Consider the following 57,360-nt stretch of genomic DNA (forward strand, 5'->3'; position numbering starts at 1 on the left):
AAATATAACGATGAGTTTTGGCTAATTCGAGGGTGCCAAACGTGCTTTTAATCTTTTTTTTTTCGTCGATCTTTAGGGGTAGCTCCCAGATTTTTCTCAGCTACGGCTCGGCCTAGCTCCGTCCAAAGTTCAACAAAACCCTGCTCATACTCTAGTAGGCTCGGGCTGGCGTTAAGACGATTTATGTCTGCATATTTGGCCCGAGCCATCTCTATAAATTCTGATTCTGTCATTGATTTGTTCGGTTTTTGCTAAAAAATAATTCAAAGATACAAAATACACTCAAACGACAATTTGGTTTGCGCCCCACTATAGCCAATACGAGATTAGGTTTTGTTTATTTTTTTTCCAAGTCTTTCAGAATAAATTTAATCCAATTCTTTTGTTCAATTTTATCTAAAAGTATGTCTGGCTTAAAACCAGTTTGGTCAATAGGTTTTTTATCTGTCCAACTTGATTTTACAATTGGTATTGTTAAAATATATTTATCATACGGCAATGGCGTGGGGTATGACATTCCTTCGTAGTCCATCATGCCTACGGTATTTATGCCATATGTGGTTGTTTTTTTACTTTGTTTCGAAATAAAGAAAAAGTATTCTGTTGAACTGCCGCTCAAATCATCTACAATCAACGCAATTTTTTTTGGTTTTGCTATAATGGAATCTAGAGGGAAAGTTACTCCAGGAATGGGGTAGAAATCTTTTTTTGTGTTTGGAAGTTCTTGATAAGCTTTCTTGTAGGAGGCAATAATTTCACTAGGAAAATATTTTTCATACTCTTTAGGTATAGGATTTAATACAAAAGGTTCTAAATCAGCTAATTTGAACTTTATATTCTCTGGAGTAACTCTCAGGTAAGTATCATATTGAAAAATTGGGTTTGTCATAAAGAAGGGTAAAAAAGAAACCCAACCAGTATTACCACCTGCATTTCCAGATAGGTCTACTATGAGATTTTCACAAGTTTTAATGATTGAGTCATTTTTGGTTACCAATTGTTGAATTTTATCATCATTGTTTTTAAAAGTGGGGATTTTTAAATAGGCTGTTTTAGTAGATAACTTCTGGAAATTAAGGCCCTTATTGCTGCCTTTCCAAGTTTTTAATTCTTCTTTTTCCGAATTTGATAATTCATTAGGATAAATTTTTCCAAACATTGAAAAATTCCAAATTTGCAACAAATTTCCTTTTTGTTTGGCAGGTACATCTGTCGTAATAAATGAATTGTATTCCTTGGCAATAAACCCTTGTTTATTTGGTGTTAACTTTACGTAAACCAATCCTAAAGGTATTTTAGGGTCTTGAGTTTGTATAACTATTGCTTCATAAACATTTTTTTTGGATTTTTGAATGGCTAACTTCAAAGTTGAATCTGCGTTTATCCAAATGCCTTCTATCGTAGATAATTTCTTTTTTGCAATACTTGTTTTAAAGTCATCTTCTGAAAGGTTTTTTATTTCATAATCGTAGTCGTCTTGATTAGCATAACTTAAAATAAAGTGTTTGTCTTTAAAGAAACGTATATACTCTTTGAGTAAATAAAAACAAGTCTTGGGGTTTGTTTCATTTAGAGCTTTCTTTTTGATAGAATTAATCAGTTCTGTATACTTTGGCTTTGTATTGTTATTAATTTTTACAGGGAAACCAGCGTAGTTTTCTTCCGTTTTGGAAATGATTTTATTTAGATTATCAGAACAATTGCATTTGTTGCTCTGTGCGTAGGTTGTAGCTGAGAATAATATCAGAAATATTGGTATATAGATAGCTAGTTTCATGCTTTTTTACTTGTTGTGTTAAATATGTTTAGATTCTATTTTATGTAGAATGTAGTATGTAGATGTGGTTTTTTATAACGCTTTTGGTATGTATTTATTTAGTTCTGTGGTTGAAATTATCTGTTAGTTTTATATTCTTTGTTTTGTTGAAAGTCGTTATATAGTTGCTTCCAACCGAAAAATGTTAGCGAAGGGTGGGAGCACTCTCCTTGCCCTAACTACAAAGTTTATAGCAAGTACAAAGCCTAAATTACGCACATTAGCTCATTTATTCACAAACATAATGTTGTGCCTTCGCTGTTTTTAGTCAACAAATGCTTCTTTAATAACGGCTTTTACTTGTTCTATAGTGTCGTCGTCTAACTTGCCAATAGTGTTAGTTATTCGGCTTTGGTCTATGGTACGAATTTGGTCTATAACTATCCAATTTTGTTGCCCCTGCAAATCAAAACTTACCCTTGTAGGGTAGTTTTTTGACTGTGAAGTGATTGGACAAATTACAATAGTCGCCAAGTGTTTATTCATTTCATTTGGCGAAACAACCAGACAAGGTCTTTTTTTCTTAATTTCGCTACCGATTGTTGGGTCTAAATTCACAACAACAACCTCATATTGTGAGTAGGTTGCCATATTTTAATTCCAGTTTTCGTTGTCAAAAACGCTGTATATCAATGATTTATCCTCTGAATTGCGCCGGTATTAGTACTAAAATTCAATAGAATTACTGCTATTGAATTTTGCATGGTTTGGGCCGGACGATTCAGTGAGCGGGATACAAAACCCGCGTGTCTGTTGCACAACTCTATTCAAAGGTATGGATTTTGGGGATTTTTAATACAATTCGATATAAGATGTGCAAAAACTAAGGATAAGGAGTTGACTAAAAGTCATATAAATGTTGTTTTTACAGGCAAGGGTGGCATGCTCTCCAATTTTATTGTCAAGTCGATTTGGATGACTTGCCACTGTTAGGTCATTTCTACAATCTTAACTTTTTAAAGATTTGCGTAAGAGCTACTGATATTAGGAGTATACCCGATTGTTAGTCGCTACTTAATGGATGCTTTTTGTCTTCCCCACGCCACAAAGATGGCCATAAGAAGCATAAAAATATTGAAGCCAATGTCTTTTGCTTCGCCCCTTGAAATATGGAAAATACTTGCAATCGTCATTAAAGCGACGATTCCGTAAGCTGTATAAATTGTCAGTTTAGGTTGGATACGAAGTAATGTCGGCAACACAATTCCAAGTCCGCCTAGTAAGTCCACAATGCCTGTTATCATAACAAGATTTGCATTTTCTTTTACCCAAGGAAAGGGTAAATCTTCGGATTTAAAAAGTTTCATAAACCCTGCCCAAAGAAAAGTGATGGCTAAAATTCCCTGTACTATCCAAAGGATAGTGTTCATTGTTTTTGATGTTTTTTGTTGTGCTGTCATAGCCTATATTGTCTTGAAGCCTCAAATTTAGATACCTTTGCTATCGAAATGATATTACTTCCTGTTTGGAAAGCGCTATCCAAAAGGGAAGTATCGTAAAAAACAAAAAATATGTTGTCCAAAGCTGGTTGTCCAAAAACGATGTTGTCAATTCAAGATGCTCTTGAAGCTGTCGAAGGAAGATGGAAGTTGCTTATTTTGTTTGTCTTGGCCGAAAAGCCAAAACGCTTCAAGCAGATTGCAAAAGAAGTAAATGGAATAACGGACAAAACGTTGTCAAAAGAGTTAAAAAGTTTGGAAGCGAATAAACTTATCCGTAGAGATGTGTATGACACTTTCCCGCCCACTGTTGAATATACCATTACTCCACATGGTTTGTCGCTTGAAAAAGTCTTAGATGAGCTTCATTTTTGGGGGTTGGCGCATCGTCAAAAAGTCATAGGAAAATAGGTGTGAAATAATGTCTTAATCCGATTTGATTAATTTCTGCTAGGTTGTGATACTGATAGTAGTAGCTAGTATATTTTACTCCTTAAAACTGTTTCCGCTCACATAAAAGTCAAAGTTTATTGATAATCCTAAGTCGTTCATTCTTTTTATATCGTCCTTGTCAATATTGTGTCCGCCAATCATTCCATTTCCTTTGTGAATGGTCGAAGCAACTTGAATAGCGCCATCTGCATTTTCAACAAGCCGTCTTATTCCTTCCTTATCTTGCTCTAAATAGGCAAGTAGTTTTTTTAGCTTGTCTTCAAACTCGTCAGGCTCAGGATTCGGTAGAATTATGAAATTACTAAATGTATGTCTTGACTTGCCACTTTCTCTAAGTTCACCTTTGTTCCAAAATTTAGTGGGAGTCAAATGTGTCATTGCTTTTAAATCGTCCACAGATAAAGCTTCTGATGTCGCTCTGAAATAAACTTGGTGATATGCTTCTGTCCCAACCCCCGTTATTTCGTTTGTTTTTGTGTTAATGTAAACTGCGAAATAAAATTTCTCATCAAGTACGGGCAAGTAAGCGATAATTAGTTCATCTTTTTTGTCACGGTCAATACGGTCAAATTTTAGTTGGTTGTTAACATAAATGGGACTATGAATTTCTAGATACTGCTCCGTCGCTCCAAGTATCTTATGCTTGAATTCTTTTTCTACAAGTTTTATAGCTTGTTGGTCGGTCATATTATTATTGCTAATTCGGGCTTGGCGTTCGGCTGGGTTTCGGAGGATAAAAAATAAATATTATTCAAATTCCTAGGCTAATTTGTTGAGCTATGCCTTTAGCAATACTTTATTAGCTCTGGTTTTTCTATTTTTCAAGTCCATATTTTTGCCCATATTCTCTAATTGTTATTAAAAATTGGGGAGTTGGTTTGTCATTCATAAGTTCTTCGTATTCTCGTTTTGCTTTGTCAAAATGTTTAAATTCTCCATAAACTATTAGTTTACCCAAAGGTGTCATCCTCATATCGAATTTATCTAACTTGTTCAACTCTTGAAGCATTTTTTCAGTGCTATTCAGCCGGTCAAAATATGGTAAAATGAAATTTGTCAGATTCTTTTTCATTTCGTTAATTAATTGTTGCTCGTCTGTTTGCTCTTCAATGTCATACCAAGTGTCGTGTTGGTTTCGCAAGTCTCCAATTCTTTTTCTAATCAAATATTCTGGCTCTTTTGGATAGTCTGGAAGCCCTTTGTTGCTGTAATTGTAAAATGCAAGCCAATACTCAGGGACAAAAACTCCTGTATTTATAGTAAACCTAATATTGTCTTTATCCCCAAATTGACTTTTCTGAACATTGATAATTTGTCCGATATTGCCAAGCTTTAAGTAAAAATTATTTGCTTTTTTCTTAAATCCCAAAGGTTTCAATATTTCATGAAATCCGTTTTTAATTATTTTGTCAAACTTTATTTGTGATATTGTCTTCATTAGGAATTACGGTGTGTCGGTCTAAAATCACGGCTAACGGTTTCGGCTTTGCGAAGTGGCGGATTTGTAGCATCCCGAAGGTTATCGGGATTCAATAAAATTTCTACTTTTGAACTTTGCGTCCCGAAGGCTTTCGGGATTTCATAGAAGCATCGCGCCAACAATCTAGTTCGGCGGCTATATTGCCAAACCGCTGTTAGCCGTTTTTTAATCATTTTTTTTCAACGCTTGAAATATTTTGCTAAGAATAAAATATGCTCTTGTATGAGGATACCAATTTCCATATGCACCAGAGGTCATAGCAATCACCATATTTTCTTCGGGAACAACCACTAAATGATTTCCACCATTTCCTGATGCCCATAGATAGTTTATTTCGTTGTCGCCAAATTTTCTTTTTGTTCTATACCAAAGCATGCCATATTCGTCGGCCAGAGGATTATAGTCGCCTATTGCAGAGGAATGTTCGCTCACTAATCTATTCATATAATCATTATCAGCTAACTGTTTATTTCCCCATTTTCCCTTATTGGCAACTAATAATCCCAATTTTGCAAAGTCCAGCGTTGAAATGTAAAGATTGCCAGCAGCACCAGTTTGGTTTGAGGCATTAGTGTACCAGTAAAACTCTTTTATTTCCAAAGGTTCAAAAACTTTTTGTTTAGCATAATCTCTTAGGCTCATCCCTGATTTTTCTTCAATGATAGCACCAATCAAAACAGCATTGATGTCTGCATAGACCCATTTTTTTCCTGGCTCATTTGATAGGGGAACACTTAATAAGTAGCTTAACCATTCGTCCTTTGCTATCCATTTTCCTTCGCTGCCCATTGTCTTAGGGTTGTCAGAGTCAGCATCTAAACCAGAAACCATATTCAAAAGATGAATCAGTTTAACTTTTTTATAATCTTCGTGGATAGAGGGGTATTTTTTCTTTGGAAAGAAAGAGTAAACGTCTTGCTCTAAATTTTTCACCAAACCGTCTTTGATGGCTACGCCCAAAAGCACAGCAGTAATACTCTTTCCAGCAGACCGAATATCGTGTATGTGATTACGCCAAAATGTATTATAGTAATTTTCTAATACGATTTTATTGTCTTTAATCACAATCAATCCTCGAAAATCTCTTTGTCTGAATTTAGAAATTGTATCGGTAAGGGCATTGATGGAATCTTTATTAAAACCCGCATCTGCTGGACTAACAGCAGGAATATTTGGGATAGCTTTCATTTGTGCATATGTTGAGTATGCTAGGGTCAAAAGAAAGAGTGTCAAGAATTTTTGTTTCATATTTCGATTTTTGTTTAATGCCTTCGTTTTGAGGTACAGTCTAGAGCTGTTATCGGTTTGGTTCTTTATTCTAATCCTTTTTTGTCTGGATTCCAAAATGGTTTGGTCTTAATTTGTTTCGTATCCCAATTTAATTCGCGCCTGAAATATTGATTTAGGGCAACACAAATTCTGCTATCGCCACCAACATAAACCATTTTTCGCCCTGTCATATGGGGGATTATTTTTTTGATTTCAGCTATAATTTCGCTGTATGGATTTTCAGGTAGTTCGTAAAAATTGAAAGGCATTGTCCCGTCAATATCTGCAAAAAGTTCGCTTTTATGTTGGCTGTATAAAATGCTTTCTACCTGTTTGTCTTTCGGCAAATTTCGTCTAATGATATACAAGTGAGATAATGCCGATAAGTCACCAATGAACAAATAACTATTTGCAGTGTCGTCTAAAATAAAGTTTCCTTTTTTCCAAGTGAAGTAAACTTTGTCACCAACTTTTCGTTGTTCTGCCCATTTTGCCCCCGAACCTTTGCTGTGTGTTGCAATTGCCAAGTCAAGTGTTCCGTTGGTTTTGTCAAGGTCCCAAACGGAATAACTTCTAACAAAGTCTTTCATTGTCAAACTTTCTTCTGTCATACCGATACCAATACGCAAAAAGTAGCCTGCAACAAATTCAACGTCTTTAATGTTGTCGCTTTTTACACGAATTCTGTATGCAGATTCCGATATTTTTTGCTTTTCTACAATAGTATTCTCTTTGAGAACTCGTTTCAAGATGGTTTTAATTATACCCATTTTTCTTTATTTTAAATTCTTGTCTTTGACCACTAGCGGTACATTTTTATTGGGTGCTAAGTACTATGCGATTTATAAAACGTGAAAGGATAAAAAAAGGTATATATTGTTGGTGGAATGAAAAAGTAAGCGTTTTGCTTCTAAAATAACACACTGTTGTATGTGATACGAAACAGAATTAATACATTCATTCAAATAAGCACTTTTACTAAGTGATTATTGTCGATATTGGTTTCAATTTCTTATTTTTGGATCCCAAATATTTGTCAAATTTCGGTTAAATAAATTCTCTTTTTTGTCAATCCAAATGAGACCTTTGTCTTCGATAATTTCCTTTTCAATTAATTCTTCAATTATCTTGTCTGTTACGTCAATAAAATCCAGAAAATAATCTGAATTATAACTTTGCCCGCATACCATAAAACAGTCTTCTGTGTCATTAATAAAGCCTATTCTGTCTCCAGTATTTGTTAGTAAATAATAAGTGACAATTGTCGAGGCAATAACAGTACCACTTAACTCACGAAGTTTTGTTCCAGTATCAATGTTATAAAAACTGATCTGATGTTTTTTGTCAATATTTATTAATCTGTATCCAACTCCCATATTAGTTTTTTTTAAAATATATATTTGTTGGGAAATCTTTTGAAAAAACTACTTGAAGACATTCCAAAGAGTGTAATAATTTTTCGTAGTCTCTAATATCAACGATTTGTGAGGTAACAGAAGAGGGAGAAACATCCATACCAATAATATCATACTCTTGGCAAAGTCTCCAATGCAGCGCCCGTCCAACTCTTCCACTACTGCCAGTAATAGCCACTTTTTTCATACGCTGCGGTTTTTCTATTTTTCAAGTCCATATTTTTGTCCGTATTCTCTAATTGTTATTAAAAATGGGGGAGTTGGTTTATCACTCAGAAGTCCTTCGTATTCTCGTTTTGCTTTGTCAAACTGTTTAAATTCTCCATAAACTATTAGTTTACCCAAAGGTGTCATCCTCATATCAGCTTTGTCTAATTTGTCCAACTCCTGAAGCATTTTTTTAGTGCTATTCAGCCGGTCAAAATATGGTAAAATGAAATTTGTCAGATTCTTTTTCATTTCGTTAATTAATTGTTGCTCGTCTGTTTGCTCTTCAATGTCATACCAAGTGTCGTGTTGTTTTCGCAAGTCTCCAATTCTTTTTCTAATCAAACATTCTGGCTCTTTTGGGTAATCTGGAAGTCCTTTGTTGCTGTAATTGTAAAATGCAAGCCAATACTCAGGGACAAAAATTCCTGTATTTATAGTAAACCTAATACTGTGTTTATCCCCAAATTGACTTTTCTGGACATTGATAATTTGTCCGATATTGCCAAGCTTTAAGTAAAAATTATTTGCTTTTTTCTTAAATCCCAATGGTTTCAATATTTCATGAAATCCTTCCTTTATTGTCTTGTCAAATTTTAGTTCTGATATAGTCTTCATTAGGAATTACGGTGTGTCGGTCTAAAGTCACAGCTAACGGTTTTTGAATTTGCCGAAGGCGAGGTGTGTCAGCACCAATCACTACTGTTGATTTGTTGATTTGATAAAATTTAGTTAATTACAAAAGTGCCATACAAGCTCGTAACCCCTGCTTTTGGCAAAGCTTATGTTCTTATGTTGGCAGTCATATATTGTTCATTCGTCATTGTTCATATCTGTTTTTTTGTTTACAAATATCCAGTCGGATTTGTTAATTCTTGTCGTGTCAATAATGCTTGTCTTATTCCAAAATTTCAAAAACGGTTCAAGTTTAACTACTCGATTTCCATCTGCACCTAAAGCACCTTCTCCAATTACCTGTGTCATTATTACTGTCGCTGAGTTTGCCTTATGTCTATAAAGTAAGGTGTCATTTGTAATTGTCAAAAAACCTACAGAAAAAAGCATACTTGCCATCATGAAAAAAGAAAATATTGAGCCTGTGATTGTCGTAAATATTATGGTAATATTTTTTAATTTATCGTTAGCTCGTTTAATTGTTCCTGTTAGTGTCAATAAAATTGCAATTGGAAGTCCTTGCATTATGGTGTCGTAAAACTGTCTGCTTAATTTCCAATCCGCAAACTCATAAGTTGAAGATTGCCCAAATATTAATGCGTAAAATGCCACAACAATAAAGACAATTGTTAGCCAGAAAATTATTCTAAGAATTATATTTATGGTTGTCGTCATTTTATGTTACTGCTAATTTGCGGGACTCGTAGCGAGTGTGGGATATGTAACTCTTCTAGTGTAAGGTCTACTGGTTTTAACTACTTACAATTGTCCGTCGTTTAGCTGCTACCCGAAGGGTGGGATCTCGAAGCACCCCGCAAGCTTTCATGATCAGCCAAGCACAAACTTTGATAGAAGCACAAAGCTTGATTTAACCACTGAACCGCCACTTTTGGGTAGGTGCTGTTATAGGGCGTTTTTATTTCTGTCCACCAAGCCATATGTTGCCACGTTTAAATGAATATGATTTTGTTGTATCGCCCATTGGTTCTTTAAACTTGTGAGTCCGATGCGGCTTTTTTAAAAGTATATCAAACCACATTTTCGTTTCTTCGTAATCTTGTCTTGAAGCATAAGTCTCTGGTTTGCCAACTTCAGCATTGTCATAGTGGTCTTCGTCTAAACAATAGTCCCAATTCAATTTTGATAGTTTTGTTTTTAGGCTTCCGTAATTGTGGAGTTGAATGGTTTTGTTTGTGTCAGGCTTGTAAAATGTGCTTTTGTAGAAGTCAACATTGTCACCAATTGCACACACAACTTGAGATTGTGAAAAATATGGTTCAAAAAGCCAAACTTTTAAATAATATGGTTGTCTTAGTTTGTCGAGTTGTTCTTTCCAGTCATCATAAATGTCAAGTAATCCGTTGAGTATTTTTTGTTTGGTCTTTCCTGTCGGTTCCGGTGTTATACTATTTGTCAATGAAAGTCCGCTCCAAGGATGTACTGTGATTTTTGCATAATATCTATCACGTTGATTTAATAAATAGTCGGTCAAGTCCAGCGATAAATTGTCAAGTCGCCACTTGTCGATTTGCTTTTGTCTTCTGTTATGTCCTCGTATTTTTTTCTTTCTCACGGTCGTCTGTTAAAATGTTCACTAACGGTTACGGCTTGGCGATGGTTGGCTTTTGAAACCGTAAACTGTCTGCAAGTACCAACGTTTATTAATTGCTCAAATGTTTCTATTCACACTGTCCGCTCACTCGTATTATAGAGCGTTTTTTATTTTGTTAATCGTTTCAGTGTCCAATCCCACAGATTCAACATAAATTTCGTCAAAGTCAGCGGAGTCTGTAACGCCAATGCCACCTTCTGGTTTTAATTCTGTGTTGTCTTCAAGTAGTACAATTCGAAAATTGAACTTGTTTACGTTAGAAATTCCTTGTTTCTCAAAATGTTGTTGAATGGTTTTCTGGTATTTTTTGTAATTGTCGTTTGCGATTAAGTTACCGCCCATTCCGCCCATACTTTCATCAATGATTGAAAAATCTACTTCACCAATTTTGTCATCGTCGATATATAAAAAACCTTTCATTAGTCTTTCCCCTCTATTGTAATGTCCAAAAATTCACTTCCTATTTTCAGTCCAACTAGGAAGTCAATTGTTTCTGTGTCGCCCGAAACTATCAGAAGTTTGTATTTATTTTCTTCACTTGAAATTTCGATGTCCTCAATGGCATTGATTCTAACAGTCATTGAAAGTGACTCATTAAAGGGTATATTAACAAACCATTTTTCTTGCACGGTACCGTCTTTCAGTTGTCCGATTAAATAAAATTCGTTCCTGCGTCTAATAGCAAAACTGTCAATTACCTCAAATTGTCCTTGTCTTATTTTCGTGTTCATTGTCAGTTTTCATAAAATGGGTGCTAACGGTTTGGGGCTTTGCGTTCGGGCGGGTTTCGGAGCATTAAACGGTCAACCCAGCACAAAAGTTGATGCGAGGTAGAATGCTCAATTAACCACATCACCCACCATTGAGCCAAACGCCTGTTATAGGGCGTTTTTCTTGTCGCTGTCAATTCACTTTTCATTGTTCTTGCTTTGCTTTTCTGTCTATATATGACTGTAATTGTTGTTTAGCTTCACTCAGTCTTGGGCTTAGTTGGCTTTGAATTAAGTGATTTGAAAGTGTCTTTTTAGTCAAATCTATTTCAGAAATACCTTCTTCCAGTTCAGTCAAAAACTTCATTTCGTCTGTTAAATATTCGCTGAAGGAAGTATCTAAGTATCTTATTTCTAAAAGTGATGTCAAGTCCATTATTTCTTCTGGTTTTGCATCTTTTATTCCTTGCTTTACACTTTCTGTTTTTAATTGGTGAAACAATGCCTTATCAGGGGTTCTAATGTCATATCGTTCTGGAAGAAATTCTTTCACAAACTCCGATAAATTAGTTTGAAAGAGAGATTGAATATTTTTTGCTTCTTCAATAGCCTTTAAAGCTTCTATTTCTTTCACTCTAAGTTTGATGTGTTCAACCAGAGATGTTAAATGCTCTCCTGTAAATCTGCTTTGAACCATTTCAAATTGAGATTTAGCAAAGTGATTAAAATTTACTTTAGAAAGAAATATATCAAGTCCTGTTTTAATTTTTGATGTAATTGTGTCTTTGTCAATTTCGATAAATTCACTAAATCCAAGCAGGTAAACACCGGCGTTCAAGTAAGAAACGATGTCTTCTAAAATCCCTTCTTTACAATATCCTAGAAGTTCTTTTAAGGTGTGAACAAACTCTTCATCTGAATATTTCCAATAGCCTTGATGAAGAAAAGAATCAATAATTTGATGTGCTGGATTTACTTTGCCTTCCTTAACTTTAAAACTTTCTTCCAAGGCTTGTATAAACGTTGTCTTATTTATCTGCTTGCCTGATGTGATTAAATTGTATAGTTCTTCATAGTATATGTATGACTCCGAAAGTCTATTGTAATATGTCTTTTTAAAGTTTTCAGAATATGTCCATTCATTTTTCGCCTCAATATTTTCTTCACTGTTACCTTGCGATAAGAAGTCAAAGTTTGAGAAGTCTATATCGGAAAAAGTTGAAGTTTGGTTGTCTAATTTTTTCTTGTCTGTCAAGCTTATGTTATTGGGTTTTCGGAATTCAATTGAAATTGATAATGTGAAAATCCATAAATTTTTTAATTGAGCTAAGAACAATTCATTTATTTTATTGGTTTCAACTAATAATTCAAATGCTACCTTAAAATGCTCTATGGCAAATTTTAAAGTTCGAATATTTGAAAATGACTTTTTTAGCTCTTTGTTTAATTGAGTGTCTTCTGTTAAAGTAGTTAGTGTTTGAATGAAAAAATCTTTACGGTTTAAAAGGAATGTTTTAAAATTACTGTCTGAATAGTCATTGACAATGCTATCATATATTTTACTTATGTTGGGAATGAAATGGATAGTTTTTTCAATGGTCTTTTCTTTAAAAGTAATTCCATTTTTTATTTCTGTCTCGTTAGCAATAAGTAATACCTTACAGCCTTTGTTTTCAACCAAGTCATTTATTATTCCCAAAAAATCGTCCACATTAATTTTATCACTCATTCTTTCGATGTCATCAAAACAGATGAGCAATTTGTCGTGAGGAATTAATCTAAAAAAGTTTTCACCTGTTCCAAGTATCAATTTTTCTACGTCTACAAACTTTTTGATATATGGAATTGCTTCTGATAAGTTTTTTACATTTTTTGCAATAGTCCCTGTGCCGAGATTTACATTTTTACCTTTACTGTCAAAGTAGGCAAAGAGAACTTTTTGTGCAATATTATTCTTGTCTGTTTCACCATATAGAGAAACAATAATAGGGCTAAAGTCAGTACTCCTTTCAATTAATGGGAAAATATATTTCTTAATGTGATAAGTCTTTCCGCTACCCCAGTCACCTGTGAGAAGCAGAGCACCTGTCGTTTTCATTCTTAAATGATTTAAAATAGGCTCGCTTATCGGACTGCTTATTTCCTCAACATTTGTGTCTGCTGTTACATTATTGTCTGCCACTTTTTCTTTTTTAAATAGTTTCTTTAGTATGTTCACAGTGTCGCCTTTAAAATGCCCTATAACACAATATAGCCGCAACCCTTGCGCCTATACCCCAAATATACCTACTTTCCCTAAAATATGCCTTATGATTTTTTGTGTTATTAGGGAAATTTTTCCCCAAATGTTAGGAAAGTCGTGTTGAGAAAATTGAGGTGGGGCTGAGCATTATGCCATTTTTTGAAAATTACCAACTTGTAGTTCGCCCGTAGATGAAAGCCCAAACACGGGGTAGATTTTGAAGAAAATAATGAGACAAAAATAGGAGGGTCTTTTCTGGTGGGTGTTTGTAAATGAGGTGAGTGGTAGCAACATCCAAGAAGGAAGCGATTGCCTATTTTGTGCTTGTCGCGGCCTGTATTTGGGCAGGATAGCGCTCGCCTACAATTTTGATGGTCGCTAAGGCGGCATTTATGTTGGCTAATTCGTCGCGGGTCAACGAAATATGAATAGCACCTATGTTTTCTTGTAAGCGATGCCGTTTGGAGGTTCCGGGAATGGGCACAATCCAAGATTTTTGGGCCAACAACCAACCTAAAACGATTTTAGCGGATATTTTTTCTTATTCTACTCAAAGAAGATTGCGTAATTCCCAAATACGAAGCGATAAAAGACAAAGGAACGCGGTTGGCCAAAGTGGGAAACTTTTCGATAAAATCAAGGTAACGCGTAGTGGCGTCTTGGGAGACTAACTCACTTCTTCTCTCCAGTTTTTCTCTATGATGTTTGGCCATTATTTTTTGGACAATGACCTCCCAACCTACAATCGTTTCTGAGATTTCTTTCCAATTCTTTTTTGAAAACACCACTATTTTATAGTCCGTAACGGCTTGTAGGTATTCTGAAGGGATATATTCTCCTTTATACATAGGGCCATCCAAAATCAGGTGGTTTTTATCTACAAAATACCGCGTATTTTCGTCTCCACTATTGGTATAATAATACACCCGCAAAACCCCTTCTGTTAGCAAACCAATCTGCTTTACCATTTTTCCGGCTTCTCAATAAAACTCGTCTTTACGAAGTTCTAAATTGGTGACTTTGCTCATAATAAGGTCAATTTGCTGCTTATTCAAATGTCCAAATTGTAATAGATATTCAACAAATTTTTCCATTTAGTGCGTTCTGCTGTATATTGTGAAGGCGTGAAAATTATGAAATAGCAGAAATAAAATAGAAATCAAAACAAAGAACCAACGTCTAAACGGCCAATTGAAGTAAAATGAATCTCCAATCAGCCCGATACCTATCAACCAAATCAAAGGAGTGTAAGAAGGGGCCGTAAATCCCACAGTACTATTGCTCCATTTACTATCGGGAAATAAGATTAAAACTAGCCAAGAAGCAAAGTACAATAAAACGCCGCCTAAGTATATATACAATCCTTTTTTCTGGGTTGGGGTTGAAATACGGAGAGGCATCAGAAAAGTAAGCATAAACACCAGTGCTCGTGAAATATTTTCTCCATACGTCAGCAAAGTTGGAATGTCTTTCCAGAATATTTCTGGCTGAAAGTCTTTCGGCAGTTTACTGGTCAATACTATATTCCAAATCATGATTGGAATGGTCAGAAGAAAACAGTTGGTAGCGTATTTCTTTATGGTGTTTAAGCTCATTCGTGGGTTTTTAATTAAACGATTGCCTGAATTCGAGGGGTGACAATTGCGTTTTTGTTTTAAACAGTTTACTGAACGATTGCAAATGCTCAAACCCCAATTCATACGCAATTTCACTGACCGTCAAATCCGTGGTTGAAAGTTTTTCTTTGGCTTTTTCGATTAGTTTTTCATGAATGAGTTGTTGGGTGCTTTGTCCGGTCAGTGATTTTAGCAAGCCCCGCAAATAACTTGGTGATACATGGAGGTGTTCAGAAATATATTGAACCGTGGGTAAGCCTTTGGATATCAAATCATCATCATTGAAATAATCGGAAAGCAAAGTTTCCAAACGGTCAAGTATCTGATGATTGCTTTTTTTTCGGGTAATAAACTGACGCTGATAAAACCGCTCGGCATAGTTGAGCAAGGTTTCTAAATGAGAAACGATAATGTCTTGACTAAATTTGTCGATATTGGATTCGTATTCGTTTTTGATGTTTTCAACAATGCCATTGATGAGCGTTTCTTCTTTGTCCGACAAAAACAAAGCTTCGTGGGTGGCATAATCAAAGAAGTCGTATTGTTTTATTTTTTTTGCAAGGATGGTATTCCACAAAAAATCAGGGTGTATGAATAGCATCCAGCCTTCCAGATTTTGGGAGGGGCCGTCTTCTTCGCCGCGCAATAGCTGCCCGGGCGACATAAACGCCATGAGGCCCTCGTCAAAGTCATAGCGTTGTTGGCCGTAGTGGAGCTTGTCGCAGTTTCTTTTGAGAGAAATGACATAGAGGTCAAAACAAACGACTTTTATGCTTTCGTGAGCTTGTAATCCCGCTAAATTGATGAGGCCAATAAGTGGATGCTGAGGCTTTGCTAAGCCCATCAACCGATGAATTTCGGTGATGGACTTTATTCGGTAAGGTGTTGAATGTGCCATAGTACAAAGTTAATTCTAATTTTTGAAAGGGTATTTCAACCAAATCATAATCAGTGGCATTATCAAAAAAGGAATTTCTATCAATACCATTTTTAAATTCCCTGCCCGCAACGCCAAGGCCATTATCAAGACAATGCTCATGGCGTTTAGGACATTGCCCCAAAAGAATGTTTTAGGAATAAGCAGCAGTACGCCAACCACTATCGTCAATACGCCCATCAGAGGAATGACTGACTCGCTGATGCCCAAATCGTTCATCATTTTTAAAGATTGGGGATTGTTTTTGTAATTAAACGTATCCCAACCGTGCTTGAAGCTGAGGGCTACCGACACGATCAGTAGCACCAAAGAAATGAGGTTCTTTATCATTTTTGGTTTGCTTTAAATTTTTTAAACTCTCTGTGTCCAAATTTCAAAAGTAGGTTAGGCATAAGCCTACTTGCCGCTTTTATCACACTGATTAATACAGGTTTTAGTTCGGGTTTATTTTTTTTCATGCCTTCAATAGCCACACTTACCATTTTATCTACGTCCATCATCATAGCAGGATTGGGCTTAACGGCCCAGTCATTTTGTAGGTTGGTATTTACGCCAGGAGGTATCATTTCAAAGACTTTTACATGGGTGTCTTCTAATTGCAACCGTAAGGCTTGTGTGTAGGCACGTACGCCTGCTTTGGTGGCGCTATAGATAGGAGCCGACGAATAGGCCATAAAAGCAATGCCCGAGGATACATTGACAATAGCCGCCGATTTTTGCTTCAACAAATGAGGTAAAAACTGATGTACCATTTGGATGGTACCCGTAAGATTGGTAGCGACTTCACGGTTTATATTTTCCAAGTCCAAACGGCCGTCTTGCAAGTCTATCAGGCGCATCAGACCGGCGTTGTTGATGATGATATTGAGCTGAGGGAATTGTTGGGTGACGTCTCTGTAAAGTTGCTCAATGTCTTTAGGATTGCTTACATCACTTTGGAAAGTATGTACATGGGGAAACTTGTTTTTGGTTTCTTTCAATGCGAGCGAGTTACGGCCTGTCACGATGATGTTGGCTCCTTCGTTGGTGAGTTGCTTGACAAACTCTAAACCGATGCCGCTCGTTCCGCCTGTGATAAGGATAGTGCTTTTGCTTAGTTCCATTTTTTCTGTTTTAGATTGATGATACAAAGGTCGTCAGCAACCATAAGACCGATTTAGCCAAAACAACTTTTGGTTTAGTCAAAAAGCAAAAATGCCGATTTTGAACAGAAATGTCTTCAAAACTTCTTTCTACATGACTGATGTGAAAGCGAAGCGTCTTCTAGTTTGATGAAAAGAATGGATGCTCCAACAGAGGATGTACGAAGTGGATAGGTATGTAAGAGGAAAAAGATAAGAATATGATTTTGTAAAATATTCATATTTAGGGTTTTAGGTTTTTTTTGATAAAAATTTTTTTTAGGATGAAATCTTTGTGGAGGCAGATTCACGTACGTCTGTTCGTAATGAAAGTTACCACAACTAACCAATTGTAAACACTAATTTTTATCAAACAACACTCATGAAAAAAATCGTAATGTTTCTCGTTTCGGCATTGTTTGTCAGTGCGTCTTTTGCCCAAGAAAAAACCGTAGAAGTAGGTGGAGCGCCCATGTACCCTTCCAAAAACATCGTTGAAAATGCCGTTAATTCTAAAGACCACACTACTTTGGTAGCGGCTGTGAAAGCGGCGGGTCTGGTAGAAACGCTCCAAAGTGCAGGGCCTTTTACGGTGTTTGCCCCTACCAATGCGGCCTTTGATAAATTGCCAGCAGGCACGGTAGAATCACTGGTAAAACCCGAAAACAAAAAAACATTGACTACCATTTTGACTTACCACGTAGTAGCGGGCAAAATGGATTCAAAAGCTATCGCAGCAGCGATCAAAGCAGGAGGCGGCACAGCCACTTTCAAGACCGTACAAGGTGGTACGCTCAAGGCCATGATGAAAGGTAAAAAATTGGTGCTATCTGATGAAAAGGGTGGTATGTCGACCGTCACCATCAAAGACGTATATCAAAGCAATGGCGTGATTCACGTGATTGATACGGTGGTGATGCCGGGATCTGGTTCGTAAGGTATGTAGAACAATCGTGAAGTGAGCAATGTGAGGTCAAATAGCGGCAGGGGTGACTTGGTCATTTTCTGCCGCTATTTTTATGGTATGAGGAGCTATGGGTAGTTTTTGATTTCAAAACAGATTTCCTTGGAGGCCGCCTTTTTCGTATTCAATGAGCCATTTTTTGCGCCAAAGTCCTCCTGCATAGCCCGTCAGGCTGCCATCTGAACCAATGACGCGGTGACAGGGTACTATCAACCAAATAGGGTTTTTGCCGTTGGCGGCAGCGGCTGCCCGAATCGATTTTTCGTCACCCAAACGACGAGCTAACTCTAAGTAGGAGATAGTACGACCAAAAGGAATCTTTAGTAATTCTTCCCAAACTCTTTTCTGAAAATCGGTACCTTGAGGATTGAGCTGTAGGTCAAAGGTATTGCGCTCTCCTCTGAAATATTCGCCTAGCTGCTGATGCGCTTGCCGCAATTCGGGCGGAATCGTATCGGTCAAAAGCCCAAGAGAATCGTCTAAAATACTTACTTCTCTGATACCGTCGGCGTCGCCTTCAATGTAAGTTACTCCAAGGGGTGTTTGCAAATATGCAACAGACATAGGGGTAGTTTGATAAAATTAAAATAAAAGTAGGAAACTCTTGCATGGAATTGTAATTTTGCGGGCAAATTTTTTAAAACAACTAAATATGTCTGCTGTCGTCGAAACGGCCAGTTTATTGGCCGACCGCATTAATGCGCTTGAGGAATCTTCTACGTTGGGGATGACCAAAAAAGCGCGCGAATTGGCCGCACAAGGTCATAAAGTGATTAGCTTGAGTGTCGGTGAGCCTGATTTCAAGACCCCGAAGCACATCTGTGAAGCTGCGAAGCAAGCGATTGATGAAGGATACCACGGCTACTCGCCCGTGGCTGGTTATGCTGATTTGCGTAAGGCTATTGCTGATAAGTTTAAGAATGAAAATAATATAAATTGGAAGTCTGAGAATATCGTTGTATCGACGGGAGCAAAACACTCATTGGCCAATGTGATTCAGGTATTGGTAAATCCCGGCGACGAAGTGATTATCTTGTCGCCTTACTGGGTGAGCTATTCTGAAATGGTGAAACTTGCTGAAGGCAAATCGGTGATTGTGGAAGGTAGCTTTGACAATGATTTCAAAGTAACTCCAGACCAGCTTCAAGATGCTATCACTGAGCGTACACGCGTAGTGATGTTTGCTTCGCCTAACAATCCTACGGGGTCGGTATATTCGGAAGCCGAGCTACGGGCACTGGCCAAAGTCATCGAAAAATACGACAATATTTTTGTGTTGGCCGACGAAATCTACGAGTACATCAATTTTACACCCCAAGGCCATTTTAGCATTGGGTCTATTCCTGAGATTCATGACCGCGTGATTACGGTCAATGGAGTAGCAAAAGGCTATGCCATGACAGGCTGGCGGATTGGCTACATCGGTGCGGCTAAGTGGATTGCAGATGGTGTAGAAAAATTGCAAGGCCAAGTTACTTCAGGTACAGGTTCGATTTCGCAACGTGCCGCGCTTGCCGCAATCACAGGTCCTAAAGATGCCGCCAAAGAAATGTGCGAAGCCTACGAGCGTCGTCGTGGTTTGGTGGTAGGGTTGTTGAAAGAGATTCCGGGTTTTAAAGTAAACATGCCCCAAGGTGCTTTCTATGCTTTCCCAGATATTAGCTATTATTTTGGTAAAACTGACGGTAAAACGGCTATCAACAATTCGGACGATTTTTGCATGTGGTTGCTCAACGAATCTTTTGTGGCTACGGTAGCCGGTTCGGGTTTTGGCGCGCCAAACTGTATGCGAATCTCTACCGCCGCTTCTGACGAAAATCTCGTAGAAGCATGTCGCCGCATTAAAGAAGCAGTTGCAAAATTGCAGTAGTAGTTTTTGGGGATACCCAAAAATCAAAGCGGCTGTCTCAATCAATTGAGACAGCCGCTTTTTTTATGATAAAATTTACATTCCTTTCAACACATTCCACATTTCATCAGCTACAAGCTGATTGCCAGCGTCGTTGAGGTGAACGCGGTCGGTGGTGAGGATATTTTTCTCGTCGTTGTTGGGGTTGTTTTTGAGATTATAATCCAAAAATGCTTTACGCAAATCTACCAAAGGTAAGTTGTGCTTCTTGGCAAGATTTCGAATCATCTGGGAATATTGGTTGAGGTCGCCGTCTTGTTGGTTAGAGAAATCGGTGCGTTCGCCAATCACGGCAGGAGTGCATAGGGCTACTTTGATATTGGCCGCTTGGAGTTTTTTCAAGATAGCTTCATAAAATTTCAGGAATTTGTCGGGGTCGGTGCCAGTACCGTGAGATGCCTTGTGCCATACGTCATTGACTCCTATATAAATAAGAACAATATTGGGTTTTTTGGCGAGTACATCCTCTTCCATCCGCAGATAAAGGTCATACACTTTGTTGCCGCCGATACCTGCCCCTATCAGCTCATATTTGTTTTTAAGACCTTGTTTTTCGAGCATTTCACCCATTTTGACGATGTAGCCGCCGGGTTTTACCCCTGCTTGGGTGATAGAGTCACCAAAGAAAATGATTCGGATAGGGTTGTCTTGTTGGGCAGCTAAAAGTGGAAGCGTAAAAAAGCTAAGTTTTAGATAGCGAAGGAATTTTTTCATGTTGGACATCGGAAAAATGGATAAGTAAGTATTTATTTTAAAGACAAAAGACCCAATGAACACAATTCTAACAGCTACAGAGCTTAACTAAAAAGCCCCAGAATATCGTCTTTGGTGAGTTTTTTGAGAAAACCTGCCTCGGTCGAAATAAGGTCGTCGGCAAGGGCGCGTTTACGGTTTTGGAGTTGGATGATTTTTTCTTCGACCGTGTCTTTACAAATCATACGATACGCAAAAACGCGTTTGGTCTGCCCTATGCGGTGTACGCGGTCGATGGCTTGCTGCTCTACGGCGGGATTCCACCACGGATCTACGAGGTAGACATAATCAGCTTCGGTGAGATTAAGACCTACGCCTCCCGCTTTGAGACTCATCAAAAACACCCTACATTGGTCATCTCCCTGAAAACGATTGACGCGTTCGGCGCGGTCTTGGGTTTGGCCGTCGAGGTATTCGTAGGGGATGCGGTCGCGTTCGAGTTTGACTTTGATGAGGTCAAGCATTTTGAGAAACTGGCTGAAAATCACAATCTTATGGTGAGAAGCATTTTCTTCGATTTCACGCACTATTTCCTCTAGTTTGACCGATTCGTGTCCATAGTCTTCATCGTCCGAAAGTAGGGCAGGGGAGTCACAGATTTGGCGTAGTTTGAGCAATCCTTCCAATATCAAAAAAGAGGCTTGTTCGCGGCCCACTTCGTCCATTTTTCCCGCAATCATATCACGGTATTTGTCCCGAAAAGCATTATAAACTTTACGTTGGCGCTTGTCCATTTCGCAATAGAGCACCGTTTCGGTTTTTTCGGGTAAGTCTTTGGCCACTTCTTCCTTGGTGCGTTTGAGCATAAAAGGATAAATCAAACGGCGAAGCTCCGTAGCGCGACCTTTGTCTTGGTATTTGTCGATGAGTGTGGCGTATTCGGTACGGAAAAAATCTTCGTTTCCCAAAAAGCCCGGGTTTAAGAAATCAAACTGAGAATACAGGTCAAAGGTATTGTTTTCGACAGGTGTACCTGTCATGGTCAGACGATTTTGGGCGTTGAGCAGCTTTACTGCTTTGGCAATCATCGAATCGGGATTTTTGATAGCTTGTGCTTCGTCGAGTACCACGTAGTGAAACCTAAACTTTTGGAGCATCTCAATATCTGACCTCACCGAACCATAAGTGGTGATAATGAGGTCGTAAGCATTGAAAATATGAGTCGTGCGGCTGCGTTGGGGGCCAGTATGGACGTATAATTTCAAATCTGGACAAAACTTGGCCGCTTCGGCTTGCCAATTGAAAATCAGGGTTTTGGGAACGACTATTAAGTGGACGCCTTTGGGATTACGATTTTTTTGTTCTTGCAAAAATGTAAGCATTTGCAAGGTTTTTCCTAATCCCATATCATCAGCAAGACAGCCACCCCAGCCAAATTCATCTAAAAAATGAAGCCATTTATAGCCTTCTTCTTGGTAAGGTCTGAGTTTGGCATCAATGTTTTTGGGGAGTTTAATCTTCTTGATTTCGGTAAAATTGAGCAGTTTTTCGCGTTTTTCATCCAACTCTCTGAGCAACTTAGGATTTTCGATGTACTCTTTGTAGCGTTCCAAAATCGTAAAGTGTTGTTTAGAAAGCCGTAATACGCCTTTTTTGTCGTCCACTTTACTAAATCTGAACAGTTGGGCGTACTGGGCGAGCCATTCTTCAGGCAATAGCCCAAAAGAGCCGTCTTTGAGTTCGATGTAGTTTTGTTTTTTGAGAACAGCCTTGCGCACGTCTGCCAACGAAACGGATTGTTCACCAAAAGTGATTTCAATCTGTAAGTCAAACCAGTCGATGCCCGAAGAGTTTCGGATTTTGAAACTTACTTTGTTGGGATTGTACCGAAATTTCTTGAGGTTGTTGAAACCAAAAAGTTTGGTTTCGTTTTGGTGCAAAGCTTCGTAAAATTGAAACAACCAATTGTTTTCCAATACTTTTTCGGAAGGCAGGTAGAAATATTCGTCGGTTTGGTGGGCAAAAAGCGGGTGTTGTTTTTGTAAAAACTGCACAAAATTTTCTTCGGCGTCGTGGTCACGGTATTGAATTTGCACCGTATCGTTGAGGGCGTTGACGCGGGCTTTCCTAAAATCGCGGGAGAGTTCTACTTCGTTGGTATCGTCGCTGTTGTAAGCAAATACGGGCACAATCATCAAATTGTCGTCGGCCTCTTTCAGATACACCCGCCCTTCTTTCCATTCCAGCTCGGTTTTGACAATGGCTTGGTCAGGCCCAAAATCGAGTGAAAACTGATCGGCTAGTGGGATGACAAACCCATTAAAAAAAGCATCGTCGCGCCCAGTACGCAGCTTGACCGCGCCTCCTAGCTCGAAAAAATGTCGCGCTACTTTTGCCGCCGCTGCCGAACGAAAGCGGCATAACTGTTGATTGGGTAAAATACAGAGCCAATACGTACCCACATCTTTTAGCTCCTGAAAAGGGATAAGGTCATCGTTTTGGCGTCTTACAAAAGCCTCTAAAGTTGTTTCTTGCTCATTTCGATTGAGTTTGAAATGCAGGTCAAGGGGTGCTTCGTGGATTTCGACATTTGTACCAGCAGTGCTATAAGAATCCGTTTTCGTATTGATACGAATCGCCCGGCCTACCATCAAAGGAAAAAGTTTTTCGAGAACTTTTCCCGTGATTTCGATAGCATCATCAATAGCTTCACTGCTGTATTTGAGGTTCCATGAGGAGGTTGAGATTTTGTGGCCACGCTGCCGAAGGGTATCATGCAAAAACGTCTGAGTCAATAATCGACTAGTTTTGAGGATTTCGGCGTCGATGGCGTCTCCTACGGGACGATCCTTATCATTCCATCCAATACGATGAATATTAGTGATTTTTCCCGTTTTACTATTGAGATGACCCTGGGCAAGTTCTATTTCAAAAAAGGGGAGTTGTTGGGTGCTAAATTGTTCAAATAAATAGACAAAAACCTGCGTATCAGGATGATTTTCGGTGGGTACAAATGGGTGCGGTGACTTGACCGGTAGGGTACTTTTGAGGATATTTTCCCATTTGATACCCATAATCGGCTGAATACTTTTGTCCATCACAATGAGTTCGAGCTGCCCATAAGGGGAGAGTTTGAAATCAAATTTTCCCGATAAGTTGTCGTTGGTGGAATAGCCGTATTTTGCCAAAAGTGCATTTTTTTCTAAGGTCCAATCTTTGAGCAGCTCAAGGGCATAAGGGCCGCGTTGTTTTTGGAGCCATACTAGCACGCCCATCATGTGTTCGCAAAGCGGCGAAGTGAGCTCTTGGTGGCAGGTGCACGAAAACTGGTATTTGTGTTTTTCGAGCCGTTGAATCGCTATTTGATAGGCTCCACTTTTTTTGAGCGATAGCTCAAACTTCTCATACCCTGCCCCCTGCTCAAGGGAGCTTACATTGAGATAATGCCGGCGACTAGGCCATAAGCTTATCGGAACCTGAGGTTGAATTTGGCTGTCTTCGATGTTTCTAAGAACCACCGTCGATGCTTTCATCTGAAAGAGGGTGGGTTTTAGAAACTCAATTTTTTTCTTGGGCGCTTGGCGTGAGGCTTCGGATATATCAATGATGATTTTTTTGAGGTCTTGTACGGTACTAGACTTGGTTTGACCAAAATCGCGATTGATATGCTCTTCTAAGGCTATCGCGGCGGCTACACCATGTTTGCAAGGATAGTGCTCAGAAGGACAATCACAATAGCACTCCATCGCTTCGGGGTCGTCCATGCTGGAGAACTCTACTTCGTATTGCTCGGAGCTAGATTGGCTATTTACTTTGAACTTGGCGCCATAGAACTCCCCATCAAAACTCACAATCTTTACGCCGCCGTTTCGATATATTTCGTGGGCGCGCTGGCGAACCGCGCTCGAAGCTTCTTTTTTGAGAGTGGCCAAACTTTCTAAAATCAAGCCTTTATAATAAGCCATAGGTAGGTTTTGTCAGGATGTCGATGAATTTTATGATACGCTTTCTCTTAAATACTCTTCAGGAACGTCATAAAGTTCATTTTCGACTTCTTTCATTTTGGGAAATTTGACAGTGTCGGGCTGAATTCCATATCTAAATTTAACTTCTGAAAGCGCAAACGAAAAGCCCCGTTTGGTAGTTGAAAGTAGAGGGAAATCTACGCGCACTTGGTATACTACTCCCTCCACAAACTCGTAAGGAGGCTTGCGATATAGGGTAAGTATATCTACTTGTACACGGTCACCGACTTGAAAGGGCGACTTGATTTCGGAATGAGGAAAGGATAATAGCATAATGTGCGCGAATTACGACAAAACTACCCACCTTTGCAACGGTAAATGCGTCTTAGTCGTATATTGAAAATGAAACAAGAACGCTAAAATTCATGATTCGATTTGTACTATTGGGGTTATTGTTAAGTACTTTGGGCGTAGTGGCTCACGCTCAAATAGAAGATTATTATCGCCCTCAAAAACGATATACTACCCCCGTACTTGCAACCCATCCAGATTTAGTATTGAGCAAAAACCATTGGTACATGGGGATAGAAGGAGGAGGCAAATGGAACGGCGCGTCGGCTACCAACAATTTACTAGGCTTACTTTCTCCCCAAAAAGGATACACAGATAGCTATGCTGGTGCGTATGTGGGGTACTTACATAATCTGAAGTGGGCACTCGAAATGGGATATACCCGAAATCCCTCCAATGCCCTGATGGGGGTAAGAGCCTCGCCGTCGTTTCGGTACCGAATAACGGACTTGCAGCATTCTATTCCTTTACGTTTCAAATGGCGGGTCGTAAAATTAGGGTTTGTTCAAAAACGCTCGGGGATTTATGTATCGGGCGGGATGGTGTGGACGCCTACCCGTAAATTACAAACACTCAAACAATTTCAGCTTTATGGATTGTCGCGCTCCGGGGCTCATAATGGCGTCGATACCCTGATTGTTGAAAATGAATCGTACACGACAGGACGTGCCAAAGTCGAACTTGAAGGTGGGCTAGAGTTTGTGGGGCGTATTGGGAAAAAATTTGAGATAGTGGCGTATGGTCGTATGTTATATGCCAAATCAGCCGCCTTAGAATCTACGACGCAGTTGTTTGTCAACGGCGTGGAAGAAAACAAATCAGTCTTGAGTCTACAGCCTAAGAGTTATCAGTTTGGGGTGGCGCTTAGGTACTTATTTGTGCGTGATACTTACCATAGCAATTATGATTTATAATCTCAAAACTGGTTTAAATAGCTTATTTTGGCAATCACGTGGTCTTCGGTGCGTTTGAGGTGGGAGAGTGTATCAAATCCTCGGTGATTAAATACTACATAAATATAAGAAAGAGGCTGGTATTCCCACGAGAGCCTAATGTTGTAATTTTGGGATGTGTTTTCTGAATTTTTTTGGTAAAAACCTATCAGTTGTAAGCGGGGATTGAGTGCAAAACGCCCTTCTACGCTGTACAAATCGACGTTGGTAGTGGTTTGATTTTCGCCTACTTTATCAAAATGATTACGGTTAAATCGCCCCGTAATAGACAAATGAGGAAGTGGGGCAAATTGTAGTTTGGCATCGAGGCTGTTGAGTTTGCCATCAAAATAACTCCCCCAATTGTAGTCGGCATTGAAATTGAGAATCTTAGATTGGTCGGTGCCGATATAAATTTGATGACGCACATAGTGATAATCACCCAGACCGATTTCAACGCCTAAGGGTTGGAAGGGTTCGGTGAGCCGCTGGAAAGTGGGATTGATAAGATACCCAAAAAAGCCCCCGCTCTGGAAGTTGAGCCAGATAGGATTGATGTTAATTTGGCGCTCGATGAGTTTTCCGGTAGATGCTTGATGGTAAAGTTCCGTCATAAGTCCCGGCTCAAAGGCGCGAATGAGTTTTTTGAAAGGAAGCCACTTGCCTCGGTTATAAAAGAAAATTCCGGGAGTGGTACCAATCACATCCGTACGTGAGACAAACCCCAGCTCAGGGTTGAAGTCTTTGGTCACGATTGATTGCGTCCACCAGATTTTGTATTGGTTGGTGGTATAAAAATACTGCGCAAAACCAGCGAATCCTTGTTGACGGGTGGAAGTGGTCGTAGAATGAACCAGCATGGTATTGAGCGAATGCGATTCACTAAGTCTAAAAAAACCGTCGATAGTACTGGTCATATTGGTGCCATCGGGTCGATTTTTGAGCGTAAAAAGCCCCCCGATTCGGTTTTGTTTGCCGAAATTTTCCGAAAAACGTCCCACAAAAAAATGAGTAGCTGGCGTATCTCCCACGCCTCTTTGTCGCATCAGCAAAGCACCATAATTTCGTTTGAGGGAGCGATACACAAACCTTCCGCCAAAGTCAATCGGAATAGGATTGCCGCTGTCGTCGAGGCCAATACGACGACTAAAAAAAGGCTGAACCCGCATGTTACCGCCCGACAAATCATCATTAGGCCCTACACCCGCGCCAAAGAGCGAAGCGTTTTCTAAGAAAAACTGACGTCTTTCTGGAAAAAAGACCGAAAACCGCGTAACATTGTTGACTTGTCGGTCGGCGTCGGCTTGGGCAAAATCTGTATTGGCCGTCAAATCTAATACGGCATTGGGGTTAATCGCCCATTTGAGTTCACCTCCGAGTTTATAATTGGTGTCTTTGGGCTTGATGCTGGGGTCAAAATTGCGATAATGGTCGTAGGAAGCCAGCAAATAAGGTTGAACTCTGATGTTGGGTTTGGGTGGGGGAGGTTGCAAGTTTTTCAGGATGCCTGCATATTCCATCCGCATGGCCGAAAACGAACGCGGATAAGGCGAGAGGGAAGATTGCTCATTGGTCAAGCGACGACTTCGGAATACATTGAAACCCCAATCCTGAACTGTGGAGGTGGTTTTGGGATAGCGTAAGGTTGACCACGGAATCGCGATTTCGGCCACCCAACCCGAATCTGAACGGGAAGTTCGCACGCGCCAAAGGCCATCCCAATCAATATCATAAAAGAGATCATCAAACGACAACAAATCGCGCTGCACTCCGTAGGGGTTGGTGATAAGCGCCATGGCGTTGCGCTTATCATTGAAACCGTCAAAAACCAAACCTGCAAAATCGTGTTGACGCGAGTTGAAATCACGCTTAAAATCCGTCGCTCGGAGGGCTTTTTTGCCTAAACTATCCCGAGAAAAAATGGCAAAATAGAGATATTGTCGATTGTAAAGGGCTTTTACTTCAGTATGCTGCGTAGGTTTTTTTCCCTGAAAAGGTTCGATTTGGGTAAAGGAAGGAGATGCCGTGCTGCTTTGCCACTCGGCCTCTGACAAGTGTCCATCTAGGCGTAAAGAAGTGGAGATTTGTCGCGCTTCAATGGTTCTTCTAATAGAATCAGGCTTGAAAATTTCGGCGTCTTGCGCCCACAAAAAACAAGGAAAGAGAATCAACAAAGAAAGTAAAAAACGAATCATAGTAAATGGCTGTCTATCAATAAGTGGTGCAAATTTATAAAAATAATCAACGACCATGGGTGATAAACAGTAGAAGATTATCAGGGGGGATGTTAAATGAGATCCTAAAACTTGGTTAGATAAAAATCCCTTAACTAGTTTTATATGACTTGAGGGCGTCGGTCGGAGCGTAGCCAAAGTGTTTTTTAAAGGCAAAGGAAAAATGAGACAGGTTTTCAAACCCCGTTTCGTAACAGGCTTCAAGCGGCTTTAGTTTTCGTTCGGCAATTTGAAAATGGGCTAATTCCAGTCGTTTTTGCGTGAGCCATTTTTGGGGAGTTGTGTTGAATGCTCGCTTAAAATCGCGTTTGAAGGTCGTTAGGCTTCTGCCTGTGAGGTAGCCAAATTTCTCAATGGGCATGTTGAACATATAGTTTTTTTCCATAAAACCAATCAAATCAACTTTATACGGGTCATCAAAATTGGCTAGTACACTATCTACCTCTGGGTCAATGGTTCTTAAAATACTGATGGCCTCGGTCAGTTTCAACGACGCTAGATAGTCGGGAAAGGGCTCTTTCATTTCAAAGTAAGGAATCAATGAAGCTAGGCAGCTTTCGAGCAAAGGATGATGCGTGAAACTGCGGATTTTGGGAACGGCCGTAATTTTTGCTTTCACTTCGCGATTTTTGTAGAAATCCCTCAAAACATCGGTAGTCAAGAGCATTACGACTGTTTTGTGGGGCAAGCCGTCTTTGGGGTAGTTAATAATAGTGGCGGGTTTATTTCTCGGAATGAGAAAAATATCTCCCGTTTGAAAGCGGTGAGTGGCTTCGGCCTGCACAATCTTGGTTTCTCCCGAAATAAACCACACGAGCATGTGTTGGTCAAAGACAATTTCAGACTTAAAAAATTTGTCCTCGTAACATGAGAGTTTTATTTCGGGAGTTAAATGTTTCGATACGTGTTCCATTGCTCGGTTGGTTTTATGCGCTGGCTAATTCAAAGATAGTAATTTCGGGAGGCATCCCTACGCGTCCAGGAAAGCCCAAATACCCAAATCCACGATTGACGTACAGCTGCTGGTCGCCTTTTTGGTATAATCCTGCCCATTGTTTGTATTGCCATTGGGCGGGCGAATAGGTCTTGTCGCCAATCGTTACGCCCAATTGCAGTCCATGTGTATGACCACTAAACATGACATCGATATCGGGGTATTGGGTGTTTACTTCCATATCCCAGTGGGTAGGGTCGTGGCTCAGTAAGAGTTTGACCGAAGCATCTTCGGTGCCTACGGTTGCTCGTTGTAAGTTACCATTATTTGGAAAAATTGACTCGTTGGCTGAAATGTTTTCGACCCCAATGATCGCTAATTTTTCGCCTCCTAGCTTAATGATCCGACGGTCGTCTGTTAGTAAGTCGTAGCCCAGTACTTTATGGGCTTGCTTTACGTCATCTAGGTTTTGTTTTTTTGCTTGAGGGTTTGGCCAGCCTGCATAAACTCCGTAATCATGGTTGCCAAGGGTACTATAAACACCCAGCGGGGCTTTTATTTTATGAAAGAGGTTTACATAATCGTTTACTTCTGTGGCGCGGTCGTTTACCAAATCTCCCGTAAAAAATACCATATCGGGTTTTTGTTTGAGTAGCAACTCTATGCCTCCTTTCACGGCGATTTTGTTAAAAAAAGATCCCGAATGGATGTCTGAGATTTGTCCTATCGTCATGCCTTCAAACGACCTAGGAAGGTTTTTGATGGCTAATTTTACCCGACGAACACGGTAGTCATGCGCCCCTGACAAAATACCCCATGTCAGGGCTGCGGCAGGAACAGAGGCTGCTACCAAGGCTGTTTTCATCAAAAACTCCGAACGGGTGATTGTGTCAGGACTTTCGGAGAGTGTCTGTGGCAGTTCATTGTTTGGGAAGAAATGCCCTTTTCCCCAAATAAAAAAACGAACGACATCGCCTAAAAAAATGATGGTAACGGATAGCAGTTTGGAGCCATAAACGGCAAACAAACTGAATAAAATCGCGGTTCGCAAGCGGCGTCCCAAGGCGTCGGGGGGAGCAAAATTATAGAGCCATAAACCGACAATAATGACTGTAGTAATGCTCCAAAAGGCCCATTTGACAACCTGCTGTACTTGGACTGTGTTGTGTTGAAAAACTATTTTTACGCCTTGCCATACGTACCAATCAATAAGGAGTAATAGGCAACTAAGAATCGGAATAACAATGTATTTGCTAGCAGTCATGGTTGGGAATCATGGGTTTGAATATATGTACTTGTCGATATAATTACTGTAGGCTGTCAGCAAAAATGTCCAGGCTTCTTTACTTATTTCTAAAGTGGGAAAAATCACTTCAAAAGCATGGTAGCAGCCTTCAAACAACCTAAAAGTGACGGGGATATTCGCTTTTCTCAGGTTTTCGACATAAGCAATGGTTTCGTCTCTGAACGGTTCTAAGCCACCAACAAACGTAATGGCTGGTGGTAGTTTGGAATAATTGGTAGCTCTGGCGGGTGCGGCATAAGCAGGAATTTCCTTGTGTTGTACATGAAGGTCTCGCAAATAAGCGTCCCATCCCATTTTGTTGGAACGAGAATTCCACCCTGCAGAGTTGTTATCCTTGGCTGATTCAGAATTCTGCCTGTCGTCTAGCATGGGATAGATAGGAATCTGAAACGCGATTTTTACGTCTTGGGTATCAGTGGCTTTTAGCGTAACAGCCGCCGCAATTCCTCCTCCTGCACTATGCCCTGCTACAATCAATTTGTCAGGAATAATGCCCAAAGCATTGGCGTTTTCATTCATCCAGAGCAGCGTATCATAGCAGTCGTTGAAGGCTGCTGGATAGGGAGCATCAAATGCTTTGCGGTAATCGGGTGCTACAATAACGCAGGGTTTGGCATCTATATAATTTTTGATAATGGCCAAATAATCTTCTGGGTTACCCAACACCAGCCCACCCCCATGAATGTAAAGCATACCTGGGAGGGTAGTGAGGTGGTTTACAGGCTTAAAAACCCTCACCCGTATTTCCGCCCCGCCATTCCTACTCGGTATAAAATGTTCTTCTCCTTGTAGCCCTTCAATATTTTTGCCCTTGGCTCTGGTACTGTTTGCGTTTAATAAACGAACTCCAACGCGGTTCATTAGCAACCGTGAAGATAATTTCATAACTGCATAATTGGATTGCAGTTCTTTGTGGTGCATTTCTTTCGTTACTCTCATGGCTTTGTTAGTTTGTGGTGATTAAATCTTTTAAACCGTTTGGAAAAAATGCTTCTACAAACGAGATAGTATTCAGGAATTCCTTGTGACAAATAATCTTTCCGTTTTTGGAAGTGACATGGCCCATATATAATTGTTTATAACTTCTTCCATTTGCCAAAACAGCCTCACTTTCGTATTCGGCAATGGCCTCGGTAGGTGTTTCCAGAATGATTTTAATGCTTGTAAAATGAAAATTAGGGGCATTTTGCAATAACTCTTGCATGGTAGCTTCTATGGCTGCTGTGCCCATGATTTTTGACGGCATTCCTAACGATGTTACGTAAGGAGCATCTATATAGCCGTTTTCAGCGAAAAAAGAAGCCGTTGCCTTGGGGTTGCCTAAACCTACACTATCCAAATAGCATTTCAATAGGTAGGAGGCTGATTTTATCTCTTGATTTTCCATACTTGTTTTATCGATTTGAAATTTGATACCTGTTAAGTTTTCGCTTAACTCCCAAAGACGTTTGGCATTGACCTCGTCCAAGGAGTAAAGTTGTACACCACCTGACTGGGAGGCGTCAGTGGCTAGATTGGCAATGTCTGCGTCTTCGCAATACACGCCCCCAATATCGTTGAGCATCGGACTGGTAGCACACCAAACCGTGGTGGCAGCTCCTTGGGGAATAGTTTTCAAGGAGGCGACTATTTCGGGAAATAGATTTCCTTCTGCATCACAAAAACCCATTTGTTGAAACAATGCTATGGGAGCTTCTCTGCCCAATTCTGTTCCATTGATAGAGCCTGGGTGGAGGGAGTAAGCACGTACCTGAGACGACTTGCCACGCTGATCTAACTCAAGGGCAAAAAGATTGCTGGCTGTTTTGGACTGGCCATATCCTTGGAGGGTTTCATAATCGCGATGGAGGAAGTTGGGGTCGTCAAAATGAAAAGGGGCAAACCGATGTCCGTCGGAAGATACGTTGATGACCCTTGCTCCACGGGCGGCTACCAGCGCAGGCCACAGCCTTGCCGTAAGCTGAAACTGCGCCAGATAATTGGTTGCTAGTTGAGATTCAACTCCCCGACTGTCTCTGCGAAAGGGAACCCACATAATGCCTGCATTGTGGATAAGTAGATGAAGGGGGCGGCCAGATGCTACGAATTTTTGGGCGAAAGCATCAATGGACTCAGGATTTATCAAATCCATTGTTTCTAATTCGACACGCGGAATGCCTGCCAAATTTCGTGTTGCTTTTTCTACGTCTCTTGCGGGTACGATGACAGTGGCGCCTGCGGCCGCGAGTGTTTTGACCGTTTCTAAACCGATGCCCGTGTTTCCTCCTGTCACAATGGCGATTTTTCCCGTAAGGTCAATTCCTTTGATGACATCATTGGTAGTAGATGCTGCGTTAAATCCTGAACCTATCGGTTTCTGTAACGCTCCTTGATAATTGTTGTGTCCCATTTTTTTTGTTGTTTTTGTTGGGACAAAGGTAGGGCAGTGATTTTTGGGAGACTTTGTTTAAAAGACCGAATATGCTTTGTTTAAAAGGCCGTTCTACTTTAATGAGGCAGTGTACTGATTGAAGTAGGTGCTAATTGTCAGGCTGTCGAAAGAAGCTACTATCTAAAAAAAAACGTTTTGTGGGGTGTTTTTAAAGTCTATCCCGAAAGTGCTTGGGCAATGTTCCGTCCCAAAATCCAAGCTGGTGAGAGAGGAGGGAGTAACCTGAAAAATTGACGATAAATTAAATAAGTGAAGTAAGGATTAAAGCCAGCATTTTTTTCTGGCTTTATTTTAAAGTACTACTTGGAACGTTAGAACAAGATGCCCCACAGCCTATTCGGATAAAAGGGGGAAAATTCCATGATATCCGCAATTGCATGTCACATCGAATTTATGGGTAGTATTCATTGCATCTTTGACTTTATAGGTTAGGGAAGGAGGCTTGCAAATCAAGTAGATTGGATTTAAACTAGAAATGGCAAGAAAATATGTACACACTATTTTTTTTAAAACGTTGTGCCAAAATAACTCTCATCGTTTGTGCATTTTTGATGCCACAATTGGCTGTAGCCCAAGACGACTTGGCGGTATTGCCCTATTGGAAGTATTACAATGCTCAACCTATGGCTTTGTATCGTCATTTGTGTGACCGTGCTTTTGAGCAGTTGGCGCAGCGAAAAAAAGCAATACAAATGCTAAAAACCCGCGAAGACTGGCAAAAACGGCAAGCGTTAGTTCGTCAAAAATTACAAGAGTCGATAGGTTCTTTTCCCGAAAAAACACCTCTTAATCCTGTCATTACAGGAAAAATAGAACGAAATGGCATTACGGTCGAAAAGTTTTATTTTGAGTCGATGCCCAATTATTATGTTACGGCGGCCTTGTTTTTACCCGCTCGTGAACGCAAAAATCTCCCTGCAATTGTCTTCTGTAGCGGGCACGGAGCTACTGCTTTTCGCACGGATGTATATCAGCAAATGATACTCAATTACGTCCAAAAAGGCTTTGCAGTACTTGCCTTTGACCCCATTGGACAAGGAGAACGTATTCAGTATGTCAAAACGAACGAACCCAAGCGATTTGAAAACCTTAAGCCGACACTGGAACATTCATATCCCGGTGCACAATCGTTTGTAGCGGGGGTGTCTCCTGCGATGTATTTCATTTGGGATGGTATTCGGGCGGTAGATTACCTGTTGACGCGTCCTGAAATTGATGCCAAACGCATTGGTATTACGGGCCGTTCGGGAGGAGGGACGCAAAGTGCGTATATCGCAGCAATGGATACGCGAATCGCAGTTGCAGCCCCTGAATGTTATTTGACTACGTATGATAAGCTGCTCAAATCCAACGGCCCGCAAGATGCTGAACAAATACTGTCGGGTATGCTGGCCAAGGGGCTGGATTTGGGGGATTTGGTAGAGATCCGTGCGCCTCGTCCTACGCTTATGGTCACCACTACCCGCGATATGTTCAGCATTGACGGAGCGAGAGAGTTGTATGTCGAAGCTAAAAAGTCTTTCAAAGCTTTTGGGGCAGAACTCAATCTGGATAAAGTTGAAGATGATGCTCCTCATGCATCCACGCCCAAAAATCGCGAAGCGACCTATGCTTTTTTGCAAAAACACCTCCAGAACCCTGGTTCAAACGTCGATGAAAAAATTTCTCCCTTTACCGAAGAAGAACTAAAAGTGACCCCTACGGGCAATGTGTATACATCACTGAAAGGAGAAACGCTTTTTTCCTTGACGCAAAAAAGGGTAAGTAATCGTAAATCAAGAAGTAACCCGCAAAATTTAAGTAAACAAATCATTTCTCTAACGGGCTATACACCCAATGCGTTGGGGGAAATTGTTTTTTCGGGAAAATTCCCAAAAGAAGGTTATGACCTTGAAAAATACTTAGTGAAAGGCCCCGGAGCGTATTATTTGCCTGTGTTGTGGCTCCGACCCCACGCCCAATCAAATAAAATGGTGCTCTATATATCTTCAAAAGGTAAAGCAGATATTGCTAAAAAAAATGGCGCAGGCGAGCAGCTTGCCCAAGCAGGCTATCATGTAGTGGTACCGGATTTGAGTGGGGCAGGCGAGTTGGCTAATACTTATTTGTCAGGGGGAGATTCGTATATCGACAGCACATCGCTCAATTTGTGGTATGCAGGGATTTTGACCCAAAAAAGCCTGGTCGCTGTTCGTATGGAGGAGATTCAACTGATAACTGAGTTTATCAAGGCAAAAGCACCTACCACCACCACAACAACAGCCGTCGGCGTTGGGACATTTGTACCTGATTTGCTTCATGCTGCTGTAATGATTCCTTCGTTGAGTCGAGTTGCGTTGGTGAATGGTTTAGGTACCTACTGTTCATTGACTGAGCATGAGCAATACTTGCCTCGCTACATACCTTCGGTAGTGTCGGGAGCTATTTCAACCTACGATTTGCCTGATTTGGTAGCGGCTCTTTCGCCTCGCCAGGTATTGATTTCGGGGATGCTGAATGGCGCAGGTCAACTATTCTCTTCCTCAGAGTTGGAGAAAGTGTATCCGTCCAATGGCAAACATATACATTTCTCGTCTGAGGGTGCTGATTTATTGGATTGGATCAAAAAAGAGAAATAACGGTGCCATTTTTGAAGGTGCCTTTGGGTAGTAGTAACTATTTTTTACTCAAAAATACCTGTGTATTTTATTGGATATAAGTATATAATTGCGTTAGAAGATAGACAAAAAATTCTATATTTCTTACGCCATCTACACTAACTTCTAAAGATCTATCTTGTACCAACATAAAAAAGCCGTTACAGATATTGCTGTAACGGCCTGATAATCAGTGTAGCGGGGAGCAGGATCGAACTGCCGACCTTAGGGTTATGAATCCTACGCTCTAACCAGCTGAGCTACCCCGCCATCGTTTTGGTGGTGCAAAAGTAGAATAAATAATTTTATTATGCAAACAGATTTTGAATAATAAAAGGAAGTTTCTATTTTGCCGCTATCGTAAGGACGATGAAGGGATGAAGTAAAGATACTGATTTGTACGTTTTTATCCCTAGTTTATAATACTAACCATTAACCAAACCCAAATATTATGCAAAAATTCAAATACACCGACGAATACGAGCTTAGAGCTTCTCCCAAGATGCTATTTCCGTATGTAAGTACTGCATCAGGGTTATCGCAATGGTTTTGTGATAAAGTCAATATCAAACCTGATCATACCTTTGACTTTGTATGGGATAAAGAAAGTCACATTGCAGAGCAAACGTCGTTGCGACTCAATAAAAGCGTCAAATTTGAGTTCCTTAATACGAGTGAAAGCAATCGAGACAACAATTACATCGAGTTTAAAATAGATGTTAGTGATCTGACAGGCTCGACGTATTTACGTATTACGGATTATTCGCTCAATACCGATGCCGAAGAACTAAAAGACCTTTGGGGTGGTTTAATAGAAAGTTTGAAGGAAATTGTCGGAAGCTGAAGAGGAGGCAGAAGTCATGAGTGGATTGATGAAACAAATTATTTATTAAATTTCATTAATCATTAACGCCTGACTATTAGCAGCCCAAGTTGAATGCATGAAAAAGATTGATAAGTTAGTTTTACGGTCGTTTTTAGGGCCGTTTGTGTTGACGCTGTGTATTGTTGTCTTCATTTTCTTGATGCGTCTTATTTCTCAGTATCTCAACGAACTCGTAGGAAAAGACATTGATTTCATAAATTATGTTAAATTATTAACTTATTTTAGCCTAATTACCATTCCTATTGCACTCCCGTTGGCAGTTTTGCTGTCGTCGTTGATGACCTTCGGAAATCTAGGAGAGTTTTTTGAACTGACCGCCATCAAAAGCGCAGGGATTTCTACTTGGCGTGCTATGCGCTCTGTGATGGTTGTAGTGATGTGTATTACGCTTTTTTCTTTTTGGTATAACAACGAAGTCGCTCCTTGGGCTAACCTTAAAGGATATAGCTTACTTTATGATATCAAAACCGCCAAAGCAACCCTCAACATCAAAGAGGGAATTTTTTATAACGACTTGCCAGGCTACAATATTAAAGTAGATAAAAAATTTCCAGCCCCCAATGAACGAAGCCTCAAGGGTTTGGTTATTTATCGGCACCCTACCAACGACTACAATGCAGGCAACCGAGAGGTGATTTTGGCGGATTCGGGATTGATGTATACCATTCACGACAAAGCTTATCTCGTTTTTGAGCTTTACAATGGCAACCAATACAGCGAAAGTGCTCAGTCGGGTGGTGCTTATTCTTCGGCCGATAATCGACAATTTACGCGTTCTCATTTTGGGCATTATAAAATGGTGGTGAGTTTGGAGTCTTTTGGACTAAAACGTACCGATGAGACCCAGTTTCAGTACCACGAATACATGAAAGACGCCGTAGAATTAAGAAGAGTCGCCGATTCGCTCAAAAAAGAGTATAAAAAATCAAGGGAAGGGCTTTTTACCCAATCCAAACAATACTTTAGTTATGCTTTCAGAGCCGAAACTTTACCTAAACAAACGGCTCCTAAGTATGGAAAATGGGTGGATTCTTTGTTGAAGAAAAAGCCTATTGTAAGCCCTTCTGAAAAGGAGCAGATTGTAGCTACCGCCCTAAACCAAGCTCAAAACGTAAAATCTTACGCCGAAAGCAACAAAACCTACATTAGCGAAAAAGGCAAAGCGTGGTATCGGTATGATTTGGAAATGCACCATAAATATACCCAAGCAGTTTCGTGCTTTGTAATGTTTTTATTGGGAGCACCTTTGGGAGCTATTATCAAAAAAGGAGGCTTTGGAATTCCGGTTTTGGTATCGGTGTTATTTTTTATCTTGTCTTACGTATTGACTTTGCAAGGTGATAAATGGGCGAAAGATGGCTTGGTGTTGGTACCCATTGGAGCTTGGTTTTCAAACGCTATATTATTAGTTGTTGGATTTTACTTTGCAGATAGAGCTATGAAGGACTCTAGGCTATTTGACAAAGACATTTATGTGATTTGGTTGGAGAAAATAAAGAAAAAATGGAATAATGGGGCGGTCTTAAAAAAATGGCGAAAAGGTAAAACGATTTATTCAAATTAATTTAGTACCTTTGCAGCCGTTTTTATAATTATGTTTTATCTTTTAATCTGAGGTTACAATCATGTATTTAACATCGGAAGTGAAAAAAGACTTGTTTCAAAAATATGGCAAGTCTGAGAGCGACACTGGCTCACCCGAATCGCAAATTGCGTTATTTACCCACCGTATCAACCACTTGACAGAGCATTTGAAGCAGCATAAGCACGACAATGCTACCCGTCTTGGCCTTTTGAAACTGGTAGGAAAGCGCAGAAGATTATTAAATTATCTTCAAAAAAATGACATCAGTCGTTATCGCTCTATCATCGCTGAATTGAACATCAGAAAGTAAGCGATACTCAAACAGGGAATTCCAAACAGTTGGATTCCCTGTTTGTCATTTCTTCCTTGATAGAACGAACTACGCTAGTTTCTTTTATCCAAAAAAAAATCACAAAAAATCATTTAGAAAGAGCTAAAAGTAAAGTAGCAATAAGCTATAAACGACTTATGCACTTAAATGATAATATCAATAGCCCAAAGGGGGCAAAAAGCGGTTTATTAATTCTTCTTTCATGTTTAACATCATCACTAAGACCATTACACTTCCGGATGGTCGTACTATCACAATTGAAACTGGAAAATTAGCCAGACAAGCCAACGGCTCGGTAGTTGTACGTATGGGCAATACGATGCTGCTGGCGACGGTTGTGTCCAATCCAGAAGCCAGACCTGGTACTGATTTCTTACCATTGTCGGTGGATTACCAAGAGAAATTTGCCTCGGCGGGTCGAATTCCCGGAAGCTTTCAAAAAAGAGAAGGTAAACTCTCTGACCACGAAGTATTGGTGAGTCGTTTGGTAGACCGAGCGCTCCGCCCGATGTTTCCCGACGATTTTTATGCTGATACTCAAGTAAATGTATTTTTGATTTCGGCCGACGCCGAAGTATTACCAGATGCCTTAGCTGCTTTGGCTGCGTCATCGGCTTTAATGATTACGGATATTCCGTTTAATGGTCCCATTTCTGAAGTGAGGGTAGCCAAAATAGACGGGCAGTATATCATCAATCCTCCTACTTCTCAACTCAAAAATGCAACCCTCGACCTTATCGTAGCTGCCTCTGCAAAAGATATTTGTATGGTGGAAGGCGAAATGAGCGAGGCTTCCGAAGAAGAAGTGGTAGAAGCCCTCAAAGCTGCCCATGAGGTGATTAAGATTCAATGTGCAGTGCAGAAAGAATTTGAAGCAGCGGCTGGCAAAACCGAAAAACGACCTTTTGAATATGTGACGCACGATGAAGAATTGCGTCAAAAAGTAAGAGAGGCTTGTTATGACAAAATATATGCCGTTGCTCAGCAAGGCTCAGCCAACAAGCAAGTTCGCAAGGAGGGGTTTAAGGCTGTCATTACAGAATACCTCGAAAAATTCAAAGAAGAAAATCCCGAAACATACGAAGAAAAACTTCCCCTCATAAAGCGTTATTATCACGACTTAGAATGGGAAGCTTCGCGTAGACTCGTGCTTGATGAAAGAAAACGCCTCGACGGAAGAGCGTTGGAGCAGATTCGGCCGATTGAGAGCGAGGTAGATTTCTTACCTGCTCCGCACGGATCGGCACTTTTTACCCGTGGTGAAACCCAATCGCTCACTACCGTGACCTTGGGAACTAAAATGGACGAACAAATCATCGATACAGCGATGGCTTATGGATACGGACGTTTCTTGTTGCATTACAATTTCCCAGGATTCTCTACGGGAGAAGTAAAACCTAACCGTGGACCTGGTCGCCGCGAAGTAGGACACGGCAACTTGGCGCATCGTGCCTTGAAAAAAGTGTTGCCTCCTGATGAAGAAAACCCGTATACAATCCGTATCGTTTCTGATATATTAGAATCAAATGGTTCCTCGTCAATGGCTACTGTATGTGCTGGTACACTCGCACTTATGGATGCAGGGGTGAAGATAAAAGCGCCAGTGGCAGGAATTGCGATGGGATTGATTACTGATGATGCCGGTAAATACGCCATTTTGTCGGATATCCTTGGGGATGAAGACCACTTGGGTGATATGGATTTTAAGGTAACGGGTACCGAAAATGGAATCACGGCTTGTCAGATGGACTTGAAAGTGAATGGACTTTCGTATGAAGTATTGACCGAAGCATTGGCTCAAGCTCGCCGTGGTCGCTTGCATATTTTAGGTGAAATGAAGAAAGCCATCACAGAGCCGCGTGAAGACCTCAAACCTCATGCTCCTCGTGCAGTAGTGATTCAGATTGCTCAAGACCAAATCGGTGCCGTAATCGGGCCAGGTGGTAAGATTGTGCAGGAGATTCAGCGGGTATCTGGTGCTACAGTGACTATCGAAGAGCGCGACAATGCGGGCTTTGTGAGCATATTTGCAACCAACGGCCAAAGCATGGATATCGCTGTGAAGCGTATCAAAGGGATTGTGGCTATTCCAGAAGTAGGCGAAGTCTACACCGGAATCGTAAAAACCATTCAGCCGTTTGGGGCATTTGTGGAGTTTATGCCGGGCAAAGACGGTTTGTTGCATATTTCTGAAATCACTTGGGAACGTCTCGAAACCATGGATGGGGTACTTCAAGTAGGAGAAGAAGTACAAGTGAAATTGGTAGAACACGATAAAAAAACGGGTAAATTCCGACTTTCAAGAAAAGTGCTTTTGTCCAAGCCAGAAGGCTACGTAGAACGACCTCCTCGTGAGGATAGAGGAGACCGTAACGACCGTGGAGAGAGAGGAGACCGCCGCAGGGATGATAACCGCCGTCCTCGGTAAATAGATTTTTGGTTTTTTAACTTAAAAATCCGAGCGTTTTTTAACTTTTAGTCCTCTTTTTTCGTTACCAAATAGAAGTAAACAGCACCAAAGTATAAATAAATGAGACAGCTTAAAATCAGCAAGCAGATTACCAACCGTGAAAGCCAATCACTCGATAAGTATTTACAGGAAATTGGTAAGGTAGATTTGCTCACCCCCGATGAGGAGGTAACTTTGGCGCAACGAATTCGGGAAGGTGATCAGCAAGCATTGGAGCGATTGACAAAAGCAAACTTGCGTTTTGTGGTATCGGTTGCAAAACAATACCAAAACCAAGGTTTGTCGCTTGGTGATTTAATTAATGAAGGAAACTTAGGGCTTATCAAAGCAGCACAGCGTTTTGATGAAACCCGTGGTTTTAAATTCATTTCGTACGCAGTATGGTGGATTCGTCAATCCATCTTGCAGGCTTTGGCCGAGCAGTCCCGTATCGTGCGTCTTCCACTCAACCGTGTAGGATCTCTTAATAAAATCTCAAAGACCTTTTCGGATCTTGAGCAGAAATTTGAACGTGAACCTTCGCCCGAGGAATTGGCCGAAGTACTCGATATTTCTGCCAATGAGGTCGTAGATACCCTTAAAATCTCCGGGCGCCACGTTTCCATGGATGCTCCTTTCGTGCAAGGTGAAGAAAATAGCCTTCTCGACGTACTCGAAAACGACATGGAGGAGAAGCCAGATCAAGGGCTTATCAATGATTCGCTTAGAAAAGAAGTAGCGCGTGCGCTTTCTACGCTTACTCAACGTGAATCAGATGTGATTGCCTTGTATTTTGGCTTGAACGGCGAGCACCCAATGACCCTAGAAGAAATAGGGGAAAAATTTAATCTTACTCGTGAAAGGGTACGCCAAATCAAAGAAAAAGCGATTCGCCGTTTGCGTCATACCTCACGTAGCAAAGCCCTCAAAACTTATTTAGGGTAAATTTTTTGGTAAAAAACACGAAGGGGGTTGTCTCGCAAAGACAACCCCTTCTTGCTTTTTAAGGAATTGAAAACTAACTACATTGATTTTTAGCGTTGGTTCATTTTTTTTGCTCACTTTCTCAAAACTTAACCCCTTTAATTCTCGCAAGGGTGATAGACTTTTTGGTTATTGGAATATTTACAATTATTTCTGGGTTTGTTTTCAGAGGGTTACATCCTTATTGGAAACAATATGAAAACAGATTAGCCTCGAAAAAGGGTAGTAAAATAGATAATAATCTTGAAAAGAGATTTGATAAAAATCCGAATAGATGTTAATCGTAGTGGTGAGCCGCAAGTAACAATTAACTAAGCATCATGGAAGAAAGCAAGTAGAAAAAAATGACAGTATGGGATATTGTAGAAAGCAAGGTTAAATTCCAGAAAATTGAAAGGTATTTCAACCTAATAAAAACGCCCTTTGCTAAAATTTGGCAAAGGGCGTTGATTAACAGAAGCTTGTCTTAAAACTCACGGTGGTGAGTTTCTTCATATAAACGATCTTCGGGAAGATTTTTGAAGTATTCGTAAGTGATTTTTAAGCCTTCTGCTCTTGATACTTTTGGCTCCCAACCCAAAATTTGCTTCGCCAATGTAATATCTGGTTGACGCTGTTTTGGATCGTCTTGGGGGAGAGGTTTGTAGATTACTTTTTGAGTAGTTCCAGTAAGTTTGATAATTTCTTCAGCAAACTGTCCAATGGTGATTTCGGCTGGGTTTCCAACGTTGACAGGCATTGCATAATCGCTCATAAGAAGGCGATAGATACCTTCGACCAAGTCATCGACATAGCAGAAAGAGCGGGTTTGTGAACCATCACCAAATACCGTAAGGTCTTCTCCACGCAATGCTTGACCGATGAAGGCCGGTAATACCCGCCCGTCGTTCAGACGCATACGAGGTCCGTAGGTATTGAAGATACGTACGATACGTGTCTCTACTCCGTGGTGGCGGTGGTAAGCCATCGTGATCGCTTCTTGGAAGCGCTTGGCTTCGTCGTAGCATCCACGCAATCCTACTGGATTGACATGCCCCCAGTATTCTTCATTTTGGGGGTGTACGAGTGGGTCGCCATATACCTCAGACGTAGAGGCCACCAAGATACGGGCTCCTTTGGCTTTGGCAAGTCCAAGACAGTTTTGAGTACCCAACGACCCTACTTTAAGGGTCTGAATAGGGATTTTTAAGTAGTCAATGGGGCTAGCAGGAGAGGCAAAGTTGAGAATATAATGCAGCTCACCGTCAATGACAATGTGTTTGGAAATATCATGGTGAATAAACTCAAATTTGGGATTTGAACGCAAATGCTCTATGTTGCGCAAATCGCCCGTGATGAGGTTGTCCATTCCAATGACATAAAAACCCTCTGCAATGAATCTATCGCATAAGTGCGATCCTAAAAAGCCTGCTGCGCCTGTAATTAAGACTCTTTTCATGTATCAATTATCAATTTATCATTTATCAAAACTGGGTAGCTACCAAAGCTACAACAAACCTACACTGATGAAGCTGAGTAGCTTACTGGGTGACGGTTTCGCGTCCGATTGAATAGTAAGTGAAACCTAATTCTTTCATTTGATCCAATTCGTACACATTACGGCCATCAAAAATAACTTTATTTTTCATCAATAACGCCATTTTTTCAAATTCGGGCGTACGGAATTGGGGCCATTCAGTGAAAATCATCAATGCATCGGCGTCATCTAAGGCAGCATAAGGTGTATGGGCATAAGTGATTTTGTTGCCAAATACATGATTTTTGACGTTTTCCATCCCTTCTGGATCGTAGGCAATCACTTTGGCACCTTCTTCAAGCAAAATCTTGATATTTTCTAAGGCTGGTGCTTCGCGAATATCGTCGGTATAAGGTTTAAAAGAAAGTCCCCACACGGCGATGGTTTTTCCTTGGAGCTCCCCATCAAAATGCTTTCTAACTAAAGGAAGCATCTTGGTTTTTTGGAGTTCATTCACTTCCATTACTGACTTCAAAACCTTGAAATCATAGTTATACTCTTCCGAGGTTTTTGCCAATGCCTGTACGTCTTTAGGGAAGCAGCTTCCGCCGTAGCCAATACCGGCAAACAAGAAACGTTTACCAATACGGCTGTCAGTGCCAATACCTTTACGTACATTGTCTACGTCGGCACCGGCAAGTTCGCACAGGTTGGCGATTTCGTTCATAAACGTAATTTTCATGGCCAAAAACGAGTTAGCAGCATATTTGGTCATTTCGGCTGAGCGTTCGTCCATGAAAATAACGGGATTGCCTTGGCGTACTAGCGGTGCGTATAGCTTTTCCATTACTTTCTTTGCTTTTTCTGAACGTGTCCCGATCACCACGCGGTCGGGTTTCATGAAGTCCTCGACGGCTACACCTTCCCGTAAAAACTCAGGATTTGAGACCACATCGAAATCTACTTTGGCGTTTTTGGCGACAGCAGCGTAGACTTTCTCGGCTGTACCCACGGGTACGGTGCTCTTGTCAACAATCACCGCATATTCCTCCATGATGTTTCCTAGGTCGTCTGCCACTTTCAAAATATACTTCAAATCAGCCGAACCGTCTTCGCCCGGAGGCGTTGGCAAAGCTAAGAATATAACTTCTGCATCTTTAATACCTTCTGCAAGGTTGGTTGTGAATTTTAGGCGGCCTTCGGCTACGTTGCGGTGGAAAAGAACATCGAGGCCTGGCTCGTAAATGGGAATAACACTGTTGTTGAGTTTTTCAACTTTTTTTACATCGATGTCGATACAAGTTACCTGAATCCCGGTTTCAGAGAAACAAGTACCCGTCACAAGTCCTACATATCCAGTTCCTACTACTGCTATTTTCATGCCTTTATATGATGATTTGGTTAGTAATCTAATAATTTATTGAAAAAGTCTAAAATTGTATTTTTTTGAGTCCATACAAATCGCCCCAAAATTAGAAGAATTTTGTCAAACCCTCTAAACCAAACACATATTTGTCATACTACTAATGATTTTACGGTGAATACGCCATTTTTTCTAAAAAAAATAGTATTACAAAATAGTTGTTGTGACAAATTTTTTCTATCTTTTGTAATACTTTAAGAAATACTTGAGGCACTAAATCTTTGGATAACAAAATTTCCCCCTTCATCGCTGTTGGGATTACTTTCCAAACCTTGGCATAGTCGTTGTATTTTCATAAATTAGGAATATATAGTCAACAACGAAAACCAATCTATTTTACATCCATGATTACGGAAATTGTAGAAAATCAAGAATTGATTGCACAGTCTGTGCGCGATTTTGCCCTTAAAATGATTAAACCCTACGTACGAGAGTGGGACGAAAAGCAGTATTTTCCTGTGGAGGTGTTTCATCAGTTAGGAGAATTAGGTATAATGGGAGTGCTAGTACCCGAGCAGTACGGTGGTGCAGGGCTGGGATACCGAGAATATGTGACGGCGATTGTCGAATTGAGTAAAGTAGATCCCTCGATTGGGCTTTCTATGGCGGCTCACAATTCGCTCTGTACCAATCACATATTGATGTTTGGAAATGAATCACAAAAACAAAAATATTTGCCTAAACTTGCCTCTGGTGAGTGGATTGGAGCGTGGGGCTTGACAGAACCCAATACGGGCTCGGATGCGGGCAATATGCGTACAGTGGCCGTCAAAGAAGGGGAGTATTGGGTACTCAATGGTGCCAAAAATTTTATTACACACGGCAAAAGTGGTAACGTGGCCGTGGTGATTGCTCGCACGGGAGCAGTAGGCGATAAGCGCGGGGCTACGGCGTTTGTGGTAGAGCGTGGTACTACGGGATTTGTGGCAGGCAAAAAAGAGGATAAACTTGGAATGAGAGCTTCCGAAACTGCCGAGATGATTTTTCAGGATTGCCGTGTTCATGAGAGTCAAGTATTGGGCGAAGTAGGGGAGGGATTTGTGCAGTCGTTGAAAATCCTTGATGGTGGTCGGATTTCGATTGCTGCCTTGAGCTTAGGAACGGCGCTGGGCGCTTTTGAAGCGGCATTGGCCTACTCTAAAGAAAGAGAACAATTCGGTAAGCCTATTTCGCAGTTTCAAAGTATTGCTTTCAAATTGGCTGATATGTATACCGAAATAGAAGCAGCAAAATTGCTTATTTATGATGCGGCTGATCGCAAAGATAGGGGTGAGAAGGTGACTTTACAGAGTGCCACTGCCAAATATTATGCTTCAGAAGTGTCAGTAAGAGTAGCCAATGAAGCCGTACAGATTTTTGGAGGATATGGTTTTACCAAAGATTTTCCGGTAGAGAAATTTTACCGTGATTGCAAACTCTGCACGATTGGAGAAGGAACGAGCGAAATTCAAAAGTTGGTGATTTCGCGAGAAATTTTGAAATAAGGAAAGAAACAAAAAGGGCGGAGAATCTCTCCGCCCTGACTTGATATGAATTAATCTGGTGTACCGTCGTCGGCGATATTGGGTTCGAGCGTATCAATCAAAGCATTTTCATCTTCACTGACTTTGGCTCGGATTTTGGCCTCAATTTCTTCTGTCAGCTCAGGGTTGTCTTTGAGTAGTTGTTTTACAGCGTCACGACCCTGTGAGAGGCGGTTGCCATCGTAGCTAAACCAAGAACCTGATTTTTTAACAATCTCTAACTCAACAGCCAAATCGATAATTTCGCCTACTTTAGAGATGCCTTCGCCGTACATGATGTCAAATTCCACCACTTTAAAGGGAGGAGCTAATTTGTTTTTTACCACTTTTACTTTGGTACGGTTTCCGGTGATATTGTCGGCACTTTCTTTGATTTGACCAATCCGACGAATATCCAAACGTACCGAAGCATAATACTTGAGTGCGTTACCTCCCGTAGTGGTTTCGGGACTGCCAAACATAACCCCGATTTTGTCGCGCAATTGGTTGATAAAAATGCAGCAACAGTTGGTACGGTTGATAACCCCTGTTAATTTACGCAGTGCTTGCGACATCAAGCGGGCTTGTAGACCCATTTTACTGTCACCCATTTCTCCTTCGATTTCGGCTTTAGGGACAAGGGCCGCTACTGAGTCAATCACAATGATGTCAATGGCACCCGACGAAATCAAATGTTCGGCGATTTCGAGGGCTTGCTCACCGTTGTCGGGTTGTGAAATAAGAAGGTTTTGGGTGTCGATTCCTAATTTTTGGGCATAGACACGATCAAAGGCGTGCTCCGCATCAATAAACGCAGCCAATCCTCCTGCTTTTTGTGCTTCGGCAATACAATGCATGGCGAGGGTGGTTTTCCCAGATGATTCAGGGCCATAAACTTCCACGACACGTCCGCGAGGTAACCCCCCGATTCCCAATGCTAGATCGAGGCCTACTGAGCCAGTAGAGATGACTTCTACGTCCATTACTTTGGTGTCACTCAGACGCATTACAGTACCTTTACCATAGGCTTTGTCTAGCTTTTCAAGGGTGGTTTGCAGGGCTTTAAATTTTTGTTCTTTGTTGTCGGCCATTTTGTTTAATTAATTACTTACCTAAAAATATTAGATTAGTGAAAGAGAGATGCTATTCGTTATTGGGAAGCATTATTTACATGGGCTGTTAATACTCATTAAGTCCTTTAACGACTAACTGAAGGGACATCCTTCATAGGGGTAAAATTACGGTTTTTGTATGAGTTTACCAAGTGTTTTTTTGAACAAAATTTGGCGTTTAGAGGGTTTATTTTTTATAAAAATAAAAAGAAATAAAGGGGGGATTTAGGAATGAACATTTACCCTGATACTCCCCAAATGTACTTCGTCGAAGAAGGGATACAGGTGGTAGCTTAACACTTATTTTCTCAAAATCTTGGGGGGATAGGTATTACTTTTGCGGCAATTAGCGTACCTTTGCACTCGGAAACACAAGCAAGTTCTTTTCCTTGCTGCTTATTTGCACAAACTCTCAGGACTGAATGTTAAGTCGAAGACATCTTCGTATAAAGGTATTACAATCCCTTTATGCACTTCAAGCTGCCCGTGAGGCAGACTATCAATTGGCCGTAGATTTCATAGTGGAGTCGTTTAAGCCAGACCTCAATTCTATGACTCCCCAAGATCCAGTAAAGCTGGAAGGTATGCGCAAAATTACTACGATGCTTTTAGAAGAAAACTATCGTAGTGGGGATATTTCAAAAGATGAAGACGCGCCTGCTGAAGCAATCGTAACGGCCAAAAATGCCCTAAAATACTATCAAGACCTTTATCGAAAAGATAAGCAGCGGATTGCCCGGCAACTTACTCCTGAGGTAGAAGCGATTTATAATTCGTACTTATTGTTGTTGCAGCTATTCATTGAGCTAGGTAGCTTATCTCAAGCCGAGCGTGAGCGCCAATACGACGATCCAGATAGTAATCCTTTGGCCAAATTGGCGGGTTTTGATACAAATCAAGTGGTAGTTGCCCTTACCCAAAGTACGGTTTTACAAGATGAATTTATTCGTCGCGGCATCACCTGGGGAGAGCATGCTACTGGGCTGGTACGTAAGCTTTTTAGGGAGGTTTTTCGGCAAGATGAGGTGTATCGTGCTTATTGTGCGCAGAAAAAACATACCATCGAAGAAGACCAGCAGTTGATGCAACATGCCCTGAAAGAAGTGATTCTGAAAAACGAAGAAGTTATCAATTTCTTTGAATTGAATGACTTATATTGGAGCGAAAATGGGGATTTGGCGCGTAAGATGACCAATAAAACCCTAAAATCAGCCACGGAGCCAGAGGGTGTTCAGCTTTCACCACTGACCGACGATTGGGAAGAAGATCGTTATTTTATGGAAGAGCTGTTTGAGCAAACCGTGACCCGAAACGATGAATATGAGCAGCTTGTGGCAGAGCCACTCAAAAACTGGGATTTGGAACGATTGGCACCGATGGATTATTTAATCCTGAAAATGAGTGTTTCGGAGATGGTCAACTTCCCTGGCATCCCCGTAAAAGTGACCATCAATGAGGCAATTGAAATAGCAAAAGAATATAGTACGCCAAAAAGTGGTAAATTTGTGAACGGAATTTTGGATACACTTTCCAAAAAACTTGTCAAAGAAGGAAAAGTGCGTAAGAGTGGAAGAGGGCTTCTGGACAACAAATAGGCCAAGCAAAACATATTTTAAATAAAAACTAGTAATCACAGGATTACAAGAAAACATTCCAAGACATGAGCAATTCATCAAGAACATTAGTAGCTTTTTTGGCTGGAGTAGCTACAGGAGCTGCCATTGGGGTATTGTATGCCCCCGAAAAGGGAGAAATCACTCGTGACAAACTGTCGTATCGACTTTCAAAATACCGTGAGCAACTGCAAGGGTTGATTTCTGACTTGTTAGAAGGAAAAGATTTGCCAGAAAGTTTGGCCAAAACCGAAGGCCAAAAAGTAGTAACCGACGCACGTGAAAAAGCAGAACGCCTGCTCGAAGATGTGGATCGTCTGATGGCTCAAATCAAAAAACAAACCGTATAAAACTACTTGCCCTCGTGTATCATACGCGAGGGCATCGTTATTTTCGTATAAAAAAGGTATATCTTAAGCTTTTTAGTTTTGCTCACTTAAATTATCCCTAAAAAATTAGATCAAAATGCGGATTCTTTTTTTTATCCTTGTAAGTGTTGCTTTGTTTTCGTGCGGTAGCAATCAAGACAAAACTGCTACCAACAATATGGATGATAAACTCCCAAAATTTGAGTTTGCTGAAGATATAAAAAATTTTGATTTTGGGACTGTCAAAGAAGGACAGGAAGTAGAACACCGATTCAAATTTAAGAATGTGGGTGATTTTCCGCTGATTATCAATAATGTAAGTGCTTCTTGTGGTTGTACCATTCCTCAATGGCCCCGCGAACCAATCGGCCCCGGAGAAGAAGAGTCTATTTTGGTACATTTTAATAGCAAAGGTAAAGAAGGACAGCAGTTAAAAACGGTGACTATTTTTGCCAATACCAATCCCGCTACTAGCGAAATTCAGTTTAAAGCCAATGTGGTCGCTACCAAAGACTCAACCGCTACCCCCTAACATTGTATTTTTAATAACCTAATCCTGTTTATTTGATTGAGTAAAACTCAACCAACTGATTCAAAACAATCAATTTTTATGCAAACTATTCTTTTACAAGCCCAAGGAGGGCAGGCATCTATGATATACCAACTTGTTCTTTGGGCAGGTATCATTGGCGTTTTTTATTTTTTTATGATTCGTCCTCAGCAAAAAAAGCAAAAAGACCAAAAGAAGTTTTTGGAAGAACTTAAAAAAGGAGACGAAATCGTTACGATAGGAGGCTTACATGGTACAGTCGTTTCGGTATATGAAAGTACAGTAACTGTGGAGGTTGACGGTAAAGGAACTAAACTCAAATTTGAAAAATCGTCGATTTCGCGTAAGGTATCTACTCCTGCCGCATAACATGGTAGGTTTAGAAGAAATGGAGAGTATGACTCTCTCATAAGATACTAACCTGTTATTCACATTGGCACAGATTCCTCTCTCGTCACAACCTTCTCGTAGCCGCATTGCTATCTTGTGTATGATTGCGGCTACGATTATTTGGCTCTTCAATGAGCTCAATAAAGATGGCTACACCCTGCAAGTACGCTATCCCATTCATATTACATACAACGACTCATTGTACATTCCTACTACACCGCTTCCCCAAAGCGTAAGTGCGGTATTGGTAGGTAATGGATGGACACTACTGCGAAAATCACTTTCGTTTACGGTACCGCCAGTTTCGTACCCTCTCACCAATCCGCTCGCTACTTCGGTGCTTAATACCAATGCCCTCGTAGCCACGATGCATGAGCAGGTGAAGGATGTTCGTATCTCTAATATAATACTTGACTCAGGGGTATTGGATTTTGAAGAACGAATGATAAAAACCAGCGTGCTGAAAGTAGATAGCCTTGGCCTTAATCTCGCCCCTCGTTTTGTAGTCTCAAGTTTTATTAATCTTAATCCATCAACTGTTACTTTTGATGGCCCTACTTCGTTGATTGTTGATATTCCTGATACCATTGTTGTGAGAGTACCAGCTCAAAAAATTCAGGGGAATTATGATGAAGAACTGCCTATTCGTTATCCCCAATCGCCTTTGTTGAAGGCAAGTGCAGAGCGGGTTTTTGTGAGCTTTGAAGTAGGTGAACTTCTGAGAAATATCAATCCCTCCCCAGCCGTCAAAGCCGCGCAGCCCGCCAAAGAAACATCTTCAAAAAACAAATCAAAAAAGAAGAAATAATGCCAAGCTGCTTTTGAAAAAGCAAGAGTAAGAATGTTGATTTAATCTTCGAGTTCGTTTAAGAAATGGCACTTCAAATCGGAATTACGGGAGGAATTGGCTCTGGCAAAAGTCTGGTTTGTCGAGTGCTTGGGGCATTAGGAGTGCCGGTGTACTCGGCTGATGAGCGTGCTAAGTGGCTTCTCAACCATGATCCTAAACTCCGAAAAACCGTAGAGGCATTGCTAGGAAACGAAGCCTACACTGCTGAAGGTAGCTACAACCGTCAATGGGTAGCGGGGCGAGTGTTTCAAAATCCCGTGCTTTTGCGGGAACTCAATGCCGTAGTGCATCCGCGTGTGGGTGAAGATACTTTACAATGGATGCAAACCCACCAAAATGCTCCTTATGTTGTGAAGGAGGCGGCTATTATGAGCAAAGCTGGCAGCAACAATTCTTTGGATAAAGTGGTGGTAGTACAAGCACCTGTGGATTTGCGAGTCAAAAGAGTACAACAGCGCGACCCACATCGCTCCGAAACCGAAATCAGAGACATTATCAATCGACAAGTATCGGAAGAAGAACGATTGAAAATCGCTGATTTTGTGATTCAGAATGATGAGCAACAACTGCTTTTGCCCCAAATATGGCAGTTGCACGAGCTATTTTCGCAACAGAAATAACGACGCTCAAACTACCCTAAGCATCTCTCCGCTTTTTCTTATTCTTCCAAAATTCAAATTTCCTAGAAACGTAAATGCTTTTTATTTGGTTAAAAAAGTAGCTAAAACTACATAGCCAAATCTGAAAAACAACGAAAATATACATGAAAGCTATTGGATTTAAAACATCGCTACCTATTGGCGAGCAAGAAAGTTTTATCGCTTTTGAAACCGAAGTTCCCACACCTCAAGCGCACGATTTATTGGTGAAAGTACAGGCGGTGAGTGTCAATCCTGTTGATTACAAAATCCGCCAAAACAGCGCCAAAGATGTGGTTTTGGATACCCCAAAAGTCATAGGCTGGGATGCGGTGGGAATTGTAGAAGAAGTAGGTGACGCGGTGACTTTATTCAAAAAAGGCGATGAAGTTTATTATGCTGGAGATATTACTAGGCCAGGGAGCAATGCTGAGTATCAGTTGATTGACGAACGTATAGTGGGACGAAAACCCAAAAACTTGAACGTGGCTGAGGCGGCAGTGATTCCTCTAACGGGACTGACGGCTTGGGAAATCCTCTTTGACCGGATGAGGATTAGTACCGAAAAAGACAAAGGTAAATCGCTTTTGATTATTGGAGGGGCAGGGGGCATGGGCTCAATCGCCATTCAATTAGCAAAAAAAGTCGCTGGACTTACTGTCATTGCTACGGCATCGCGGCCCGAAACGATAGAATGGTGTAAAAAAATGGGCGCAGATGTGGTAGTAAATCACCAAGATTTGGTAAATGAAGTGCGCAATGCAGGCTTTCATTATGTTGATTTTATTGCTGATTTTGTAAATACGGGTGCTTATTGGGATGCTATGGTGGAGCTTATCAAACCTCAGGGGCATATTGGATCTATCACAGCAAGCAGTGAACCTGTAGCTCTCAACAAATTGAAAACCAAGAGCGCTAGTTTTTCTTGGGAATATATGTACACCCGAAGCATGTTTCAGACCGAAGATATGATACAACAGCATCATATCCTAAACCAAATCGCCGACCTTATAGAAGCTGATGCTCTTCAATCTACCTTATATCTGACGCTAGAGGGGTTGACGGTGGAGAATTTTAAACAAGCACACCAACTTCTGGAATCAGGTAAAACCATCGGAAAAGTGGCAATTACTTTTTGAGCAAAAAAAGAGTGAGTTTTATTGAATTGGCCTGTCAAACAACCTTTTTGTTTGGCAGGTTATTTTTTTATTTATCTGATAATTACTGTTCGCCTTTAATAAACTTTTCCAACAAAGGAACAATTTCGGGAGAGCCGGGGCGGGGAGCCGCCGTTGACTGTAGCCGATAAATTGGCGCGGGCAAAGCCCAAACCTTAGGCTGCCGCCGTAAAGGTCAAGGTATGTTCGTTTATATAATTTTCCTAATAAAATTTCGTCTGAGTGAGCAGTAATTTACGCGCTTTAACATGGTCATCCCTATGCAGGTTGAATATGGCCTGTCGGCTTCCAAAATACCCGTATGTGACTAGTGTCTACTTTAGATTTGGCTTTGGCAAGGTCGTAATTTTCCTGCACCTTTAGCCAAAATTCTGCTGTCGTATTGGGGAATGCTGTGCCCAAGCGGATGGCCATTTCGGGCGTTACGCTCTGCTTGCCATTGATAATTGAGGACAAGGTTTTACGGGTCGTACCTAAGCCCTCGGCTACTTCCGCAACTGTTAATCTTTGTCCTGTTTCTTCGCGTAACCCTTCGATGGTTTCGCGGATTAATTCTCCTGGGTGGGCGGGGTCAAATAGTGCCATAGTTTTGCTCTTTTAATGTAACATGCCACGTGTCAATGTGTTTATTTGAGGCTGTGTAATTTTATAGACTTAAATGTTAAATCCCCCTGATTGATGATAAATTGTTTATGCTGCGGTTTAAATCTATGCTGATGCTGACTGTGTATTTTAGAATTAATTTAAAAAATTTAAGCCTGTATTTCAAAAGCTACTGTTTTGACTCGTTGGCTCAGAGTACCATCGGGCCAAGTTTCTTCCAAAATCATGGATTGTGCAGAGGGAAGTTCAAATACCTGTTGCATATTGCGAATAGAGGCGGAAGGAACACCTTGTTTTTCAAGATTTTGCAACAAAATAGAGGATTCCCGTACAGAAATTTTCTCAGACAATAAAGTGTTTAGTGCTGCCCGATTTTTTACTCTAGCAGCATTGGTATCAAATCGTGGGTCTTCCAATAAGGCTTCTAGCTCTAGTTGATAGCACAAATGAGCAAACTGTTTTTCGGTGCCTATTGCCAATACAATCTGCTGCCCATCGCTACAAGTATATAGGTCGCCGTAGGGAGCGATATTGGGATGTTGAGTTCCCATGCGTTGAGGGATATAGCCACCCATGAGCCAGTTAGTAGCTTGATTGACCAATGAAGCTACTGCGGCTTCAAACAAAGAGGTTTGTACGAAGGCCCCTTTTCCGGTTTGGGTGCGGCGAAGTAGGGCGAGTAGAATACCCTCTTTGAGTTGGTGGGCGGCTAAAACATCAATCAACGCAACGGGCATCTTGACAGGCAGCCCGTCAGCTTCGCCATTCATGTACATAAAACCCGCCTCGGCTTGGAGTACTACGTCAAAAGCAGGGCGTTCGCTTTCAGAATCGAAGGCGTTGAGTTGAGCAAAAATAAGAGAGGAATTGAACGCCGAAAGAGTGGCATAATCTACGCCTAGTTTTTGGGCAACTTGCAGACGGTAATTACTAATGACGATGTCGGCGGTTTCAATAATATCATAAAGTTGCTGACGGTCAGTGAGGTTTTCTAAATCTAATAAAAGGCTAGTTTTATGCCAATTGACACTTGCATAGTAAGCCGAGAAAGAAGAGACTGGATTTTCGGAGGGGAGTTTCCAAGTGCGAGTCATATCACCTCCCGTTTTTTTGTTTTCGATTTTGATAACTTCTGCCCCAAGTTCGGCAAAAAACATGCCCACTGCTGGCCCCGCCAACACGCTAGCAAGCTCGACGACTTTAAGCGTGTCTTTAAAAAAATCTTTCATGGTATTAACTGCTTATTTACTCCAAATTTGTCATATATTCTTTGATTTCCCCTAATGATTCGGTTATTTTACTCCATCAATAAAATCAGACAATATTATGAATGACGGATATAGTCCTGAAGAAATAGAACTTCTAAAAGAAGAATGCCGCGAAGCCGGTACCAATTTTGTTCATTGTGACGATGAAGAAGATAGTATGGCCGACCAAGGCGAACTGGCACATGTGCAGTTTGTTGGAAATTATAAAGGCCAAGAGGTGATTTACGATGCTATTATCTATACCCTACGCTTACATCATAGTAGTTTGGTATACGAAAAAGCCGTAGAACAAGCCCAAAAAGTATATCCTAAATACTTGCCTCTGGATGAGCGCGGCCCCGGTTTTAACATGAGCCCTGAAGAGGAAGAAGAAGCCGAAGAGCTAATCACCGAATTGATCGAAACCTTCGAAGAAGAAGAAGCGGTAAAAGTAAAAGAACACTTGGAGATTGAAACCGATTTTGAATATGGCGTAGGACTAGATGCTAGTTTGAATGTAGAAGCCATTACGGACGACGTAGTTTCAAAATTTATCGAAGATTTTAACAGTGGCCGTCTGAAATTGGACACGACACTTTATTCGTTTACGAGCGACGAAGACGACGAATAACTCCTTCGAGCAAACCTTTAAAAAAGAGGGAAGTCCGTAAGGGCTTCCCTCTTTTCTATGGATGGCGTTAGGAATTAGCCTTTTTGGCAAAGGCCAAATACGCCCCTAAGCCAATCATCATGAGGCCAGTGATTTTATTTTGAAGACGTGCAAAATTGGGAAGTTTGTTAAAATAATTACCCGCTTTTCCAAACACAACCGCCACTAAGCCGTTTACCAAAGTTCCTGATAAGTTGAACCAAACTCCCAAAAATAGGATTTGCCATTTGAAGTTTTCGGCCTCTACGTGCGCAAATTGTGGCAAAAAAGCCAAGAAAAACAACGCTACTTTCGGATTAAGGGTATTGGTATAAACACCCTGCCAAAAGATTTTTTTGAGGGGAATTACTTCCACTTTAGAGTTGGTTGACAGGTGGCTTTTATCTAACAAAGCGGTGATACCTAAATAACACAGATAGCCCACTCCCAGAAACTTAACGATATTGAAAGCCACCGCCGACTTTGCAATGAGTACCGACAGTCCCAAAACAGCAGCTAAGGTATGAATTAAACACCCCCCTGCAATTCCCAATGCCGATACGATTCCTGCTTTGATGCCTTGGGTAGTACTACGCGTAGCGACGTATATCATATCGGCACCTGGGGTGAGGTTGAGCATTAGGGTAGCAAATGCAAAGAGCAAAAAATCACTGGCATTCATCTGAAAAGGAGGTAGTTAATAATAATTAGGAATATTTTTTCCTAAAGTTATATCTCTTTTGCCAATCCAGATACCTTTTTCATTTTTGTTGAGTTTAATAATGCCCGAACCGCCGCGATTTTGGGCATTTTGTAAGTCTTTTTGAGTGAGGAGGGGGTCATCTTCAAACTGATATTCGTCAATCCAATATTCATTTTTTTGCGGCTCCTTGATGATAGGATGGATATGGGCCGCAAATCGCTGATTAGGGTAGGCTGCTGGGCGAATCGTACTAAACTGATAGCGACCTTGGGCATCAGTTTTCATCCATCCTCGTAGGTGTCCATGCCGCCGCCCGTGCTTTTGGGCGGCGGTAGGTTTGTATTCACCTTTTACGTCCGTATGATATACGTACAAGATAACGCCCGCCGCTGGTGTTTTACCGTCTTTTTGGTAAATCGTACCGCTAATTATCATACGTTCGCCTTCTTCTTTGGGAGAGGCGAGGGTGGTTTGCCAATGCAGCTGCTCTGGAATACCTTCAAACATCAGCTCGCAATCTTCGCAACCACCTCCTATTTTTTGGCAATAACCCACAGAAATGGTAGCGGCACACATCAAAGTTAAGGTCAGCTTTTTCATTTGTTTTTTATATAAATTATCCGAAAATCTCCTCTCAAAAAAGCAAGGCATCTTAGTTTTCGCCGCCTTTTTTATCATCGTTGTTGATACTTTTCTTACTGCGCTGAGGCTGGTTGCTCATTTTTCCAAATTCATAAGAAAAACTTACTCGCCAACCCCGATTGAAGAACCGACTCATGCCGTCTTGGACAAAGGTAGGGGAGGAAAATTGAATTTTTTGTTCGATATAAGGGGCAAAAAAGTTGTCTAAACCTAGACTAACAGAGCCTTTTTTCTTTAAGATTTCTTTTTGTAAAGCTACATTGTAATAGGCATAGCCTCCGATTTTCCCTTGGAGCATTACCCGTGGTGAATTGAAAAAGCCAAAGAATTGGGCTTTCAAGCCTTTGCCAAAATCATAAGTAGAATTAAGGTTGAGGCGGTACATCCAATTGGAATTTTGAGTCTGTAGAGCTGGACTATTGAGGATATTATAATACAAATTGATAGAGCCATTAGAAGTGAATTTTTTCTTGATTTTGGCCGAACCACTCAGCGTGAGCCCGTAGGAGATATTTTGAGAGATGTTCTGAAAGGTCAAATTGGAGACACCTTCACTATCTACGGTGCGGATGCGTTCGATGGCATTGTTGGTTTGGCGCATGAAAAAGGTCGCATTGACCGATGACTCTTTGATATAAACGTTGTAGCTTGCTTCGGCACTATGAGTCAGCTCGGGGTTGAGGTAGGGATTGCCCGAATAGGTTGACTGAGGCTCACTCGCATTTACGTAAGGGTTTAGAAACCAGAGCATAGGCCGCTGGATTCGTTGTGAGTAGCTGAGTTTTAATTTTTGGTTTTTTGGTAAGTTTCTCGAAATACTGACATTAGGAATGATATTGCCGTAATTGTTCGAG

General features: G+C 40.8%; 59 protein-coding genes and 1 tRNA gene (1 of these 60 only partly in view). 19 read left to right on the forward strand and 41 right to left on the reverse strand.

What is annotated here, in order from left to right; translation table 11 throughout:
- Window positions 1-47: 47 nt before the first annotated feature.
- The 4 genes from G563_RS0124730 to G563_RS0124750 form a co-directional block, all read right to left on the reverse strand.
- Window positions 48-233, reverse strand: coding sequence for a hypothetical protein (locus tag G563_RS0124730; protein WP_028666451.1), 186 nt, complete (start codon window positions 231-233; stop codon window positions 48-50).
- Between the two features lie 104 nt (window positions 234-337).
- Window positions 338-1,777, reverse strand: coding sequence for a S41 family peptidase (locus G563_RS0124735; RefSeq protein ID WP_028667691.1), 1,440 nt, complete (start codon window positions 1,775-1,777; stop codon window positions 338-340).
- A 303-nt stretch (window positions 1,778-2,080) separates the two neighbouring features.
- Window positions 2,081-2,407 carry a type II toxin-antitoxin system PemK/MazF family toxin gene (locus G563_RS0124740; protein WP_028667692.1) on the reverse strand — a complete coding sequence of 109 codons (327 nt, stop codon included), beginning with the start codon at window positions 2,405-2,407 and terminating at the stop codon, window positions 2,081-2,083.
- Window positions 2,408-2,826: 419 nt separating this feature from the next.
- Window positions 2,827-3,216: a DoxX family protein gene (locus tag G563_RS0124750; protein WP_028667694.1), complete on the reverse strand. Its 390-nt coding sequence runs from the start codon at window positions 3,214-3,216 to the stop codon at window positions 2,827-2,829.
- Window positions 3,217-3,357: 141 nt separating this feature from the next.
- On the opposite strand from G563_RS0124750, the gene G563_RS0124755 reads away from it, so the two are divergent.
- On the forward strand, window positions 3,358-3,666 hold the full coding sequence (locus tag G563_RS0124755) for a winged helix-turn-helix transcriptional regulator (protein WP_310586567.1): 309 nt from the start codon (window positions 3,358-3,360) through the stop codon (window positions 3,664-3,666).
- Between the two features lie 75 nt (window positions 3,667-3,741).
- On the opposite strand, the gene G563_RS0124760 is transcribed toward G563_RS0124755, so the two are convergent.
- From G563_RS0124760 to G563_RS0124845, 19 genes are all read right to left on the reverse strand, one after another.
- On the reverse strand, window positions 3,742-4,395 hold the full coding sequence (locus G563_RS0124760) for a DUF4279 domain-containing protein (RefSeq protein ID WP_028667696.1): 654 nt from the start codon (window positions 4,393-4,395) through the stop codon (window positions 3,742-3,744).
- A gap of 127 nt (window positions 4,396-4,522) precedes the next feature.
- Window positions 4,523-5,146 (reverse strand): DUF4304 domain-containing protein, encoded by a 624-nt coding sequence (locus G563_RS0124765; protein ID WP_028667697.1) that lies wholly within the window; start codon window positions 5,144-5,146, stop codon window positions 4,523-4,525.
- The gene (locus tag G563_RS0124770; RefSeq protein ID WP_028667698.1) at window positions 5,146-5,361 is read right to left on the reverse strand and encodes a hypothetical protein; all 216 of its coding nucleotides are present in this window, start codon (window positions 5,359-5,361) and stop codon (window positions 5,146-5,148) included. Before G563_RS0124770 ends, G563_RS0124765 begins: the two co-directional genes overlap by 1 nt.
- Entirely contained in the window at window positions 5,354-6,436 is a 1,083-nt protein-coding gene (locus G563_RS0124775; RefSeq protein WP_084650976.1) for a serine hydrolase domain-containing protein, read from the reverse strand. Before G563_RS0124775 ends, G563_RS0124770 begins: the two co-directional genes overlap by 8 nt.
- Window positions 6,437-6,501: 65 nt before the next feature.
- Window positions 6,502-7,206: a siderophore-interacting protein gene (locus tag G563_RS0124780; protein ID WP_229598560.1), complete on the reverse strand. Its 705-nt coding sequence runs from the start codon at window positions 7,204-7,206 to the stop codon at window positions 6,502-6,504.
- Between the two features lie 255 nt (window positions 7,207-7,461).
- Entirely contained in the window at window positions 7,462-7,833 is a 372-nt protein-coding gene (locus tag G563_RS0124785; protein ID WP_028667701.1) for a hypothetical protein, read from the reverse strand.
- Window position 7,834: 1 nt separating this feature from the next.
- Complete coding sequence (locus G563_RS35805; protein WP_037328157.1) at window positions 7,835-8,059, reverse strand: hypothetical protein; 225 nt, start codon at window positions 8,057-8,059, stop codon at window positions 7,835-7,837.
- A gap of 14 nt (window positions 8,060-8,073) precedes the next feature.
- Entirely contained in the window at window positions 8,074-8,697 is a 624-nt protein-coding gene (locus tag G563_RS0124790; RefSeq protein WP_028667702.1) for a DUF4304 domain-containing protein, read from the reverse strand.
- A gap of 195 nt (window positions 8,698-8,892) precedes the next feature.
- Complete coding sequence (locus tag G563_RS0124795; protein ID WP_028667703.1) at window positions 8,893-9,429, reverse strand: hypothetical protein; 537 nt, start codon at window positions 9,427-9,429, stop codon at window positions 8,893-8,895.
- 241 nt (window positions 9,430-9,670) lie between these two features.
- The gene (locus G563_RS37250) at window positions 9,671-10,327 is read right to left on the reverse strand and encodes a hypothetical protein (protein ID WP_051211192.1); all 657 of its coding nucleotides are present in this window, start codon (window positions 10,325-10,327) and stop codon (window positions 9,671-9,673) included.
- Window positions 10,328-10,459: 132 nt separating this feature from the next.
- Window positions 10,460-10,786: a hypothetical protein gene (locus G563_RS35815; RefSeq protein ID WP_051211193.1), complete on the reverse strand. Its 327-nt coding sequence runs from the start codon at window positions 10,784-10,786 to the stop codon at window positions 10,460-10,462.
- Window positions 10,786-11,097: a hypothetical protein gene (locus G563_RS0124810; protein ID WP_028667704.1), complete on the reverse strand. Its 312-nt coding sequence runs from the start codon at window positions 11,095-11,097 to the stop codon at window positions 10,786-10,788. The genes G563_RS35815 and G563_RS0124810 overlap by 1 nt, the downstream gene beginning before the upstream one ends.
- 184 nt (window positions 11,098-11,281) lie before the next feature.
- Window positions 11,282-13,294, reverse strand: coding sequence for a P-loop NTPase fold protein (locus tag G563_RS0124815; RefSeq protein WP_037328161.1), 2,013 nt, complete (start codon window positions 13,292-13,294; stop codon window positions 11,282-11,284).
- Between the two features lie 337 nt (window positions 13,295-13,631).
- Window positions 13,632-13,802: a hypothetical protein gene (locus tag G563_RS0124820; protein ID WP_229598562.1), complete on the reverse strand. Its 171-nt coding sequence runs from the start codon at window positions 13,800-13,802 to the stop codon at window positions 13,632-13,634.
- A gap of 40 nt (window positions 13,803-13,842) precedes the next feature.
- The gene (locus G563_RS35820; RefSeq protein ID WP_229598563.1) at window positions 13,843-14,286 is read right to left on the reverse strand and encodes a Crp/Fnr family transcriptional regulator; all 444 of its coding nucleotides are present in this window, start codon (window positions 14,284-14,286) and stop codon (window positions 13,843-13,845) included.
- A 126-nt stretch (window positions 14,287-14,412) separates the two neighbouring features.
- Complete coding sequence (locus G563_RS0124830) at window positions 14,413-14,913, reverse strand: hypothetical protein (RefSeq protein ID WP_157585597.1); 501 nt, start codon at window positions 14,911-14,913, stop codon at window positions 14,413-14,415.
- Window positions 14,914-14,923: 10 nt separating this feature from the next.
- A complete protein-coding gene (locus G563_RS0124835) occupies window positions 14,924-15,832 on the reverse strand; it encodes a helix-turn-helix domain-containing protein (protein ID WP_028667708.1) in 909 nt (302 codons plus the stop codon).
- Between the two features lie 15 nt (window positions 15,833-15,847).
- On the reverse strand, window positions 15,848-16,201 hold the full coding sequence (locus G563_RS0124840) for a hypothetical protein (protein WP_028667709.1): 354 nt from the start codon (window positions 16,199-16,201) through the stop codon (window positions 15,848-15,850).
- Window positions 16,198-16,974 (reverse strand): SDR family oxidoreductase, encoded by a 777-nt coding sequence (locus tag G563_RS0124845; protein ID WP_028667710.1) that lies wholly within the window; start codon window positions 16,972-16,974, stop codon window positions 16,198-16,200. The genes G563_RS0124840 and G563_RS0124845 overlap by 4 nt, the downstream gene beginning before the upstream one ends.
- Window positions 16,975-17,374: 400 nt before the next feature.
- On the opposite strand from G563_RS0124845, the gene G563_RS0124850 reads away from it, so the two are divergent.
- A complete protein-coding gene (locus tag G563_RS0124850; protein WP_028667711.1) occupies window positions 17,375-17,929 on the forward strand; it encodes a fasciclin domain-containing protein in 555 nt (184 codons plus the stop codon).
- A gap of 114 nt (window positions 17,930-18,043) precedes the next feature.
- On the opposite strand, the gene G563_RS0124855 is transcribed toward G563_RS0124850, so the two are convergent.
- On the reverse strand, window positions 18,044-18,520 hold the full coding sequence (locus tag G563_RS0124855) for a methylated-DNA--[protein]-cysteine S-methyltransferase (RefSeq protein WP_028667712.1): 477 nt from the start codon (window positions 18,518-18,520) through the stop codon (window positions 18,044-18,046).
- Window positions 18,521-18,608: 88 nt separating this feature from the next.
- Between G563_RS0124855 and G563_RS0124860 the strand changes: the two genes are divergently transcribed.
- On the forward strand, window positions 18,609-19,826 hold the full coding sequence (locus G563_RS0124860; RefSeq protein ID WP_028667713.1) for a pyridoxal phosphate-dependent aminotransferase: 1,218 nt from the start codon (window positions 18,609-18,611) through the stop codon (window positions 19,824-19,826).
- A gap of 75 nt (window positions 19,827-19,901) precedes the next feature.
- Here the strand turns inward: G563_RS0124860 and G563_RS0124865 are convergent, their stop codons facing one another.
- From G563_RS0124865 to G563_RS0124875, 3 genes are all read right to left on the reverse strand, one after another.
- Window positions 19,902-20,579 (reverse strand): SGNH/GDSL hydrolase family protein, encoded by a 678-nt coding sequence (locus G563_RS0124865; RefSeq protein ID WP_028667714.1) that lies wholly within the window; start codon window positions 20,577-20,579, stop codon window positions 19,902-19,904.
- Window positions 20,580-20,662: 83 nt separating this feature from the next.
- A complete protein-coding gene (locus tag G563_RS35825; RefSeq protein WP_051211194.1) occupies window positions 20,663-24,523 on the reverse strand; it encodes a DEAD/DEAH box helicase in 3,861 nt (1,286 codons plus the stop codon).
- A 30-nt stretch (window positions 24,524-24,553) separates the two neighbouring features.
- Complete coding sequence (locus tag G563_RS0124875; protein ID WP_028667715.1) at window positions 24,554-24,856, reverse strand: hypothetical protein; 303 nt, start codon at window positions 24,854-24,856, stop codon at window positions 24,554-24,556.
- A 92-nt stretch (window positions 24,857-24,948) separates the two neighbouring features.
- On the opposite strand from G563_RS0124875, the gene G563_RS0124880 reads away from it, so the two are divergent.
- A complete protein-coding gene (locus G563_RS0124880; RefSeq protein WP_028667716.1) occupies window positions 24,949-25,788 on the forward strand; it encodes a hypothetical protein in 840 nt (279 codons plus the stop codon).
- Between the two features lie 2 nt (window positions 25,789-25,790).
- On the opposite strand, the gene G563_RS0124885 is transcribed toward G563_RS0124880, so the two are convergent.
- The 5 genes from G563_RS0124885 to G563_RS35830 form a co-directional block, all read right to left on the reverse strand.
- Window positions 25,791-28,001 carry a carbohydrate binding family 9 domain-containing protein gene (locus G563_RS0124885; protein ID WP_028667717.1) on the reverse strand — a complete coding sequence of 737 codons (2,211 nt, stop codon included), beginning with the start codon at window positions 27,999-28,001 and terminating at the stop codon, window positions 25,791-25,793.
- Between the two features lie 130 nt (window positions 28,002-28,131).
- Window positions 28,132-28,953, reverse strand: a complete 822-nt coding sequence (locus G563_RS0124890; protein WP_028667718.1) for a helix-turn-helix domain-containing protein — start codon at window positions 28,951-28,953, stop codon at window positions 28,132-28,134.
- A gap of 13 nt (window positions 28,954-28,966) precedes the next feature.
- On the reverse strand, window positions 28,967-30,238 hold the full coding sequence (locus tag G563_RS0124895) for a metallophosphoesterase (RefSeq protein ID WP_028667719.1): 1,272 nt from the start codon (window positions 30,236-30,238) through the stop codon (window positions 28,967-28,969).
- A 9-nt stretch (window positions 30,239-30,247) separates the two neighbouring features.
- On the reverse strand, window positions 30,248-31,219 hold the full coding sequence (locus G563_RS0124900; RefSeq protein ID WP_028667720.1) for an alpha/beta hydrolase: 972 nt from the start codon (window positions 31,217-31,219) through the stop codon (window positions 30,248-30,250).
- 7 nt (window positions 31,220-31,226) lie between these two features.
- A complete protein-coding gene (locus G563_RS35830) occupies window positions 31,227-32,669 on the reverse strand; it encodes an SDR family NAD(P)-dependent oxidoreductase (RefSeq protein ID WP_084650977.1) in 1,443 nt (480 codons plus the stop codon).
- Between the two features lie 530 nt (window positions 32,670-33,199).
- On the opposite strand from G563_RS35830, the gene G563_RS35835 reads away from it, so the two are divergent.
- Complete coding sequence (locus G563_RS35835) at window positions 33,200-35,329, forward strand: alpha/beta hydrolase family protein (protein ID WP_084650978.1); 2,130 nt, start codon at window positions 33,200-33,202, stop codon at window positions 35,327-35,329.
- 214 nt (window positions 35,330-35,543) lie between these two features.
- On the opposite strand, the gene G563_RS0124915 is transcribed toward G563_RS35835, so the two are convergent.
- Window positions 35,544-35,617: transfer RNA gene (locus G563_RS0124915), tRNA-Met, on the reverse strand.
- Window positions 35,618-35,798: 181 nt separating this feature from the next.
- On the opposite strand from G563_RS0124915, the gene G563_RS0124920 reads away from it, so the two are divergent.
- The 5 genes from G563_RS0124920 to G563_RS0124940 all read left to right on the forward strand — a co-directional run bounded on the left by G563_RS0124920 (window position 35,799) and on the right by G563_RS0124940 (window position 41,543).
- Window positions 35,799-36,191, forward strand: a complete 393-nt coding sequence (locus G563_RS0124920; protein ID WP_028667721.1) for an START-like domain-containing protein — start codon at window positions 35,799-35,801, stop codon at window positions 36,189-36,191.
- A gap of 97 nt (window positions 36,192-36,288) precedes the next feature.
- Window positions 36,289-37,797: an LptF/LptG family permease gene (locus G563_RS35840; protein ID WP_037328166.1), complete on the forward strand. Its 1,509-nt coding sequence runs from the start codon at window positions 36,289-36,291 to the stop codon at window positions 37,795-37,797.
- A 61-nt stretch (window positions 37,798-37,858) separates the two neighbouring features.
- Entirely contained in the window at window positions 37,859-38,128 is a 270-nt protein-coding gene (gene rpsO, locus G563_RS0124930; RefSeq protein WP_028667722.1) for a 30S ribosomal protein S15, read from the forward strand.
- A gap of 223 nt (window positions 38,129-38,351) precedes the next feature.
- The gene (gene pnp / locus G563_RS0124935) at window positions 38,352-40,577 is read left to right on the forward strand and encodes a polyribonucleotide nucleotidyltransferase (RefSeq protein ID WP_028667723.1); all 2,226 of its coding nucleotides are present in this window, start codon (window positions 38,352-38,354) and stop codon (window positions 40,575-40,577) included.
- A 102-nt stretch (window positions 40,578-40,679) separates the two neighbouring features.
- Entirely contained in the window at window positions 40,680-41,543 is an 864-nt protein-coding gene (locus tag G563_RS0124940) for a sigma-70 family RNA polymerase sigma factor (protein WP_013930257.1), read from the forward strand.
- Window positions 41,544-42,048: 505 nt separating this feature from the next.
- Here G563_RS0124940 and G563_RS0124945 read toward each other — a convergent pair.
- Together G563_RS0124945 and G563_RS0124950 are read right to left on the reverse strand one after the other, a co-directional pair.
- Complete coding sequence (locus tag G563_RS0124945) at window positions 42,049-43,020, reverse strand: UDP-glucuronic acid decarboxylase family protein (RefSeq protein ID WP_028667724.1); 972 nt, start codon at window positions 43,018-43,020, stop codon at window positions 42,049-42,051.
- Window positions 43,021-43,102: 82 nt separating this feature from the next.
- Complete coding sequence (locus tag G563_RS0124950; protein ID WP_028667725.1) at window positions 43,103-44,419, reverse strand: UDP-glucose dehydrogenase family protein; 1,317 nt, start codon at window positions 44,417-44,419, stop codon at window positions 43,103-43,105.
- A 386-nt stretch (window positions 44,420-44,805) separates the two neighbouring features.
- On the opposite strand from G563_RS0124950, the gene G563_RS0124960 reads away from it, so the two are divergent.
- Window positions 44,806-45,945, forward strand: a complete 1,140-nt coding sequence (locus tag G563_RS0124960) for an acyl-CoA dehydrogenase family protein (RefSeq protein WP_028667726.1) — start codon at window positions 44,806-44,808, stop codon at window positions 45,943-45,945.
- 50 nt (window positions 45,946-45,995) lie between these two features.
- On the opposite strand, the gene recA is transcribed toward G563_RS0124960, so the two are convergent.
- Complete coding sequence (gene recA, locus G563_RS0124965; protein ID WP_028667727.1) at window positions 45,996-47,054, reverse strand: recombinase RecA; 1,059 nt, start codon at window positions 47,052-47,054, stop codon at window positions 45,996-45,998.
- Between the two features lie 443 nt (window positions 47,055-47,497).
- Between recA and nusB the strand changes: the two genes are divergently transcribed.
- From nusB to G563_RS0125005, 7 genes are all read left to right on the forward strand, one after another.
- The gene (gene nusB, locus G563_RS0124970) at window positions 47,498-48,670 is read left to right on the forward strand and encodes a transcription antitermination factor NusB (protein WP_028667728.1); all 1,173 of its coding nucleotides are present in this window, start codon (window positions 47,498-47,500) and stop codon (window positions 48,668-48,670) included.
- A 65-nt stretch (window positions 48,671-48,735) separates the two neighbouring features.
- Entirely contained in the window at window positions 48,736-49,038 is a 303-nt protein-coding gene (locus tag G563_RS0124975; RefSeq protein WP_028667729.1) for a YtxH domain-containing protein, read from the forward strand.
- 115 nt (window positions 49,039-49,153) lie between these two features.
- Complete coding sequence (locus tag G563_RS0124980) at window positions 49,154-49,588, forward strand: DUF1573 domain-containing protein (protein ID WP_037328173.1); 435 nt, start codon at window positions 49,154-49,156, stop codon at window positions 49,586-49,588.
- A 78-nt stretch (window positions 49,589-49,666) separates the two neighbouring features.
- Window positions 49,667-49,975, forward strand: coding sequence for a preprotein translocase subunit YajC (yajC, locus tag G563_RS0124985; protein WP_028667731.1), 309 nt, complete (start codon window positions 49,667-49,669; stop codon window positions 49,973-49,975).
- A gap of 64 nt (window positions 49,976-50,039) precedes the next feature.
- Entirely contained in the window at window positions 50,040-50,804 is a 765-nt protein-coding gene (locus G563_RS35845; RefSeq protein ID WP_037328176.1) for a YbbR-like domain-containing protein, read from the forward strand.
- A 65-nt stretch (window positions 50,805-50,869) separates the two neighbouring features.
- Window positions 50,870-51,466, forward strand: coding sequence for a dephospho-CoA kinase (gene coaE, locus G563_RS0124995; protein WP_028667732.1), 597 nt, complete (start codon window positions 50,870-50,872; stop codon window positions 51,464-51,466).
- A gap of 143 nt (window positions 51,467-51,609) precedes the next feature.
- Window positions 51,610-52,623, forward strand: a complete 1,014-nt coding sequence (locus tag G563_RS0125005; protein ID WP_028667733.1) for a zinc-binding alcohol dehydrogenase family protein — start codon at window positions 51,610-51,612, stop codon at window positions 52,621-52,623.
- A 297-nt stretch (window positions 52,624-52,920) separates the two neighbouring features.
- Here the strand turns inward: G563_RS0125005 and G563_RS0125010 are convergent, their stop codons facing one another.
- Window positions 52,921-53,247: a HigA family addiction module antitoxin gene (locus G563_RS0125010; RefSeq protein WP_028667734.1), complete on the reverse strand. Its 327-nt coding sequence runs from the start codon at window positions 53,245-53,247 to the stop codon at window positions 52,921-52,923.
- 167 nt (window positions 53,248-53,414) lie between these two features.
- A complete protein-coding gene (locus tag G563_RS0125015; RefSeq protein ID WP_028667735.1) occupies window positions 53,415-54,494 on the reverse strand; it encodes a CaiB/BaiF CoA transferase family protein in 1,080 nt (359 codons plus the stop codon).
- A 97-nt stretch (window positions 54,495-54,591) separates the two neighbouring features.
- On the opposite strand from G563_RS0125015, the gene G563_RS0125020 reads away from it, so the two are divergent.
- Window positions 54,592-55,143, forward strand: coding sequence for a hypothetical protein (locus G563_RS0125020; RefSeq protein ID WP_028667736.1), 552 nt, complete (start codon window positions 54,592-54,594; stop codon window positions 55,141-55,143).
- Between the two features lie 67 nt (window positions 55,144-55,210).
- Here G563_RS0125020 and G563_RS0125025 read toward each other — a convergent pair whose 3' ends face one another.
- The 3 genes in view from G563_RS0125025 to G563_RS0125035 are tightly spaced (at most 52 nt apart) and all read right to left on the reverse strand, a layout consistent with a single transcriptional unit that may run on beyond the window.
- Window positions 55,211-55,843 (reverse strand): LysE family translocator, encoded by a 633-nt coding sequence (locus G563_RS0125025; RefSeq protein WP_037328181.1) that lies wholly within the window; start codon window positions 55,841-55,843, stop codon window positions 55,211-55,213.
- Between the two features lie 15 nt (window positions 55,844-55,858).
- A complete protein-coding gene (locus G563_RS0125030; protein WP_028667738.1) occupies window positions 55,859-56,464 on the reverse strand; it encodes a dioxygenase family protein in 606 nt (201 codons plus the stop codon).
- A gap of 52 nt (window positions 56,465-56,516) precedes the next feature.
- Window positions 56,517-57,360, reverse strand: partial view of a TonB-dependent receptor gene (locus tag G563_RS0125035; RefSeq protein WP_028667739.1) — the 3' portion only. Its footprint extends 1,559 nt past the window's final position; the window shows 844 of its 2,403 coding nt (coding positions 1,560-2,403); its start codon lies beyond the right edge, outside the window; it ends in the stop codon at window positions 56,517-56,519.

Origin of the sequence: Runella zeae DSM 19591 (assembly GCF_000423565.1) — a bacterium.
Classification (GTDB): domain Bacteria; phylum Bacteroidota; class Bacteroidia; order Cytophagales; family Spirosomataceae; genus Runella; species Runella zeae.

Bases quoted from the DNA above. Each gene is read 5' to 3' on its own strand.
- G563_RS0124730 (WP_028666451.1), bottom strand. From the start codon at position 233: ATGACAGAATCAGAATTTATAGAGATGGCTCGGGCCAAATATGCAGAC.
- G563_RS0124735 (WP_028667691.1), bottom strand. From the start codon at position 1,777: ATGAAACTAGCTATCTATATACCAATATTTCTGATATTATTCTCAGCT.
- G563_RS0124740 (WP_028667692.1), bottom strand. From the start codon at position 2,407: ATGGCAACCTACTCACAATATGAGGTTGTTGTTGTGAATTTAGACCCA.
- G563_RS0124750 (WP_028667694.1), bottom strand. From the start codon at position 3,216: ATGACAGCACAACAAAAAACATCAAAAACAATGAACACTATCCTTTGG.
- G563_RS0124755 (WP_310586567.1), top strand. From the start codon at position 3,358: ATGTTGTCAATTCAAGATGCTCTTGAAGCTGTCGAAGGAAGATGGAAG.
- G563_RS0124760 (WP_028667696.1), bottom strand. From the start codon at position 4,395: ATGACCGACCAACAAGCTATAAAACTTGTAGAAAAAGAATTCAAGCAT.
- G563_RS0124765 (WP_028667697.1), bottom strand. From the start codon at position 5,146: ATGAAGACAATATCACAAATAAAGTTTGACAAAATAATTAAAAACGGA.
- G563_RS0124770 (WP_028667698.1), bottom strand. From the start codon at position 5,361: ATGATTAAAAAACGGCTAACAGCGGTTTGGCAATATAGCCGCCGAACT.
- G563_RS0124775 (WP_084650976.1), bottom strand. From the start codon at position 6,436: ATGAAACAAAAATTCTTGACACTCTTTCTTTTGACCCTAGCATACTCA.
- G563_RS0124785 (WP_028667701.1), bottom strand. From the start codon at position 7,833: ATGGGAGTTGGATACAGATTAATAAATATTGACAAAAAACATCAGATC.
- G563_RS35805 (WP_037328157.1), bottom strand. From the start codon at position 8,059: ATGAAAAAAGTGGCTATTACTGGCAGTAGTGGAAGAGTTGGACGGGCG.
- G563_RS0124790 (WP_028667702.1), bottom strand. From the start codon at position 8,697: ATGAAGACTATATCAGAACTAAAATTTGACAAGACAATAAAGGAAGGA.
- G563_RS0124795 (WP_028667703.1), bottom strand. From the start codon at position 9,429: ATGACGACAACCATAAATATAATTCTTAGAATAATTTTCTGGCTAACA.
- G563_RS35815 (WP_051211193.1), bottom strand. From the start codon at position 10,786: ATGAAAGGTTTTTTATATATCGACGATGACAAAATTGGTGAAGTAGAT.
- G563_RS0124810 (WP_028667704.1), bottom strand. From the start codon at position 11,097: ATGAACACGAAAATAAGACAAGGACAATTTGAGGTAATTGACAGTTTT.
- G563_RS35820 (WP_229598563.1), bottom strand. From the start codon at position 14,286: ATGGTAAAGCAGATTGGTTTGCTAACAGAAGGGGTTTTGCGGGTGTAT.
- G563_RS0124830 (WP_157585597.1), bottom strand. From the start codon at position 14,913: ATGAGCTTAAACACCATAAAGAAATACGCTACCAACTGTTTTCTTCTG.
- G563_RS0124835 (WP_028667708.1), bottom strand. From the start codon at position 15,832: ATGGCACATTCAACACCTTACCGAATAAAGTCCATCACCGAAATTCAT.
- G563_RS0124840 (WP_028667709.1), bottom strand. From the start codon at position 16,201: ATGATAAAGAACCTCATTTCTTTGGTGCTACTGATCGTGTCGGTAGCC.
- G563_RS0124845 (WP_028667710.1), bottom strand. From the start codon at position 16,974: ATGGAACTAAGCAAAAGCACTATCCTTATCACAGGCGGAACGAGCGGC.
- G563_RS0124850 (WP_028667711.1), top strand. From the start codon at position 17,375: ATGAAAAAAATCGTAATGTTTCTCGTTTCGGCATTGTTTGTCAGTGCG.
- G563_RS0124855 (WP_028667712.1), bottom strand. From the start codon at position 18,520: ATGTCTGTTGCATATTTGCAAACACCCCTTGGAGTAACTTACATTGAA.
- G563_RS0124860 (WP_028667713.1), top strand. From the start codon at position 18,609: ATGTCTGCTGTCGTCGAAACGGCCAGTTTATTGGCCGACCGCATTAAT.
- G563_RS0124865 (WP_028667714.1), bottom strand. From the start codon at position 20,579: ATGAAAAAATTCCTTCGCTATCTAAAACTTAGCTTTTTTACGCTTCCA.
- G563_RS35825 (WP_051211194.1), bottom strand. From the start codon at position 24,523: ATGGCTTATTATAAAGGCTTGATTTTAGAAAGTTTGGCCACTCTCAAA.
- G563_RS0124875 (WP_028667715.1), bottom strand. From the start codon at position 24,856: ATGCTATTATCCTTTCCTCATTCCGAAATCAAGTCGCCCTTTCAAGTC.
- G563_RS0124880 (WP_028667716.1), top strand. From the start codon at position 24,949: ATGATTCGATTTGTACTATTGGGGTTATTGTTAAGTACTTTGGGCGTA.
- G563_RS0124885 (WP_028667717.1), bottom strand. From the start codon at position 28,001: ATGATTCGTTTTTTACTTTCTTTGTTGATTCTCTTTCCTTGTTTTTTG.
- G563_RS0124890 (WP_028667718.1), bottom strand. From the start codon at position 28,953: ATGGAACACGTATCGAAACATTTAACTCCCGAAATAAAACTCTCATGT.
- G563_RS0124895 (WP_028667719.1), bottom strand. From the start codon at position 30,238: ATGACTGCTAGCAAATACATTGTTATTCCGATTCTTAGTTGCCTATTA.
- G563_RS0124900 (WP_028667720.1), bottom strand. From the start codon at position 31,219: ATGAGAGTAACGAAAGAAATGCACCACAAAGAACTGCAATCCAATTAT.
- G563_RS35830 (WP_084650977.1), bottom strand. From the start codon at position 32,669: ATGGGACACAACAATTATCAAGGAGCGTTACAGAAACCGATAGGTTCA.
- G563_RS35835 (WP_084650978.1), top strand. From the start codon at position 33,200: ATGTACACACTATTTTTTTTAAAACGTTGTGCCAAAATAACTCTCATC.
- G563_RS0124920 (WP_028667721.1), top strand. From the start codon at position 35,799: ATGCAAAAATTCAAATACACCGACGAATACGAGCTTAGAGCTTCTCCC.
- G563_RS35840 (WP_037328166.1), top strand. From the start codon at position 36,289: ATGAAAAAGATTGATAAGTTAGTTTTACGGTCGTTTTTAGGGCCGTTT.
- rpsO (WP_028667722.1), top strand. From the start codon at position 37,859: ATGTATTTAACATCGGAAGTGAAAAAAGACTTGTTTCAAAAATATGGC.
- pnp (WP_028667723.1), top strand. From the start codon at position 38,352: ATGTTTAACATCATCACTAAGACCATTACACTTCCGGATGGTCGTACT.
- G563_RS0124940 (WP_013930257.1), top strand. From the start codon at position 40,680: ATGAGACAGCTTAAAATCAGCAAGCAGATTACCAACCGTGAAAGCCAA.
- G563_RS0124945 (WP_028667724.1), bottom strand. From the start codon at position 43,020: ATGAAAAGAGTCTTAATTACAGGCGCAGCAGGCTTTTTAGGATCGCAC.
- G563_RS0124950 (WP_028667725.1), bottom strand. From the start codon at position 44,419: ATGAAAATAGCAGTAGTAGGAACTGGATATGTAGGACTTGTGACGGGT.
- G563_RS0124960 (WP_028667726.1), top strand. From the start codon at position 44,806: ATGATTACGGAAATTGTAGAAAATCAAGAATTGATTGCACAGTCTGTG.
- recA (WP_028667727.1), bottom strand. From the start codon at position 47,054: ATGGCCGACAACAAAGAACAAAAATTTAAAGCCCTGCAAACCACCCTT.
- nusB (WP_028667728.1), top strand. From the start codon at position 47,498: ATGTTAAGTCGAAGACATCTTCGTATAAAGGTATTACAATCCCTTTAT.
- G563_RS0124975 (WP_028667729.1), top strand. From the start codon at position 48,736: ATGAGCAATTCATCAAGAACATTAGTAGCTTTTTTGGCTGGAGTAGCT.
- G563_RS0124980 (WP_037328173.1), top strand. From the start codon at position 49,154: ATGCGGATTCTTTTTTTTATCCTTGTAAGTGTTGCTTTGTTTTCGTGC.
- yajC (WP_028667731.1), top strand. From the start codon at position 49,667: ATGCAAACTATTCTTTTACAAGCCCAAGGAGGGCAGGCATCTATGATA.
- coaE (WP_028667732.1), top strand. From the start codon at position 50,870: ATGGCACTTCAAATCGGAATTACGGGAGGAATTGGCTCTGGCAAAAGT.
- G563_RS0125005 (WP_028667733.1), top strand. From the start codon at position 51,610: ATGAAAGCTATTGGATTTAAAACATCGCTACCTATTGGCGAGCAAGAA.
- G563_RS0125010 (WP_028667734.1), bottom strand. From the start codon at position 53,247: ATGGCACTATTTGACCCCGCCCACCCAGGAGAATTAATCCGCGAAACC.
- G563_RS0125015 (WP_028667735.1), bottom strand. From the start codon at position 54,494: ATGAAAGATTTTTTTAAAGACACGCTTAAAGTCGTCGAGCTTGCTAGC.
- G563_RS0125020 (WP_028667736.1), top strand. From the start codon at position 54,592: ATGAATGACGGATATAGTCCTGAAGAAATAGAACTTCTAAAAGAAGAA.
- G563_RS0125025 (WP_037328181.1), bottom strand. From the start codon at position 55,843: ATGAATGCCAGTGATTTTTTGCTCTTTGCATTTGCTACCCTAATGCTC.
- G563_RS0125030 (WP_028667738.1), bottom strand. From the start codon at position 56,464: ATGAAAAAGCTGACCTTAACTTTGATGTGTGCCGCTACCATTTCTGTG.